Origin of the sequence: Halorubrum californiense DSM 19288 (assembly GCF_000336875.1) — an archaeon.
Taxonomy (GTDB): domain Archaea; phylum Halobacteriota; class Halobacteria; order Halobacteriales; family Haloferacaceae; genus Halorubrum; species Halorubrum californiense.
This window is the reverse complement of sequence record NZ_AOJK01000064.1, coordinates 1-56,166: the sequence shown is the minus strand read 5'-3', so window position 1 is coordinate 56,166 and position 56,166 is coordinate 1. Positions and strand designations below refer to the sequence as shown.

Annotated in this window: 52 protein-coding genes (1 of these 52 only partly in view); 20 read left to right on the top strand and 32 right to left on the bottom strand. The window is 69.5% G+C overall.

Annotation, left to right across the window (positions count from 1 at the left end):
• A protein-coding gene (locus C463_RS12925; RefSeq protein ID WP_008444474.1) for an NAD(P)/FAD-dependent oxidoreductase crosses the window boundary here: on the top strand, positions 1-439 show its 3' end. The gene continues 707 nt to the left of window position 1, outside the view; only the last 439 of its 1,146 coding nucleotides appear in the window; the start codon falls outside the window, past its left edge; the stop codon is at positions 437-439.
• A 2-nt stretch (positions 440-441) separates the two neighbouring features.
• On the top strand, positions 442-1,095 hold the full coding sequence (locus tag C463_RS12920; protein WP_008444472.1) for a DUF1641 domain-containing protein: 654 nt from the start codon (positions 442-444) through the stop codon (positions 1,093-1,095).
• A 48-nt stretch (positions 1,096-1,143) separates the two neighbouring features.
• Here C463_RS12920 and C463_RS12915 read toward each other — a convergent pair whose 3' ends face one another.
• Together C463_RS12915 and C463_RS12910 are read right to left on the bottom strand one after the other, a co-directional pair.
• Complete coding sequence (locus C463_RS12915; protein WP_008444470.1) at positions 1,144-1,743, bottom strand: DsrE/DsrF/DrsH-like family protein; 600 nt, start codon at positions 1,741-1,743, stop codon at positions 1,144-1,146.
• A 2-nt stretch (positions 1,744-1,745) separates the two neighbouring features.
• Complete coding sequence (locus tag C463_RS12910) at positions 1,746-1,991, bottom strand: sulfurtransferase TusA family protein (RefSeq protein ID WP_008444468.1); 246 nt, start codon at positions 1,989-1,991, stop codon at positions 1,746-1,748.
• Between the two features lie 246 nt (positions 1,992-2,237).
• Between C463_RS12910 and C463_RS12905 the strand changes: the two genes are divergently transcribed.
• From C463_RS12905 to C463_RS12890, 4 genes are read left to right on the top strand one after another with little or no spacing between them, the layout of a single operon-like run.
• Positions 2,238-3,431 (top strand): MBL fold metallo-hydrolase, encoded by a 1,194-nt coding sequence (locus tag C463_RS12905; protein WP_008444457.1) that lies wholly within the window; start codon positions 2,238-2,240, stop codon positions 3,429-3,431.
• A gap of 8 nt (positions 3,432-3,439) precedes the next feature.
• Positions 3,440-3,997, top strand: coding sequence for a YeeE/YedE family protein (locus C463_RS12900; RefSeq protein WP_008444456.1), 558 nt, complete (start codon positions 3,440-3,442; stop codon positions 3,995-3,997).
• Entirely contained in the window at positions 3,998-4,456 is a 459-nt protein-coding gene (locus tag C463_RS12895; RefSeq protein ID WP_008444455.1) for a YeeE/YedE family protein, read from the top strand.
• Positions 4,457-4,468: 12 nt separating this feature from the next.
• A complete protein-coding gene (locus C463_RS12890) occupies positions 4,469-5,644 on the top strand; it encodes an inorganic phosphate transporter (RefSeq protein WP_008444454.1) in 1,176 nt (391 codons plus the stop codon).
• A 33-nt stretch (positions 5,645-5,677) separates the two neighbouring features.
• On the opposite strand, the gene C463_RS12885 is transcribed toward C463_RS12890, so the two are convergent.
• Positions 5,678-6,523: a universal stress protein gene (locus tag C463_RS12885; protein WP_008444453.1), complete on the bottom strand. Its 846-nt coding sequence runs from the start codon at positions 6,521-6,523 to the stop codon at positions 5,678-5,680.
• A gap of 258 nt (positions 6,524-6,781) precedes the next feature.
• On the opposite strand from C463_RS12885, the gene C463_RS19265 reads away from it, so the two are divergent.
• Both C463_RS19265 and C463_RS12880 read left to right on the top strand, forming a co-directional pair.
• Positions 6,782-6,946 carry a DUF7512 family protein gene (locus C463_RS19265; RefSeq protein ID WP_008444452.1) on the top strand — a complete coding sequence of 55 codons (165 nt, stop codon included), beginning with the start codon at positions 6,782-6,784 and terminating at the stop codon, positions 6,944-6,946.
• Positions 6,947-6,995: 49 nt separating this feature from the next.
• Positions 6,996-8,006, top strand: a complete 1,011-nt coding sequence (locus C463_RS12880) for a sulfite exporter TauE/SafE family protein (RefSeq protein ID WP_049905933.1) — start codon at positions 6,996-6,998, stop codon at positions 8,004-8,006.
• A gap of 105 nt (positions 8,007-8,111) precedes the next feature.
• Here the strand turns inward: C463_RS12880 and C463_RS12875 are convergent, their stop codons facing one another.
• The gene (locus tag C463_RS12875; protein WP_008444450.1) at positions 8,112-9,722 is read right to left on the bottom strand and encodes an ABC transporter permease; all 1,611 of its coding nucleotides are present in this window, start codon (positions 9,720-9,722) and stop codon (positions 8,112-8,114) included.
• A gap of 115 nt (positions 9,723-9,837) precedes the next feature.
• Between C463_RS12875 and C463_RS12870 the strand changes: the two genes are divergently transcribed.
• From C463_RS12870 to C463_RS12860, 3 genes are all read left to right on the top strand, one after another.
• Positions 9,838-10,383: a gluconate 2-dehydrogenase subunit 3 family protein gene (locus C463_RS12870; RefSeq protein WP_008444449.1), complete on the top strand. Its 546-nt coding sequence runs from the start codon at positions 9,838-9,840 to the stop codon at positions 10,381-10,383.
• A complete protein-coding gene (locus C463_RS12865) occupies positions 10,380-12,038 on the top strand; it encodes a GMC family oxidoreductase (protein WP_008444448.1) in 1,659 nt (552 codons plus the stop codon). Before C463_RS12870 ends, C463_RS12865 begins: the two co-directional genes overlap by 4 nt.
• Positions 12,039-12,265: 227 nt before the next feature.
• Positions 12,266-12,919 carry a dolichyl-phosphate hexose transferase gene (locus C463_RS12860; protein WP_239638911.1) on the top strand — a complete coding sequence of 218 codons (654 nt, stop codon included), beginning with the start codon at positions 12,266-12,268 and terminating at the stop codon, positions 12,917-12,919.
• Positions 12,920-13,435: 516 nt separating this feature from the next.
• Here C463_RS12860 and C463_RS12855 read toward each other — a convergent pair.
• From C463_RS12855 to C463_RS12840, 4 genes are read right to left on the bottom strand one after another with little or no spacing between them, the layout of a single operon-like run.
• A complete protein-coding gene (locus C463_RS12855) occupies positions 13,436-15,790 on the bottom strand; it encodes an ArnT family glycosyltransferase (RefSeq protein WP_049905918.1) in 2,355 nt (784 codons plus the stop codon).
• Positions 15,791-15,839: 49 nt separating this feature from the next.
• Positions 15,840-16,994 carry an extracellular solute-binding protein gene (locus C463_RS12850; RefSeq protein ID WP_008444444.1) on the bottom strand — a complete coding sequence of 385 codons (1,155 nt, stop codon included), beginning with the start codon at positions 16,992-16,994 and terminating at the stop codon, positions 15,840-15,842.
• A 39-nt stretch (positions 16,995-17,033) separates the two neighbouring features.
• Positions 17,034-18,215 (bottom strand): hypothetical protein, encoded by a 1,182-nt coding sequence (locus C463_RS12845; protein WP_008444442.1) that lies wholly within the window; start codon positions 18,213-18,215, stop codon positions 17,034-17,036.
• A gap of 30 nt (positions 18,216-18,245) precedes the next feature.
• Positions 18,246-19,379, bottom strand: coding sequence for a lysylphosphatidylglycerol synthase transmembrane domain-containing protein (locus tag C463_RS12840; RefSeq protein WP_008444440.1), 1,134 nt, complete (start codon positions 19,377-19,379; stop codon positions 18,246-18,248).
• Between the two features lie 118 nt (positions 19,380-19,497).
• On the opposite strand from C463_RS12840, the gene C463_RS12835 reads away from it, so the two are divergent.
• Together C463_RS12835 and C463_RS12830 are read left to right on the top strand one after the other, a co-directional pair.
• Positions 19,498-19,800, top strand: coding sequence for a hypothetical protein (locus tag C463_RS12835; RefSeq protein ID WP_008444439.1), 303 nt, complete (start codon positions 19,498-19,500; stop codon positions 19,798-19,800).
• Positions 19,801-19,885: 85 nt separating this feature from the next.
• Positions 19,886-20,446 (top strand): rhomboid family intramembrane serine protease, encoded by a 561-nt coding sequence (locus C463_RS12830; RefSeq protein WP_008444437.1) that lies wholly within the window; start codon positions 19,886-19,888, stop codon positions 20,444-20,446.
• A gap of 72 nt (positions 20,447-20,518) precedes the next feature.
• Here C463_RS12830 and rpsJ read toward each other — a convergent pair whose 3' ends face one another.
• The 5 genes from rpsJ to C463_RS19030 form a co-directional block, all read right to left on the bottom strand.
• Positions 20,519-20,827: a 30S ribosomal protein S10 gene (rpsJ, locus tag C463_RS12825; protein ID WP_004048854.1), complete on the bottom strand. Its 309-nt coding sequence runs from the start codon at positions 20,825-20,827 to the stop codon at positions 20,519-20,521.
• A gap of 3 nt (positions 20,828-20,830) precedes the next feature.
• On the bottom strand, positions 20,831-22,096 hold the full coding sequence (gene tuf, locus C463_RS12820) for a translation elongation factor EF-1 subunit alpha (protein WP_008444436.1): 1,266 nt from the start codon (positions 22,094-22,096) through the stop codon (positions 20,831-20,833).
• Positions 22,097-22,293: 197 nt separating this feature from the next.
• On the bottom strand, positions 22,294-23,289 hold the full coding sequence (locus C463_RS12815; RefSeq protein ID WP_008444435.1) for a homoserine dehydrogenase: 996 nt from the start codon (positions 23,287-23,289) through the stop codon (positions 22,294-22,296).
• On the bottom strand, positions 23,286-23,918 hold the full coding sequence (locus tag C463_RS12810) for an amino acid-binding ACT domain protein (RefSeq protein WP_008444429.1): 633 nt from the start codon (positions 23,916-23,918) through the stop codon (positions 23,286-23,288). The genes C463_RS12815 and C463_RS12810 overlap by 4 nt, the downstream gene beginning before the upstream one ends.
• Positions 23,915-24,055, bottom strand: coding sequence for a hypothetical protein (locus tag C463_RS19030; RefSeq protein ID WP_160163106.1), 141 nt, complete (start codon positions 24,053-24,055; stop codon positions 23,915-23,917). The genes C463_RS12810 and C463_RS19030 overlap by 4 nt, the downstream gene beginning before the upstream one ends.
• A gap of 244 nt (positions 24,056-24,299) precedes the next feature.
• Here C463_RS19030 and C463_RS12805 point away from each other — a divergent pair, with 244 nt between their 5' ends.
• Positions 24,300-24,794 (top strand): DUF3592 domain-containing protein, encoded by a 495-nt coding sequence (locus C463_RS12805; RefSeq protein WP_008444428.1) that lies wholly within the window; start codon positions 24,300-24,302, stop codon positions 24,792-24,794.
• A 90-nt stretch (positions 24,795-24,884) separates the two neighbouring features.
• On the opposite strand, the gene C463_RS12800 is transcribed toward C463_RS12805, so the two are convergent.
• Positions 24,885-27,074: an elongation factor EF-2 gene (locus tag C463_RS12800; RefSeq protein WP_008444427.1), complete on the bottom strand. Its 2,190-nt coding sequence runs from the start codon at positions 27,072-27,074 to the stop codon at positions 24,885-24,887.
• Positions 27,075-27,303: 229 nt separating this feature from the next.
• Between C463_RS12800 and C463_RS12795 the strand changes: the two genes are divergently transcribed.
• Entirely contained in the window at positions 27,304-27,945 is a 642-nt protein-coding gene (locus C463_RS12795; protein WP_008444426.1) for a bifunctional 4-hydroxy-2-oxoglutarate aldolase/2-dehydro-3-deoxy-phosphogluconate aldolase, read from the top strand.
• 62 nt (positions 27,946-28,007) lie between these two features.
• Here the strand turns inward: C463_RS12795 and polC are convergent, their stop codons facing one another.
• The 13 genes from polC to rnz form a co-directional block, all read right to left on the bottom strand.
• The gene (gene polC / locus C463_RS12790) at positions 28,008-33,119 is read right to left on the bottom strand and encodes a DNA polymerase II large subunit (RefSeq protein WP_008444424.1); all 5,112 of its coding nucleotides are present in this window, start codon (positions 33,117-33,119) and stop codon (positions 28,008-28,010) included.
• Positions 33,120-33,159: 40 nt separating this feature from the next.
• Entirely contained in the window at positions 33,160-33,579 is a 420-nt protein-coding gene (locus C463_RS12785; RefSeq protein WP_008444422.1) for a PPC domain-containing DNA-binding protein, read from the bottom strand.
• A gap of 233 nt (positions 33,580-33,812) precedes the next feature.
• A complete protein-coding gene (locus C463_RS12780) occupies positions 33,813-34,193 on the bottom strand; it encodes a NifU family protein (protein WP_008444420.1) in 381 nt (126 codons plus the stop codon).
• A 76-nt stretch (positions 34,194-34,269) separates the two neighbouring features.
• Positions 34,270-34,599: a DUF5783 family protein gene (locus C463_RS12775; RefSeq protein WP_008444412.1), complete on the bottom strand. Its 330-nt coding sequence runs from the start codon at positions 34,597-34,599 to the stop codon at positions 34,270-34,272.
• 289 nt (positions 34,600-34,888) lie between these two features.
• Entirely contained in the window at positions 34,889-37,021 is a 2,133-nt protein-coding gene (katG, locus tag C463_RS12770; RefSeq protein ID WP_008444411.1) for a catalase/peroxidase HPI, read from the bottom strand.
• A gap of 343 nt (positions 37,022-37,364) precedes the next feature.
• Positions 37,365-38,792 carry a dihydrolipoyl dehydrogenase gene (lpdA, locus tag C463_RS12765; RefSeq protein ID WP_008444410.1) on the bottom strand — a complete coding sequence of 476 codons (1,428 nt, stop codon included), beginning with the start codon at positions 38,790-38,792 and terminating at the stop codon, positions 37,365-37,367.
• A complete protein-coding gene (locus C463_RS12760) occupies positions 38,792-40,420 on the bottom strand; it encodes a dihydrolipoamide acetyltransferase family protein (protein ID WP_008444409.1) in 1,629 nt (542 codons plus the stop codon). The genes lpdA and C463_RS12760 overlap by 1 nt, the downstream gene beginning before the upstream one ends.
• A 45-nt stretch (positions 40,421-40,465) precedes the next feature.
• The gene (locus C463_RS12755; RefSeq protein ID WP_008444408.1) at positions 40,466-41,452 is read right to left on the bottom strand and encodes an alpha-ketoacid dehydrogenase subunit beta; all 987 of its coding nucleotides are present in this window, start codon (positions 41,450-41,452) and stop codon (positions 40,466-40,468) included.
• On the bottom strand, positions 41,453-42,556 hold the full coding sequence (pdhA, locus tag C463_RS12750) for a pyruvate dehydrogenase (acetyl-transferring) E1 component subunit alpha (protein ID WP_008444407.1): 1,104 nt from the start codon (positions 42,554-42,556) through the stop codon (positions 41,453-41,455).
• A gap of 376 nt (positions 42,557-42,932) precedes the next feature.
• Positions 42,933-43,337, bottom strand: a complete 405-nt coding sequence (locus C463_RS12745; protein WP_004598641.1) for a hypothetical protein — start codon at positions 43,335-43,337, stop codon at positions 42,933-42,935.
• Positions 43,338-43,502: 165 nt separating this feature from the next.
• Entirely contained in the window at positions 43,503-44,168 is a 666-nt protein-coding gene (locus C463_RS12740; protein ID WP_008444405.1) for an RPA family protein, read from the bottom strand.
• 1 nt (position 44,169) lies between these two features.
• Positions 44,170-45,096, bottom strand: a complete 927-nt coding sequence (locus tag C463_RS12735; RefSeq protein WP_008444404.1) for a replication factor A — start codon at positions 45,094-45,096, stop codon at positions 44,170-44,172.
• A 704-nt stretch (positions 45,097-45,800) separates the two neighbouring features.
• Complete coding sequence (rnz, locus tag C463_RS12730) at positions 45,801-46,730, bottom strand: ribonuclease Z (RefSeq protein ID WP_008444399.1); 930 nt, start codon at positions 46,728-46,730, stop codon at positions 45,801-45,803.
• 116 nt (positions 46,731-46,846) lie between these two features.
• Here rnz and C463_RS12725 point away from each other — a divergent pair, with 116 nt between their 5' ends.
• Both C463_RS12725 and C463_RS12720 read left to right on the top strand, forming a co-directional pair.
• On the top strand, positions 46,847-47,125 hold the full coding sequence (locus C463_RS12725; protein WP_008444397.1) for a DUF7538 family protein: 279 nt from the start codon (positions 46,847-46,849) through the stop codon (positions 47,123-47,125).
• A gap of 219 nt (positions 47,126-47,344) precedes the next feature.
• Positions 47,345-49,288 (top strand): ABC transporter ATP-binding protein, encoded by a 1,944-nt coding sequence (locus C463_RS12720; protein ID WP_008444396.1) that lies wholly within the window; start codon positions 47,345-47,347, stop codon positions 49,286-49,288.
• Between the two features lie 115 nt (positions 49,289-49,403).
• Here C463_RS12720 and C463_RS12715 read toward each other — a convergent pair whose 3' ends face one another.
• Positions 49,404-49,742: a DUF5789 family protein gene (locus C463_RS12715; RefSeq protein WP_193365870.1), complete on the bottom strand. Its 339-nt coding sequence runs from the start codon at positions 49,740-49,742 to the stop codon at positions 49,404-49,406.
• Positions 49,743-49,839: 97 nt separating this feature from the next.
• Here C463_RS12715 and C463_RS12710 point away from each other — a divergent pair, with 97 nt between their 5' ends.
• Positions 49,840-50,634: a creatininase family protein gene (locus C463_RS12710; RefSeq protein WP_049905932.1), complete on the top strand. Its 795-nt coding sequence runs from the start codon at positions 49,840-49,842 to the stop codon at positions 50,632-50,634.
• A 17-nt stretch (positions 50,635-50,651) separates the two neighbouring features.
• Here the strand turns inward: C463_RS12710 and C463_RS12705 are convergent, their stop codons facing one another.
• The 3 genes from C463_RS12705 to C463_RS12695 form a co-directional block, all read right to left on the bottom strand.
• Entirely contained in the window at positions 50,652-51,056 is a 405-nt protein-coding gene (locus tag C463_RS12705; RefSeq protein ID WP_008444393.1) for a DUF5790 family protein, read from the bottom strand.
• A gap of 127 nt (positions 51,057-51,183) precedes the next feature.
• On the bottom strand, positions 51,184-51,411 hold the full coding sequence (locus C463_RS12700) for a hypothetical protein (RefSeq protein WP_049905930.1): 228 nt from the start codon (positions 51,409-51,411) through the stop codon (positions 51,184-51,186).
• A gap of 79 nt (positions 51,412-51,490) precedes the next feature.
• Entirely contained in the window at positions 51,491-52,288 is a 798-nt protein-coding gene (locus C463_RS12695) for an aldo/keto reductase (protein WP_008444391.1), read from the bottom strand.
• A gap of 307 nt (positions 52,289-52,595) precedes the next feature.
• Here C463_RS12695 and C463_RS12690 point away from each other — a divergent pair, with 307 nt between their 5' ends.
• Positions 52,596-54,257, top strand: coding sequence for a methyl-accepting chemotaxis protein (locus C463_RS12690; protein ID WP_008444389.1), 1,662 nt, complete (start codon positions 52,596-52,598; stop codon positions 54,255-54,257).
• Position 54,258: 1 nt separating this feature from the next.
• Positions 54,259-55,026: a bacteriorhodopsin gene (locus C463_RS12685; protein ID WP_008444387.1), complete on the top strand. Its 768-nt coding sequence runs from the start codon at positions 54,259-54,261 to the stop codon at positions 55,024-55,026.
• Positions 55,027-55,075: 49 nt separating this feature from the next.
• Here the strand turns inward: C463_RS12685 and ahbB are convergent, their stop codons facing one another.
• Positions 55,076-56,134 carry a siroheme decarboxylase subunit beta gene (gene ahbB, locus C463_RS12680; protein ID WP_008444385.1) on the bottom strand — a complete coding sequence of 353 codons (1,059 nt, stop codon included), beginning with the start codon at positions 56,132-56,134 and terminating at the stop codon, positions 55,076-55,078.
• Between the last annotated feature and the right edge of the window lie 32 nt (positions 56,135-56,166).

The window sequence follows — 56,166 nt, the reverse complement described above, 5'->3', positions numbered from 1 at the left end:
GATGGAGGGGACCGAGCTCGACTACGACCTCCTCGTGTCGATTCCGCCCCACGGCGGCGTCGACCTGATCGAAGAGGCCGGCCTCGGCGACGACGGCTGGGTCGATGTGGACAAGCACACGCTGGAGGCGGAGGCCGCGGACAACGTCTACGCGCTCGGCGACACCGCCGACACGGGCGTCCCGAACGCGGGCAGCGTCGCGCACTACCAAGCCGGCGTCGTCGGCCAGCGTCTCGCGAGCGAGATCCGCGGCCGTCCGGCGACGGCGACGTACGACGGCAAGACGCTGTGTTTCATCGAGACCGGGATGGATTCGGCCTCGTTCGTCGAGTTCGACTACGAGAACCCGCCGTCGCCCGCGCCGCCCTCGGAGAAGCTCCACTGGTCGAAGCTGGCGTACAACGAGGCCTACTGGCTCACCGCACGGGGGCTGCTCTGACCATGTCCGAGACGGAGTCCTCCGAGTCGGCCGACCTCGAAGCGGCGATCGCGGAGAACCCGGAGGCGGTCGCCGCGTTCGTGGCGCGGCTCGACGCGGTCAACGAGCTGCTGGACGTGCTCTCCTTAGGCGAGGGCGCGCTCTCCGACGAGATGGTTCGCGAGCTCTCGGCTACGGGGTCGACGCTCGCGGAGTCCGCCGACGGCCTCGCCACGGACGAGACCGTGGCGCTGGCCGAGACGGTGGGCGAGAACGGCGACGAGTTGCAGGAGGCGCTCGATACGCTGCTCACGCTCCAGCGGAGCGGCACGCTCGACGAGCTGGCGGAGATCGCCGAGGTGGGGTCGCTCGCGACCGCGGCCCTCGACGACGAGATGGTCGCGTCGCTGGCCGGGACCGGCGCCGCGCTCGGCGAGGTGGCGCAGACCGCGGCCGACGACGACACCCGCGACGGCGTCGAGACGCTGCTGAATGGCGTCGGCGAGGCGGAGCGCGAGTCGCCCGAGCGGGTCGGCGCCGTCGGGCTGCTCCGCGGCGTACGCGACCCGGAGGTCCAGTACGGGCTGGGCTACCTGCTGACGATCGCGGGCGCGATCGGCCGCGAGCGCGCCGGGCGCGAGCGAGCCGATCGCGAGCGCACCGCTCCGGAGTCGTAGCGGGAGAACGGTTGTCGGAATCGGAACCGGCGTTCCGGTCGACGGCGGTCAGACCAGCAGCTGGATGTCCGCGTCGGCCATGTCCTGAAGGGCGGTCGCGGCGCCGACGCCCGTGGTGACGCCGTCGTAGAAGTCGTCTTCGTCGTAGTCCATCAGGTCGATGGTCATCTGGCAGGCCTGGAACTCCACGCCCATGTCGAGGCTCGTCTCGAGGAGCTCCTCGATCGTGGCGGTGTCGTTGTCCGCGATCCGACGTTCCATCATCTTCGTCGTGACGCGGTCCATGCCGGGGAGCGCCGCGACGACGTTGGGAACGGGCATGTTCGGGTTGCCGACGGAGCTGAGCTTGAGGTTCTTCGAGCGCTCCTCGTGGAGGATTTCGAGCCCCCAGAACGTGTGGAAGACGGTCACCTCGTAGCCGAACGCGGCCGCGGTGCTGGCGAGGATCAGCGGCGGGTACGCCATGTCGAGCGTCCCCTTCGTGGCGATGATGCTCATCTTCTTGTCGCCGTCGTCGGCGGTGGCCTCCGCGAGCGCGTCCTCGAGTTCGTCGATCCGCGCGGCCAGCTCCGCGCGGGAGGGCGCGTCGGTGGTCGGCGCGTATTCGGTCGACGACGCGTCCGCCGCGTCGGGCGTGTCCGTCCCCATCGTTACTCGGTCTTGCGGACGTAGTGTTTGTACACGTCGTCGCCCTCTGTCTGGTCGACGAGCTCGACGCCCGCGGTCCCGTCGGCCCAGCCGTCGATGTCGCTCATGCTGCCGGGGTCGGTCGCCAACACTTCGAGGACCGCGCCGGCGTCGAGGCCGTCGATGGCGGACTTCGTCTTCACCACTGGCATGGGGCACGATGCGCCTTTCACGTCGAGCGTCTCCGCGATGTCGAATTCGGAACTCATTGTGTATCTGCTCCGGTGTCCGTATTGGAGCTATCGCACAATACCCTTCGGCGGGGTAAAAGATTGTTGGTTCTTGTGAAGAGCGCCAACAATCATATAGCGTTAAACGTATTCAGGCACCTCAAAACCCGGATTAGGCTCGTTAGAGGGATATTGGACGGCCACAGCCGGTGGTAGTATTGTTTAGAAAAAGAAATACTATGAAAATGCTTTTGTGCGTCGGTCCGGTAGAATCGACTGCAAACTATGAACGCCGACGACTTTCCGACTCCGGACGTCGACGTCGACTCCGTCGACCCGGACTCGTTCAAAGACCGAATCGACGCCGGCGAGGAGGTTGCGATCCTCGACGCGCGCATGACGTCCGACTACGAGGAGTGGCGTATCGACGGCGAGAACGTCACGTCGATCAACGTCCCGTACTTCGAGTTCCTCGACGACGAGATCGACGACGACGTGCTCGACCGGATCCCCGACGACCGCGAGGTGACCGTCCTCTGCGCGAAGGGCGGCGCCAGCGAGTACGTCGCGGGCACGCTCGCGGAGCGCGGCTACGACGTCGACCACCTCGAAGACGGGATGAACGGCTGGGCGAGGATCTACGAGGCCGTCGAGGTCGACCGCTACGACGGCGCCGGCACGCTCCTCCAGTACCAGCGCCCCTCCTCGGGCTGTCTCGGCTACCTCCTCTATCACGACGGAGAGGCCGCGATCATCGACCCGCTCCGAGCGTTCACCGACCGCTACCTCGACGACGCCGACGACCTCGGCGTCGACCTGACGTACGCGCTCGACACCCACATTCACGCCGACCACGTCTCCGGGCTGCGCGACCTCGATGCCCTCGGCGTCGAAGGCGTCATCCCCGAGCCCGCGGTCGACCGCGGCGTCACGTACGCCGACGAGCTGACGACCGCCGCGGACGGGGACACCTTCGCGGTCGGCGACGCGACGATCGAGACCGTCCACACCCCCGGCCACACGACCGGAATGACCGCCTACCTCGTCGACGAGAGCCTGCTCGCGACCGGCGACGGGCTGTTCATCGAGAGCGTCGCCCGCCCCGACCTCGAGGAGGGCGACGAGGGCGCCCCCGACGCCGCGCGCATGCTGTACGAGTCGCTTCAGGAGCGCGTCCTCTCGCTGCCCGACGACACGCTCGTCGGCGGCGCGCACTTCAGCGACGCCGCGGAGCGGGCCGCCGACGGCACCTACACGGCGCCGATCGGCGACCTCGTCGCGGAGATGGACGCGCTCACGATGGACGAGGGAGAGTTCGTCGACCTGATCCTCTCGGACATGCCCCCGCGGCCGGCCAACTACGAGGACATCATCGCGACGAACCTCGGTCAGAACGCCGTCGACGACGAGGAGGCGTTCACTCTCGAACTCGGGCCGAACAACTGCGCCGCCAGCCAGGACTCGCTCGCGGGTGACTGACGACGCCGATGGTCGTTGACCCAGTACTGCTGCAGGCTGTCGCCGACCTCTTCCCCAACGGGATCAGCCGGTACGCCGTCGGCGGGCTGCTCGTCGGCCTCGGGACCGTGGTGATCTACGCCGCCACCGGTATCCCGGCCGGGGCGAGCACGTTCCTGGAGTCGACGCTGTCGTACGTCTCCGACCGATCCCGGTTCCAGCGGTACGTCGGCTCGCGGGACTGGCGCCTCGTGTTCACGGCCGGGATCGTCCTCGGCGGGCTCGCGTTCGCCGCGACGGTCCAGTCCGGCGCGGTCACGACCTCGCTGTACGAACCCGGAACGACCGGCACGCTGTACGAGGTCGCCGGCGTGACGCTCTGGGCGACCGACGTCCAGCCGTGGCGGCTGTTCGTCGGCGGTATCCTCGTCGGCATCGGAACCCGGATCGGAAAGGGGTGTACGTCCGGCCACGGCGTCTGCGGCGTCGGATCGGCGTCGAAGACGTCGCTGGTCGGCGTCGCGACGTTCCTGACCGTAGCGATCGGGACCGCGCAGGTCGTCGCGGCGCTGGGGGTGAGTCCGTAGATGGCGGATCGGCATCCCCTGTTCAAGCCGCTGGTGTTCGTCGGCGGCCTGATATTCGGGTTCGGGCTCGGGTTCAGCCACATGGCGCGACCGGAGGTCGTGTTGAACTTCCTCACGTTCGAGGACCTCGGGCTCCCGTTCGTCATGTTCGGGGCCGCGGTCGTCTCCGGAGTCGCGTTCGCGCTGCTCCCGCGGATCCGGGACACCGCACCTCTCACGGGCGACCCCTACGAGCGGCGGCTGAAGCCGTTCGACCGGAACGTCCTCGTCGGCGGCGCCGTCTTCGGCGTCGGCTGGGGGCTCTCCGGCATCTGTCCGGGCGCCGCCTACGCCAGCCTCGGCGTCGGTAACGTCACGATCCTGTGGGCGCTCGGCGGCATGTTCGTCGGCGCGTACGCGCAGGGGTACTGGCGGAGCCGGAGTGAGGCCCGCGACGCCGCCCGAGCGGGCGCGGACTGAGGGCTCGCCACGATGGACCCCGCTTTCCTCGCCCTCTTCGTCGGCGCGGCGCTCGCGAGCCTCTTCATGGCGTGGGTGATCGGTGCCGGGTCGAGCGGCGCGACCCCGTTCGCCCCCGCCGTCGGCGCGAACGCCATCGGGACGATGCGCGCCGCCCTGCTGGTCGGCGTCTTCGGCTTCGCCGGCGCCGTCACTCAAGGTGGCAACGTCTCGGAGGCCGTCGGCAGCGGCCTCGTCGGCGGCATCAGCCTGCCCGTCGCAGGGGTCATCCTCGTGCTCGTGTTGGGTGCGGGGTTGATGGCGGTCGGCATCACGACAGGGATCCCGATCGCGACCGCGTTCACCGTGACCGGCGCGGTGATCGGGGTCGGACTCGCGCTCGGCGGGACGCCGGTCTGGGCGAAGTACCAACAGATCGCCGCCGTCTGGGCGCTGACGCCGCTCGTCGGCGGGGGACTCGCCTTCGCGATCGCGAGCGTCCTCCCGCGTCCCGGCGCGCCCGAACGGTACTGCGTCGCGGCGCTCGCCGGCCTCGTCGGTGCCGTCCTCGCGAACGTCCGGTTCAGCTTCCTCGGCGCGGGGGGCGCCCCGGGAACGGTCCGCGGGCTCGCACAGCGCGCCCTCGCGCTCGACGGCATCGCGTGGGGCGTCGCCATCACCGCCGGCGCGGCGCTGGCGGTCGGGGCCGTCGTCTGGTGGGACGTGCGCCGCGACGAGGCGGGCGGGCTGCGGCGGGTCCTGCTCGCGCTCGGGTCGCTGGTGGCCTTCTCCGCGGGCGGGAGCCAGGTCGGGCTCGCCGTCGGCCCGCTGCTCCCGCTCCTCGACGAGGTGGGGATGGTCTCGGCGACCGCGGTCCTCGTCGGCGGCGGGCTGGGGATGCTCGCCGGCTCGTGGACCGGCGCGCCCCGGATGATCAAGTCGCTCGCGCAGGACTACTCGTCGCTCGGGCCGCGACGCTCCATCTCCGCGCTCGTCCCGTCGTTCCTGATCGCGCAGCTGGCGGTGCTGCTCGGCGTGCCGGTCTCGTTCAACGAGATCGTCGTCAGCGCGATCATCGGGAGCGGGGCTGCGGTGGGCGGACGGAGCGCGGTGGGCGCGCGGAAGATCGGCGTGACGGTCGGCGCGTGGGCGGGCTCGTTCGCGCTGTCGTTCGCGCTCGCGTACGCGACCGCGTTCCTCCTCCTGTAGCTCCGAGGGACGCAGTCCCGCGCGGCAGGGAGTTCAGACCGCCCGGGGCGGCGGGACGAGGAAGACGTTGGCCGAGGCGCGCGCGACGACCTCCTCCGAGACGCTGCCCAACAGGAGCCGTCGAATGCGGCTCCGCCCCTTCGACCCGACGAGGACCGTCGACGGCGTCGTCGCCGCCTCGGCGGCGAGGATCTCTTCTGCGGGGTCGCCGCGGCGGACCTCGGTCCGCGTCTCGATCCCCCACGCCTCCAGCGTGCTCGCCTGCTCGGCCAACCGTTCGTCCGGGTCGACGCCGTCGGTGGGCCCGCCGTCCTTCGGCGACCGGACGTGGACGAGCGTCGCCTCCTCGGTGGCGTGCCGGAGGTACGAGAAGGCGTCGAACGCCCGGTCGGCGTGCTCGGAGAAGTCCGTGGCGAAGAGGATCCGCCTGAAGAGGTGCTCGCGGAGGACGTCCGGGTCGTCGGCCGCGCGCTCGACGCGGTTGACCAAGAGCGGGACGACGGTGGTCCGCGCGAGGTTGCGCGCGGTCGAGCCGATCACGCGGTTCTCCAGCGGACTCTGTCCCCGCGAGCCGACGACCGACAGGTCGGCGCGGACCGTCTCGGCGAGCCCGTTGAGGCGTCGGTGCGGCGTCCCGCGGACCACGTGCGTCTCGACGCCGAACCCCGCGTCCTCGATCACCGACCGGTACCTGTCGAGCCCCCGCCGGCGGCGCTCCTCGAAGTCGACGCCGGGCATCCCGGCGTGGACGTTCGCCGGGACGACCGTGACGAGGTGGACCGTCCGAACGCCGATGCGACCCAAGCAGTCGAGACAGGTTTCGTTCTCGATCGTCGCCTCGCTGGCGGCCGACAGGTCGGTCGCGCACAGGGCTCTCATGGGGACACTTCGGCGAGCGACGACAACACAGTTTTGTTCGGTGGCCGACACTTTCGGCGCCCGCGGCGTCGACCGACCGATCGCCCGGGTTCCGACCCCGTACCTTCGCCGTAAGTTATCGGTACTCCGAACGAGGTTACCGGAATATAGTCTTGTGCTCATAGCCCAAAACCGTTATACCCTCGAAGCAAGTAGGATGAGTTGAGCAGAAATGTGCCAAAGTCGAATTACCGCGTGCGGTAGTCGGAGGGTGAACCGATGGCAGGACTAGAGATTCCGACCTGGGACCCGGAGACGGCCCTCCTGATCGGAGTGATCCTCTTCGAGGCGTTCGTCCTCTACGCCGGCTACGGCGGCCTCGAACGGCTCGTCGGGCCGTACCTCATGGACCTCGTCGTCGGGGGTGACTCGAGTGCTCGATAGCCTCGTCGGCGCCCTCGCCGGGCTCGGCGTGCTGGACACGAGCCCCGAGATGCTCGCGCTGTTCGTCGGGTTCGGCCTCGTCGTCGGGGTCCTGTTCGGGTTCTTCGGCATGGGCGGGTCGTTCCTCGTCACGCCGGCCCTGCTCATGTTGGACTACCCGGCTCCCGTGGCGGTCGGCAGCGGGATGGCGTTCGTCTTCGGGACGGCGGTCATCGCGACCCTGAAACACCACGACCTCGGGCAGGTCGACTACAAGCTCGGCGTGATCATGATCACGGGGACGACGATCGGCATCGAGGCCGGGCGCGCGAGCGTCTACTACCTCGAATCGATGGGGCTCGCCGGCGGCGTCATCAGCGTCGCCTACGTCGTCCTGCTCGGCGGCGTCGGCGCGATGGTCACCCGCGACGCGCTGACGGGCGACGGGGGCGGCGGCGTCGACCACGAGGCGGCCGACAAGGACCTCGACGAGTACGAGATCCCGGAGATCGCGAAGACGATCCAGCGGACCGTTCGGATCCCGCCGATGGTGACGCTCCGCGGCGACGTCCGCGTGTCCGCGTGGGTGATCACGGCCGTCGCCTTCGCGACCGGCGTCCTGTCCGGGTTCCTCGGCGTCGGCGGCGGCTTCATCCGGATGCCCGCGATGATCTACGCGATCGGCGTCCCCGTGCCCGTCGCCGTCGGCACCGACCTGTTCGAGATCGTCTTCTCGGGCGGCCTCGGGAGCTACCTCTACGGCCAGGGCGGCGGCGTCAACCTCGGCATCGTCGCGCCGCTGCTGTTCGGCAGCGCGCTCGGCGCGCGCGTCGGCTCCGCCGCGACCGCCGTCGTCGACTCCGACGAGATCAAGGTGTACTTCGGCGGGATGCTGCTGGTCGGCTCCATCGCCGTGGGTATCGGCGAGGTCGGCTCGTACCTGGGCAACTCGACGCTCGAACTGCTCGGGCTGGTGCTCGTCATCGGCGCGGCGGTCGTCGTCGCCGCCGCGGTGCTGTACACGACAATCACCTCGCTCCGCGTGACGCGGCGGACCGACTCGCGGTCCACGGCGGACTAACCGCGTTCGCGGTCGCGCAGCGTCGCTCGCAGTCGACTTGCTCGCCGTCCCCGACTCCCGGTCCAGCTCACGCGCTTCGTCGCCGCCACTGACTCCCGGTCCAGCTCACAGCCCCTCTTCGCCGCCCTCCTGCGTGAGGATGACGACCATCGAGAGCCCGGAGATGACGAGGAGGATGAGCGTCGGGACGACCGCGTACTGGTAGAGCGCGGTCGACTGCGCGCGCCAGATCTGGGTGACGATCGTGTCGAAGCCGGACGGACGCAGGACGAGGGTGACGGGCAGTTCCTTCATCGTCGTGAGGAACACGAGCGCGGCCCCGGCGACGATCCCGGACCGGGTGAGCGGGAACGTCACGCGGCGGAACGCGCCGGTCGGCGACTCGCCGAGCGTGCGTCCGGCCTCGACGAGCCGGCGGTCGACCTGAAGGATCGACGTCCGGGTGGAGCCGACCGCCTGCGGGAGGAACCGGACGACGTACGCGAAGATCAAAAGCGGCAGCGTCTGGTAGATCCACGGCGCGTACCCGGAGCCGAAGTACACCAGCGCGAGCGCCAACACGATGCCGGGCACCGCGAAGCCGACGTACGTCGCCCGCTCGAACACGACCGCGAGCGGCGAGTCGTGGTTCGCGGCGAAGTACGCGATGGGAATGGCGGCGAGCGCGGCGACGACCGCGGCGGCCGCCGAGACCGACACCGAGTTGAGCACCTGTATCGGCTCGAACGCGAGCGAGGGGCGACGCCCCGCCTCCGAGTTGACCAGCCACAGCCCGAGGATCCACAGCGGCACCAGCAGCGCGAACGCGGACACGCCGGCGGGGAGTAGCGTCGCCGGCCAGCGCAACCGCCCGAGCGACACCCGGTCCTCGGTCTGTCCCGCGTCGTCGCCGCTCGTCTCCCGGTCCGAGCGGACCGCCCACTCCAGAGTGAGCACGAGGACCACCACGACGAGCAGTTGGAGGGAGAGCAGCGCGGCGTAGTCGCGCCCGAACGCGTTGTACTCGACGTAGATCTGCCGGGTGAACACCGGGAGTCGCATGATCGACGGGGTGCCGAAGTCCGAGACCGCGTACAGCGCCGCGAGCAGCGAGCCCGCGGCGATCGCGGGCCGGATCGTCGGGAGCGTCACCCGGCGGAACGCCGCGAGTCGGCCGTGGTTCAGCGTCCGCGCGGCCTCCAAAAGCGTCGTGTCGAACGACAGCAGCGCGGCCCGAGTCGTCAGGTAGACGTACGGGTAGGTGTACAGCGTGATGACGAGGATCGAGCCCCAGAGCCCGGATATCTCGGGGACGCGCTCGACGCCGAGCGGCGCGAGCACCTCGTGGAACTCCCCCTGCGGCCCGAACGCGGAGACGAACGAGAAGGCGCCGACGTAGCTCGGCACGACGAGCGGGAGGGCGACCGCGACCGACCAGAAGCGGCGGAACGGGAGGTCTGTCCGTGCCGTGAGGTACGCGAGGGGCACGCCGATCGCGATCGAGAAGCCGGTGACGCCAGCCATCAGGAGGAGGCTGTTGACGAGTACGTCGGCGGTCCCGGCGCTGAAGAGGAGTCCGAGCGCGCGCTCGCGCTCGACGGCGACCGCCTCGATGACGAGCCACGCGAGCGGGAACACGAGGGTGGCGGCGATCGCCGCGCACAGCAGCGTGAGCCCGATCGGGAGCCTGTCGTCGCCGTCGGTCAGTCGGTCGCGGATCCGGGTTCGCAGAGACATTGTGCGGGGGAGAGTCGAGTTGTCGAGGCGAGGGCGCGCCCGGCGTTAGGGGTTCCGATCGCCCGGCGAGCGCGCTCCGACGGATATATGAATTTAGGGCCACCTAAACTCTTCCATGGAACTGACGCGACGCGACGCGACGGCCGCGCTGGCCGCGCTCGGCGCGACCGGCGGCGTCGCGCTCGGCGTCCGTCGGACGACCGACGAGCGGCGCGGCCGACCGGGAGACGGTGAGGAACTCCCCGACGACGAGGCGGTCCGGACGGCGATGACCGCGGTCGCGGAGACGATGTACCCCGACGCAGTCTCCGGGATCGACTCGTTCGTCGGGGCGTTCCTCGACGGCCGGCTCGACGGGTCGCCCCACGGCGAGGGGATCCGCGCGGCGGTCGCCGAGGTGGAGTCGGCCGCGCGGTCGTGGGACGACGCGCCGGTCGCCGACCTCTCGCCCGCCGACCGGGACGAACTGCTCCGGGAGCTCGGCGCGGACGTGGCCGAGGAGAACCCGGACGGAACGACCGCGGAGCGAGTCCGGTACTACGTCGTGAACGAGCTCCTGCTCGCGCTGTACTCCTCCCCGACCGGCGGCGAACTCGTCGGCATCGAGAACCCGCAGGGCCACCCGGGCGGAGCCGAGAGCTATCAGCGGGGGCCGCCGTGAGCGGCGCCGAGAGCGTCGGTGACGAGCGGTCGGCGGCCGACGCGGACGCCGACGAGGCGATCGATCGAACGCCCGTCGCCGACGCCGACGTCTGTGTCGTCGGCGCGGGTCCCGCCGGGGCGCTCGTCGCCGACCGGCTCGCCGGCGACCGCGACGTGGTGATCCTCGACGCCGGGCCGCGGTTCGACCCCGAAGATCGGCTCGCCCGGCAGGAGCGGGCGATCCGGCCGTCGTACGGTCGGCCCGACGTGTGGGGCATGGGCGGCGCGCGCGACGCCCACGAGACCGCCGGCGACCGGACGTACCCGCTGAACCACGCCCGCGTGAAGGGGGTCGGCGGCTCGACGCTCCACTGGCAGGGGATGGTGATGCGGCTCCACGAGGAGGATTTCAACTCCGGGAGCGAGCGCGGCGTCGGCCCCGACTGGCCGATCGACTACGACGACCTGCGGCCCTACTACGCCGAGGCGGAGCGCGAACTGGGCGTCTCGGGCGCGTCGGACAACCCCTACGCGCCGCCCCGCGAGGAGCCCCACCCGATGCCGCCGTTCGAGCCCTCCTACAGCGACTCGCTGTTCGCCGAGGCCTGCGAGTCGCTCGGGATCGACATGCACTCCGTGCCCAACGCGCGCAACTCGGAACCGTACGACGACCGCTCGCCCTGCGTCGGCTACGGCACCTGCCAGCCCGTCTGTCCGAGCGGCGCGAAGTACGACGCGACGGTCCACGTCGAGCGCGCCGAGGCGGCGGGCGCGACGGTGATCGACCGCGCGCCGGTCGAACAGTTGGAACACGACGGCGACGACCGGGTGACCGCGGCCGTCTACGCGACTCCCGACGGGGAACGACACCGACAGGAGGCGGACGCGTTCGTCGTCGCCGCCGGGGGCGTGGAGACGCCGCGGCTCCTCTTGCTCTCCGCGTCAGACCGGTACCCCGACGGGCTCGCGAACGGGAGCGGACACGTCGGCGAGTTCTTCATGGACCACCTGTTCGTGGGCGCCGGCGGCACGCTCGACGAGCCGACGAGACAGAACCACGTCGGCTTCTACACCAGCGCCTGCGACCAGTTCTACGACGAGGCCGACGAGTCGCAGGCCCCGTTCAAGCTGGAGTTCTTCAATTACGCCGGCCCCTCGCCGGTGGAGATGGCCCTCACGGGCGACGACTGGGGCGACGCGCTCGCGGAGCGGCTCCGCGACGGGTACGGGAACCACGTCGCGATGGGCGGGCTGGTCGAGCAGCTTCCCGACGCCGAGAGCCGCGTGACGCTCGCCGACGACCGCACCGACGACCGCGGGAACCCGGTCCCGCGGATCGAGTGGACCGTCGGCGACCGCGCGCTCGACACGATCGAGCGCGCCAACGAGATTCAGGTGTCCATTCTCGAGGAACTCGGTGCCGACGTCGAGTGGGTCGCCGGACCGGACGCGACCGGTCCCGCCTACCACCACATGGGCACGACGCGGATGAGCGACGACCCAGACCGCGGCGTCGTCGACGCCGACTGCCGGACGCACGACCTCGATAACTGCTGGATCGCCTCCAGCTCCGTCTTCCCGACGAGCGGCGCGATGAACCCGACGCTCACCATCGCCGCGCTCGCGCTCCGCGTCGGCGACGACGTTGCCGAGTGGCTCGCCGACGGCTCCTGACGGCTCGCCGCCACTATTTTAGGTAAACCTAAAAACTCAAGTGCGTCCGGATCGACTCGCCGGTAATGAGCGACTCAGCACACGCGACGAACGGGTCCGCGAGCGCCGTGGACGTGGCAGCGGACGACGAGAACGGGGCTACGGGCTCGGCAGACGGCGAGGGCGGGGCCGCGAACGCGGCGGACGCCGAGAGCGGGGAGTACACCTTCGACGACCTCAGCGTCGTGATGGGGACGTACAACGAGGAGGAGGCCATCGCGACGGTGCTGGAGGACATCGACGAGGCGACCGACGGGAGGGCGGAAGTCGTCTGCGTCGACGGCTCCTCGGACCGAACCCCGGAGATCGCCCGCGAACACGGCGCGCGAGTCATCGAGCAGGAGCCGCAGGGGTACGGCGTCGCCGTCCGCGAGGCGATCCTGACGCCCGACCGCCCCGTGGTCGTCACGACCGACTGCGACGACACCTACCCGATGGAGGCGCTGCCGGAGTTCCTCGCCGAGATCAACGACGGCGCGGACGTGGTGAGCGGCGACCGGCTCTACCACGGCGCCGACGCGATGCCGGCGTTCAACCGCTTCGGCAACCACGCGTTCGCCGCGATCGCGAGCCTGCTGATGGGCGAGGGCGTCCACGACACCACGACGGGGATGCGCGCGTACCGCCGCGACGTGGTCGAGGAGATCGGGTGGACCGAGAACACTGGCCTCTCGGCCGAACTCCTGATCCGCCCGCTGATGCGGGGCTACGACGTGCGCGAGCGCCCGATCCGGTACGCGGAGCGCCTCGGCGAGACGAAACTCGACCCGATCGGCGGCGGCGCCGCCATCGCGAAGTCGATCGTCACCGTCTGTCTCGAAGAGCAACTGCGGCGCTTCTGAGGGCACTCCGCCCCCGACGCGACGTCGACGGCGGTCCGGACGGATACTGTGGGCACAGTGGACCGCCGCCGGCGACGTTTTCACAGTCGTGAGCGACGGCGCCGACTATTTATGAATGAACGCGGCGGTGGCGCGTGCCGATGAGCGCCCGAAAGGCGCGAATCGCACGCGCGAGGGAGTCAGTCGCCCGAAGCGAAGCGAGGGCGACTGACGAGGCTGGGGAGGTGTGAGGTGCGGTCCCGCGAGCGACCGAAGGGAGCGAGCGGGAGCACGGAAGTCGCAGCCCGCGCAGCGACTGGAAGGAGCGAGCAGGACCGTCTTCCGGCGGTTGCGGTGCTGTGCGGGGTGGGACTCAAAGGGGCAGTCGCGAGGCGGGCGCAGGCGACGTAAGCACCGCAACGAGGGAGCGGTAGCGACCGAGTGAGGCGCGCAGCGAGCGTGCGCCCGCCTCGCGACTGGGGCTTTGGAGGTGTTCACTGCCGATCCGCAGTCAGCTATCTATAAGCTATCAGCCGATTAATGGTTCGTCTCGGCGTCCGTCTCGAAGACGACCCAGTCGGGGTGGGCGTCGGGGTCGTCGGGGAGGTACGTCCCCTCGGTGCCGCACTCCGTGACGAGGCGGCAGGTCGAGCGCTCGGGCGGCCAGACGACCTCGACGCGCTCGGCGTCGGCTCCCGCCTCGTCACCCTCGGCTCCCGGCTCCCCGCTCTCTGTCACCCGAACCGTCACCTCCTGTCGGTAGGTGAACGTCGCGCCCGTCGGGTCGACGAGCGTCACCGTCACGGCGACCACGTCGCCCTCGGGGTCGAAGGGGATGGGTTCGGCCGCGTCGGCGTCGCCCGCGGCCGCGGCGTCGGACAGCCGGACCCCCTCAGGCGTCACCGTCCAGTCGACGGCGAGCGAGTCGCCGAGGTCGCTCACCGTGTTGGAGACGTGGTCCGGACCGCCCGGAGCGCCCCGGCGCGGGTCGACGCGGACCTGCGCGCGGGCGACGCGGTCCGGCACGCCGACGGTCGTCGTCGCCTCAATCGCGGACCCGGACCGCCGGTCCAGCGCCGCCAGCTTCGGCGAGACGTGCGCGTTCGGGTCCGCGGTCCAGGTCCCGCGGTAGCCGTAGCGGTACAGCGTCCGGTCCGGATAGGCGTCGAGAACCGCGAAGTTCTCGACCGGGTCGCGGTCGAGCGCGTACACGACGTCGCCGTCGAGTCCCGGTCCGTTCCGGAGGTACTGGAACGGGTGGTTCTGCCACTCGCCGTACGGCGCGGGGATGAACACCAGCCCGTCCTCGAACGTCGTCTCGTCGAACGGCGCGTACGCCGCCTCGTGTTTTTCGTCGACCGCGGCGTTCCGCTCTATCGGGTCCGCGGCCGCGTCGACGGCGGCGACACCTCCGCCGGCGACCGCGAGCGCGACGACGACCGCGAGCGCGGCGCCCGCGGCCGACCGTGAGAGGCCGCGGTCGACGAGTCGCGCGCGGACGGCGAAGAGCGCCCGATAGCCGGCGGCAATGCCGAGCCCGCCGACCACCGACAGCGGGACGAGCAGGTCGAAGTGGTAGAACGGACCGAACAGGGACGCGAGTCCGTCGGTCGGATCCGAGAGGTCGGCGAGCGCGTTGTGGGTCCCCCAGAAGTAGAGGTTCCCGACGACGACCGAGACCGCGACGCCGACGAGGAGCAGCGCCGCGAGCCGGCGGAACGCGGCCGAGCCGGACGGCCCCGCCGCGCCGCCGTCGGCGGCCGTCGCCGCGTCGGCGTCGGGGTCGTCGTCGAGGAGACCGCGGGGGTCGCCGCTTGCGCGCCAGCCCCGGAACGCGACCGCGGCGCCGACGAGCGCGGTGACGGTCCCGAGCGGGCCGGCGACGAACCACCGGGTCGCGATCTCCTGCAGCGCGTACCGGTTCGACTCCAGCGCCAAGCCGAGCGTGTAGTCGACCGAGTGGCCGAGGATGCGCCGCTCGCCGAAGCCGGGACCGTCCATCGGCGCGAACACCTGATAGGGGAACGTGAGCGGCGACCCGGTCATTCGGACGTTGTACGCGAGCGTGACGCCGACGAACAGGGACCCGAACAGCGCCGTGAGCCCGTGGCGGCGGACCGGGTCCGGGAGGCCGCGAAGCCCGGCGGCCACGAGCGCGCGCGGCGTCGACGTCCCGGACTCGGCGCCGAACCGCCGGGTGGCCGAGACCACCCGCCACAGCGCGTGGAGAATGAACGGGGCGGCGAACAGCACCGCGGTGTACGGGCGCGCGAAGAACGCGAGCCCGATCGCGAGGCCCGCGACGCCGGCCGCCCGGAGCGACCGGTCCCGGACGCTCCGGAGGTACGCGACCGCGAAGACGAGGTTGAAGAACGTCGTCGGCGCGTACGGGAGGAAGGCCGACGAGGTCGCGACCGCCATCGGCGACGTGGCGAAGAGGACGGCCGCGGCGAGACCGGCTCGACGACCGACGACCATCGAGCCGAGGAGGTACACCAAGGCGGCGTTGCCGGCGGCGACCGCCGCGAGGGTGACGCGGGGCTCGCCGAACGCGCCCATCGTGACCGCGAACATCGCCGCCGGGACGGGGTTGTACTTCGGGTAGAGGCGCCCGCCGTCCTCGATGAAGAACCACGGGTGGACGGCGTCGGCGAGGGGCCCGGCGTGGAGCGCCAACTGGCCGTCGAGGAGGAGCGCGGCCTGCGTGAGGTAAACGCCCTCGTCGTGGTTCGCGGAGTGGTGCGAGAAGACGGTGGCGGCGATCGCGAACGTCAGGACGCCGGCCGCGACGGCCACCAGCGCCGCGGCGAGGCTCACCCGGTCGGCGCCGAGCCGCCGGCGGAGGCGGACGGCGAGCCGACGCGGGCGGACGCGCGGTGGAAGGGGTGACACGAATGGGAGGCCGTGGTGAAGTGAGCGTCGTGCGGAGCGCGGCGGCCGGTTAGATCTGGACGCCGGCGTCGCGCATGAGGTCGATCGTCGGTTCGAGGTTGGACAGCTCCGAGAGGTCGATGTCCGGGACGTCCAGCTCGTCGATCGTCGGGAGGTCGCCGATCGGCTCGACGTCGGGGATCAGCGGGTACTCGAAGGTGGAGCGCGCGAAGTAGTCCTGCGCCTCGGCCGACAGCAGGTGCCGGACGAAGTTCGCGGCGAGGTCGGCGTCGGACGCCGTGTCGACGACCGTGGCGCCGGCGACGTTGAACACCGCGCCCGCGTCGCCCTCGGTGAACGAGGTCGCGATCGGGGCCTCGGGGTTCCCGTCGAGCACGCGCTGGATGTAGTAGTGGTTCGTGAACGCGGCGTCGATCTCGCCGTCGGCGATCTCTTGACACGTGCGGAACTCGTCGGGGTACGTCGCGGCGCCGCGCTCGACCATCGCCTCCAGCCACTCGCGGGTGGCCTCCTCGCCTTCGAGCAGCCGCATCGCGGTGATGAACGCCTGCGCGGAGCCGTACGACGGCGCCCAGCCGAGGTCGCCCTCGAACTCCTCGGGGTACGCCATGATGTCGTCCGGCATGTCATCCTCGGAGAACTCCTCAGTGTTGTACGGGACCGTCCGGGCGCGGCCGGAGGTGCCGACCCACTGCTCGGTGCGGAACTCCCCGCGGACCTTCTCGGCCACGCCGTCGGGGAGCGCCTGCGTGCGTCCCGCGTCGGCGAGCGCGCCGAGCGAGCCGGCGTTCACCGAGTAGAACACGTCCGCCGGCGACCCCTCCCCCTCGTTGACGATCTGGTTCACGAGGTCGGTCGAGTTGTTGTACCGGATGGTGAGATCGAAGTCGTCGTACAGGTCGTCGATGTAGCTGACGAGCTCGCCGACGAGGAACTCGCCGCGACCGGAGTAGACGGTGAGCTCGCCTTCGAGCGCCGGCATATCGGCCATCGGCGTGCCGCCGGGGGCGTCGCGGCCGGCGCGGCCGGACCCGATCTGGCCCACGGCCCCGCCGGGGCCGTCGCCGCCGTCCTCGCCGTCGCCTCCCTCGTCCGTCCCGTTACAGCCGGCGATCCCCGCGACGCCGACCGAACCGGCGGCCGCGAGGAACTTCCGTCGTCGAACGTCGCGTCCGTCTCGTTCGTCGAAGTCGTCGTTCGCCATGTGTTTTAGGCTTACCTAAATACGTTTAGTCGTGTCGGTTCAGTCGTCCGCGACCGCCGGCGTCCGGCGGATCGCGTCGAGGCAGTCGAGCCAGTCGCGCATGTACTCGCCGCAGTGGTTGAGGAACGCGCCGTTGTTCCACTCGTCGAAGTCGCCCTCGGCGAGCGCGTCGGCCATCGCGTCGAAGACGGCGGCGTACGAGTCGGCGTCGTCGCCCTCCCCGTCTATTACCTCCCAGACGTGCTCGTTCAGCTCCAGCCCGGCGACCTCGTTCGCGAGGTCGTCGAACGTCGAGCGCGGGGCCTTGTTGTGTTCACACAGCGGGTCGCCGTTGTAGATCCGCTTGCCCAGCACGTCGCAGGCGCGCTTGAGGAAGAGCCCCGACCAGATGTCGTCGAACCGACCCACGTCCCACTCGTTGTCGTCCATCGGTAGCTGGTAGAACGCGGGGATCACCTCGCGGCGGAACGCGAGGTTCATCGAGCAGACCGTGAGGTAGTTGCCGCGCGCGGCGACGAAGTCCTCGCCGAAGTCGGCGGCGGTCGTGCGGGTCTGCGCCTGCCCCTCCAGATCGCCGTCCATCAGGATCCGGACCGCGTCGAGGTCGGGGACGTTCGTCCAGAGGCCCTGCGAGGCGACGACCTCGCCGGGCTCGACCGCGACAGAGTCCGTCTCGACCGTCTCGTCCATCGCCGAGTAGGGGTATCCGCGGGGGTAGAGCCCGTGTTCGTCGGCGTTGTCGTAGAGGACGTTGACCCAGTCCTCGTCCGAACTGACGCGCTCGATCGAACCGCCGAACGCGAGGTTCCCCATGTGACGGCCGAAGTAGTCGACGTCGTCGTGGGGGAGCGTGTCGTCGTCGATGAACACGCCGTAGTCGTACTCGTCGTGGGCCCACATGTACAGCAGGCCGAAGCTCGTCTCGGCGTGGCTCGCCGCCGGGACGACGTGGCCGTACTCCGCGACGCCGTTGGCCTCGTACCACTCCTCGCGGCGGGTGCCGTCGAACACCTCGCCGGAGACGCCGAGGTCGTCGAGCATGTCTCGCATCTCCTCGACGTCGCAGAAGTCCTCGGTGACGAGGACGAAGTGGAGCCGCGAGACGTCGAAGCCGTGGTCGCGGGCGTTCGCCACGTACGCACGGATACACTCGTACTCCCGTATCGTCGGGACGATCACGCAGACGTCCGGACCGTCGCTGTCGGAGGCGGTCGGATTCATACGCGATCGTTTTTAGGCTAACCTAAAAGTTTAGCGGTCCGTCGCGGGCCGCGTCGCGCCCGTGTCCCGCTCCCGCTCGGAATCGTCGGGCGTGCGCGTCACGGAGAGGTCGAACGCGGCCGCGACGAGGCCGCCGCCCGCGAGCGTGACAGCGTTTTTCAGCGCGTGATCGAGCGCCGCGGCCGCGAGCGCGACCTCCGCCGGGATCGGCGTCGCCGCGACGACGATACCGGTGAAGGCCGCCTCGTACAGTCCGATTCCCCCCTGCGAGAGCGGCAACACCTTCGCGAGGTTCCCGGCCGAGACGGCGAGCGTGCCGACGACGAGGAGCGTCCCCGGGTCGACCGCCGCCCCGAATCCGCCGACGAGCGCCGCGAGGACGAGGACCGCGGTCGCGACGTCCGCCCCCCACACGACGACGCTCGCGAGCGACACCCGGACGAGCGCGCCCGCGTCCGCGGCGACGACCCGGACCGAGGCGCCGAACCGGACCGCTGCGTCGACGGCCCGTGAGAGCCGGGAGCCGTCGAACCGGTCGCGGAGGGCGGGCCCGAACCGGCGGTCGCTCCGAGCGACCGCGACGCCGCCCGCGGAGACCGACGCGGCCGCGAGCGCGAGCGCGGCGGCGGCCGCGACCGCCCGCTCCGACCCGTTCGGCGCCACGGCCTGCCCGTCGAGGAGCAGGACCGCGAGCGCGCCGCCCCCGAGCGCGCCGAGCGCGACCAAGTCGAACGCGCGCTCGACCGCCAGCGACGCGACCCCGGTCGGATACGGCACCTCGCGGCGGTCGTTCAGCAGGTACGCGCGCACGCCGTCGCCGGCCCGCGCGGGGACGATCAGGTTCGCGGTCTGGCTCGCGAACACCGTCGCCGTGAGGAACGCCGTGCGGGACCGGTATCCCATCGGCGCGAGTACGTCGCCGTACCGCCGGCCGCGGACCGGCCACGAGGCGAGGTAGACGGCGAGCGCCGCGAGGAGGTGCGCCGGGTCGGCGGCGGTCGCCGCCGAGACAACGGCCTCGACGTCGAGGGTCCGCGTCAACACCGCACCGCCGACCGCAAGGACGAGGACCGTCCCGGCGACCGAAAGCGTTCCCCGCGGGAGTCGCTCCCGAAGTCGAAACAGGCGCTCGCGGAGCCGAGCGGCGGCGATGCGCGGATTCATCCATTCGTTTAGGCCGCCCTAAAGAATAAAACGCTGGCGGTTCGAGGAGGCGAGCGGCGGCGCGAGTCGGTTCCGAGCCGGCGTAACACGTTTGTTCGTAGAATTCGAAATACCACACATGAATACGGACGAGGCGGCCGCCGGCTCCGCGACCGACGACGTCCGGATGTGGCTCGTCGAGCGCACCTACTCCGACGACGAGCAGAACATGGTGATCCTCACGTACGCGACGCCGGACGGCGAGCGCTACTTCCGGAAGGAGCGGGCGCTCACCTCCTTCACGGACGTGCGCGACACCACGGCCGCCGTCGACGCGGCGCCGTCGAACGTCGGGACCGTCGAGGACCCCGACGACCGCGAGCGGTACGCCGCCGAGGCGACACGGCTGGCGCGCGCCCACGATCCCGACGACGTGATCTGAGTCGCGGGCGGGTCGCATCCGGACCACGGTCGCGGACGGCGCGGCCCGCACAGCCTTTTCACCGCCCGGTCCCAACCCTCGCCCGATGCGCGCCACCCTCGAAACGCTCGGGATCGTCCTCCTCGTCGGCGCCGCGCAGGCCCTCCTCAGCCTCGTCGGTCTCTTCGGCCTCCTCGCGCTGTCGACCCCCGTCTCCGTCGCGCCGTGGACGCTCGTCACCAGCGTGTACGCGCACGGCTCCGTCGGCCACCTGCTGGCGAACGCCCTCGCGCTGCTGCTCGTCGGGCCCCTCGTCGAGCGCCGGACGACTCGCCCGCGCTTCCACGCGTTCGTGGTCGCTACCGGCGCGCTCGCGGGCGTCGCGCAGGTGACCCTCGGGAGCCTGCTCGGTCCCCCGGCGGCCGTGTTGGGGATCAGCGGCGCCGTCTTCGCGCTCGGCGGCTACCTGCTCGCCGACAACGTCGTGAGCGCGACGCTGTTCGACCGGCTCCGGCTCTCGCCGCGGGCCCAACTCCTCCTGTTCGGTCTCGTCGCCGTCGTCCTCACCGCGACGACGGCCGCGCCGGGCGTCGCGCTGGTCGCGCACGGAACGGGCGCGTTCTGCGGGCTCGTGGCTGGACGCGTCGGGCTGCTCGACGCGCGGTGAGGGGCGAGTCGCGAGTCGCATCGCTACTCGGTGGGTGAAAAAGAAAGGGGTGAAAGAGAAACGCCCTAGCGCTCAGTCTTCGAGAACGATCTCGATGCTGACGTCGTTCGGCACTTGGACGCGCATCAGCTGGCGGAGCGCGCGTTCGTCGGCGTCGATGTCGATCAGACGCTTGTGGACGCGCATCTCCCAGTGCTCCCACGTCGCCGTCCCCTCACCGTCCGGGGACTTGCGCGACGGGATCTCGAGCGTCTTCGTCGGCAGCGGGATCGGGCCCGACAGGGCGACTCCCGTCGAGTCCGCGATCTCGCGGACGTCGTCGCAGATGTCGTCGAGGTCCTCGGGGCTCGTGCCGGCGAGGCGGACGCGTGCCTGCTGCATCGATTATCGCTCGTTGACTTCGAGCACCTTGCCGGCCGCGATGGTCTGCCCCATGTCGCGGATGGCGAAGCTGCCGAGTTCCGGGATCTCGCCGGACGGCTCGATGCTGAGCGGTTTCTGGGGGCGCACGGTGACGACCGCGGCGTCGCCAGACTTGATGAAGTCCGGGTTCTCCTCGGCGACCTCACCGGACGAGGGGTCGATCTTCTGATCGATGGACTCGATCGTACAGGCGACCTGCGCCGTGTGGGCGTGGAAGACCGGGGTGTAGCCGGCCGTGATGACCGACGGGTGCTGCATGACGACGACCTGCGCTTTGAACGTCTCCGCGACGCTCGGCGGATCGTCGGCCGGGCCACAGACGTCGCCGCGGCGGATGTCGTCCTTGCCGATGCCGCGGACGTTGAACCCGACGTTGTCACCGGGCTCGGCCTTGGGCACCTCTTCGTGGTGCATCTCGACCGTCTTCACCTCGCCGCCCACGTCGGACGGCTGGAAGGAGACGTTGTCGCCGGTGTTGAGGATCCCGGTCTCGACGCGTCCCACGGGGACGGTCCCGATGCCGGAGATGGTGTAGACGTCCTGGATGGGGAGTCGGAGCGGCGCGTCCGTCGGCGGCTCGGACTCCGGCAGGTCGTTGAGCGACTCCAGCAGGGTGTCGCCGTCGTACCACGGCGTGTTCTCGGACGCCTCGGCGACGTTGTCGCCCTCGAACGCCGAGATCGGCACGAACGTGGTGTCGTCGGTCGCGAAGCGGACCTGGTTGAGCAGGTCCTCGACCTCGCCGATGACCTCCTTGTAGGAGTCCTCGCTGTAGTCGACGAGGTCCATCTTGTTGACGCCGATGATGAGCTCGTTGATCCCGAGCGTGCGGGCCAGGAACACGTGCTCACGCGTCTGGGGCGCGACGCCGTCGTCGGCCGCGACGACGAGCACCGCGTTGTCGGCCTGCGAGGCGCCCGTGATCATGTTTTTCACGAAGTCACGGTGGCCCGGGCAGTCGACGATGGTGAAGTAGTAGTTGTCCGTGTCGAACTCCTGGTGGGCGATGTCGATCGTGACGCCGCGCTCGCGCTCCTCGGCGAGGTTGTCCATCACGTAGGCGAACTCGAAGCCGCCCTTGCCCTTCTCTTCGGCTTCCTCGCGGTGCTGCTCGATTACGTGCTCGGGGACGCTCCCCGTCTCGAAGAGGAGGCGACCCACGAGCGTACTCTTGCCGTGGTCGACGTGGCCGATGATGGCCAGGTTCTGGTGCGGTTTGTCACTCATGGGGTAATCACGCGCTAAGGCGCTCTGTGAGTAAGTTTCGGTTGATTCCACTAAAACGGTTTCGATACGGCTTACAGAGTATCGTGCCGCCGTCCGGCGATTCTCGACAACGCGGAACACGACAGAGCGACACACGCCCCGGTCCGGAGCGACGGAATCGGCGGTCGAAGCGGCCTACTCCAACCGGACGAGCCGGCCTACTCCAATCGTCCCACGTCGCCGAGGACCGCGCTCGCGGTCTCGGGGCCGCCCGCGCCGCGACCGGAGATGTTGAGCCGGCCGGCGTGGGACGTCTCGATCTGGACGATGTTCTGCGTGCCGGAGACCGCGAGCGTCCCGTTCTCGGGGACGAGCCGCGGCGCGACGCGGACGGTCTCACCCGTCGCCTCGCCGATCAGCCGGACCGTCTGCCCGTCCTCGGCCGCGAGCCGGAGCGCGGAGCCGGGCACGTCGCGGATCCCGGAGACGTCGGCGTCGTCGAGCGTGAACTCCCGGGCGTCTGCCGGGTCGTCGACCGCGCCGAACGAGAGGACGTTCGCGAGGATGACGCACTTCAGCGCCGCGTCGGTGCCGTCCACGTCGAAGGAGGGGTCGGCCTCGGCGACGCCGAGGTCCTGCGCCTCCGCGAGCACGTGATCGTAGTCGAGCCCCTCGGCGGCCATCCGCGTCAGGATGAAGTTCGCCGTCCCGTTGAGCACGCCGCGGACCGCGGTGACGTGGCCGGGCTCGATATCCTCGACGGTCGAGACCGCGGGGATCGCCCCACCCACGGTCGCCTCGAACCGGATGTCCCCGTCGCTGTCGTCGACGGCCGCCCGCAGGTCGCCGAACCGCTCCGCGACCGGGCCCTTGTTCGCGAGGACGGCGTGGCGGTCGCGCTCCAAGGCGGTCGTCACGTGCGAGAAGCCGGGTTCGGCGTCGCCGAGCGTCGTCGGCGTCGCCTCGACGAGGACGTCGTAGTCGGCCGCGAGCGCGTCTTCGGGGTCGTCGTCCCCGACGATTCCGCGCTCAGCCTTCCGGGCCACGACCGCGTCGGGGTCGACGCCGACCGCGTCGCCGCCCCGACCGTCCGCCCCGTCTGCGACGACCGCCGTCGAGGAGTCGGCGACCGCGACGACCTCGTGGCCGTGTTCGCCCGCCAGCTCGACGACCGAGCGCCCGACCGCGCCCGCGCCGATGACGGCGAGCTTCACGCGTCCACCCCCGTGAGCGGCTCGACGACGCGGAGCTCCTTCTCGTCGGCGAGCTCGCGGACCGCTGCGAGCGCCGCGTCCGTCTCGCCGGCGCGCGCTTCGAGCCGGAGTCGGGCGCTCGACACCTCTTCGGTGCCCTGCGGGGCCGCGAGCGACACGTCGGCGACCGACGCCGACTCGCAGGCCTCGATCCGCGAGAGCGTGTCGGAGAGGTCGGTGTCGATGAGGTGGCCGAAGAGGAGCAGCGTCACCTCCTCGGCGTACCGCTCCGTGCCCGCCTGCATCACGTTCACGCCCTCGCTGCGGAGCGCGTCGACGATCTCCTCGAACCGCTCGGGAGTCGCCTCGAAGTCGACCTCAACCGGGATCCGCCCGCGGGGCGTCTTGTTCCCGCGCTCGTGGTAGATCGACAGGAGGTTCCCTCCGTTGTCCGCGATCGGGTGGAGCGCGGCGAGCAGCTGGCCGGGCTCGTCGACCAGCTCCAGCCGCACCGTGTGCGTCGAGGGAGTCGCGGCCGCGTGCCCCCCGTCCGGGGAGGCCGGGTCCGCGCTCTCGGCGTCGGCGGCCGAATCGACCGCGTTCTCGGCGTCGATCGCGGCCTCCGGCGCCCCGTCGCGACGGTCGCTCACGGCGACACCTCCGGCGCCTCGCCGCGATGGACCGGGGCGGGGGCGCGCGTTCGCAGACACGTTCCTGTGCCCGGCGTGGAGCGGTCGCTCGGTGGCTCCGTCGCGGTGCGCCGGGGGGGAGTCGTGCCCGTCTGCATACCCGAACGGAGTCGGACGATCGGGTATAAGCCTTCGGCGGGGGCAGGCGTTGCCTCGCGGCCACGGTTGTCAACGTACCGCACGAATCGGGCGGGACGGCCCCCCAAGAATTATGCGCGACCGCGACCGAGGAGCGTGAGTGTTCGCCCCTCCACGCGGTTCGTCCAGCATCGCTTCGCGGCCCGTCGCACCGACTCGTCGCTCCTCCGACCGGCTCCCCTCGAACCGAGGTGAGCGGGACGAATGAGCGACGGCGGGCTCTCGATCGACGGTCCGAAGACGCTCAAGGGCGCTGTCGTCATGCTGCTGATCGGGCTCGCAGTGACAGGCTACGGCGCGTACGACTACACCCAGCAGTCGGACGCCGTCGCGGACGCCGTCGAGGTCGACGCCGAGATCGCCGCCCTCGACGTTGAATCGAGTTCCTCCGGAAGCAGCACGAGCGTCGACTACCGGCCGACCGTGCGGTTCACCTACGAGTACGAGGGGAACACCTACGAGAGCACGAACGTCTTCCCCGCGGCGATCACGTCGAACTACGACACCGAGTCGGCCGCCCGCGAAGTGATCGGGGAGTACGCCGTCGGCGAGTCGACGACGGCCTACGTCGACCCCGCCGACCCCGACGGGGCGTTCCTGAAGGCGCAGACGTCGAACGCGCCGCTCATCGCGGCCGCGCTCGGGGTCGTCTTCGTCCTTGGCGGCGGCGCGTCGGCTGTCAGGCGGATCCTCGGCTGACGGGCCGAAGCGCGCCGAAGAGGGAAGAGAGAACGTCGAAGCAGACGGACAAAGCGGGGACGGCCGACCGCCGCGGACCGCGCCGTCGACTTAGAAGTAGTCGATCGACTGCGGCAGTTCCAGCTTCATCCCCTTGCGCTCGCGGATCTCCATGATCTTCTCGCGCTGGAGGTTGTCGACGAGCACGCGGAAGCCCGCGTTCTCGGTGTTCCACGAGGCGCGGCCCTCGGTGGCCGAACGGATGTCGGAGGAGAACCCGATCATCTCCTCGACGGGCGCGATGCCCTCGACCACCATGAGGTCACCCTCCTGGTACATGTCGTCGACGCGGCCGCGGCGGCCCTGGATCTCGCCGGAGGCGGCGCCCATGTGCTCCGAGGGGACGTCGATCCGGACGTCTTGGATCGGCTCCAGCAGGCGGACCTCGCCGTCGATCAGCGAGCGGTGGACCGCGTCGCGGACCGCCGGGATGACCTGCGCGGGACCGCGGTGGATGGTGTCCTCGTGGAGCTTCGCGTCGTGCAGGCGGAACAGCGACCCCTGAACCGGCTCGGCGGCCAGCGGGCCGTCGTCGAGCGCCTCCTGAAGCCCTTCGAGGACCAGCTCCATCGTCTCGTTGAGGTGCTGGATACCCTTCGTGTCGTCGATGAGGATGTTGGTCCGGTGGATGTCCTCGACGTTCTGCGAGGTGTCCTTGTCCATGCCGGCCTCCTGCAGCGCCTCGCGGCGCTCCAGTTCGGGCATGTCCATCGAGACCTCGCCGAGCTGGATGGCGTCGACGATCTCCTGGTCCATCGGCTCGACGGTGATGTAGAACTTGTTGTGGCGGTTCGGCGACTGCCCCTCGACCTCGCGGGAGTTCTCCTGGGGCTGCTCGCGGAACACGACGATCGGTTCGCCGGTGATGACCGGGATGCCCTGATTGTCGCGGATCCGCTGGGTGATCACTTCGAGGTGGAGCTCGCCCTGGCCGCTGATGAGGTGTTCGCCCGTGTCCTCGTTGATCTCGATCTGGATCGTCGGGTCCTCCTTGGCGACCTGCTGGAGCGTCTCGATGAGCTTCGGCAGGTCGTCCATGTTCTGCGCCTCGACGGACTTCGTGATGACCGGCTCGGAGATGTGTTCGATCGACTCGAACGGCGTCATCTCCACCGAGGAGACGGTGGAACCGGCGATTGCGTCGCGCAGCCCGGTGACCGAGGCGATGTTCCCCGCGGGGACGCGGTCCACCTCCTCGCGCTCGGACCCCATGAAGAGCCCGACGCTCTGGATGCGGTTCTTGCCGGCGGTGCCCGAGACGTACAGCTCCTGGCCCTTCTCCAGCGTGCCGGAGAAGACGCGGCCCGTCGCGATCTCGCCCGCGTGCGGGTCCATGGAGATGTCGGTGACCATGAAGACGACGTCGCCGTCCTCGTCGACCAGCTGCATCCCCTCGGCCAGCTCGGTGTCGGGGTCACCGCGCCAGATGCGCGGGACACGACGGGGCTGGGCGTCGACCGGGTTCGGGAAGTGCTCGCAGACCATGTCGAGCACGACGTCCGACAGCGGCGTGCGCTCGTGGAGCTCCTGCCGCTTGTCGTCCTGTTCCAGCTCCATGATGTCGGCGAAGTCCATCCCGGTCCGCTGCATCGAGGGCATCGAGACGCCCCACTTGTACAGCGCCGAGCCGAACCCGACCGTGCCGTCCTCGACGGAGACGGTCCAGTCCTCGGGGATGTCGTCCATGTTCTCGGCCATCCCGCGGATGAGCTCGTTGACGTCGGCGATGACCGACATCAGCCGTTCCTGCATCTCCTGGGGCCCCTCCTGGAGCTCCGAGATGAGGCGGTCGACCTTGTTGATGAACAGCGTCGGCTTCACTCCCTCGCGGAGCGCCTGCCGGAGCACCGTCTCCGTCTGGGGCATCGCGCCCTCGACGGCGTCGACGACCACCAGCGCGCCGTCGACCGCGCGCATCGCGCGGGTGACGTCGCCCCCGAAGTCCACGTGGCCCGGGGTGTCGATGAGGTTGACGAGGTGGTTGGTGTCCTCGTACTCGTGAGTCATCGACACGTTCGCCGCGTCGATGGTGATCCCGCGCTCCTGCTCGTCCTCCTTCGTGTCCATCGCGAGCTGCTCGCCCGCGGTGTCCTCGGATATCATGCCGGCGCCCGCCAGCAGGTTGTCGGAGAGCGTCGTCTTCCCGTGGTCGACGTGGGCGGCGATGGCGATGTTCCGGATGTTCTCCGGGGCGTCCATCAGCCGTTGACATTCCTGAACGATCTTCTTGCGTCGGCCCATTATACCGAGTGTTACCGAAAGGAGGGTCAAAAGGGTAGTGTTTCGTCGCGGCCGTTTCGCGGGCGATTACTCCCTATCGCCGCCGATTTCGTGTCGACCGGTGTCACGGGACAGGCTGCGAAGGGGGCGCTCGCTCGGGACCGTCGACCGCGGCCCCGGCGGGCGAGAGCGCCGTCGGCGCTCGCGAGCATCGGCGCGGTTTTAAGTTCCGACTCGGGAAACGGGGGGTATGAACGAGACGCTCTCACGACTCGACGACAGCGGCGTCGTCGCGGTGTTGCGCGGGGTGCCCGCCGACCAGCTCATCGAGATCGCGGAGGCGCTCCGCGAGGGCGGCGTCACCGCCGTCGAGATCACCGCCGACACGCCGAACGTCGCGGACCTCATCGGCGAGGTCGCCGGCTCCTTCGACGACGAGGTCGTCGTCGGCACGGGAACGGTCCTCGACAGCGAGACGGCGCGGACCACGCTGATGGCGGGTGCGGAGTTCGTCGTCTCCCCGAGCCTCCACGAGGACGTCATCGAGACGTGTAACCGCTACGGCGCCGTCAGCGCGCCCGGCGTGATGACGCCCACCGAGGCGGTCCGCGGCTACGAGGCGGGCGCCGACTTCGTGAAGGTGTTCCCCGCGAAGACCGTCGGCCCGGCCCACCTCGGCGCAATGAAGGGGCCGCTCGGGCAGATCCCGATGATGCCGACCGGCGGCGTCAGCCCCGACAACGCGGCCGAGTACATCGACGCGGGCGCGTTCGCGGTCGGCGCGGGCGGCGCGCTCGTCGACTACGACGCCGCCGAGCGCGGCGACTACGAGGCCATCACCGAGACCGCCCGGGAGTTCACGCGAGTGGTCGAAGAGGCGCGCGGCGACTGAATCGTTGAGAGTCGGGCGCGACGGGGATCGCTCGACCGGCTGTCGTCCCGAGCCCTCCGAGCTCACATGAAGTCCGCGATGCCGGACTGCTTGTTCGTGTCGTCCTCGAATATCGACTCCAGCGACCCGTCTAACACCTTCAGCCGCTGTTTCGTGTAGGGGCGACAGTCGAACCGCTCCGCCACCTCGATGGCGGTGTCGACGTACTTGCTCACCGACCCCTCGTGGACGGTGAGGTTCACGCGGCCGCCGCACTCGCGGCACTCGCCCGTCAGCGGCATCCGGCGGTACTTCTCGCCGCAGTCGAGACAGCGCGTCTCCTGCCGCGAGAACGCCCGGAGGTTCCCGATGATGTCCGGCAGGAAGTGGTACTCGATCACCCGCTCGGCCACGTCCGTCTCGTCGACCGCGCGGAGCTTCCGGGCCAGCTCAAGCTGCGCGTCCATCTTCTCCATCATGTCGCCGAGCGTCTTGTACGCCGAGAGGTCCGGGCCCATCGCGATGTCCGTCGTGTCGTGGGTGTGGTCGAACCCGTGGTACTCGTCGTCGGTGCCGAGCGTGTCCTCGCCGATCTGTATCAGCTCCTCGACCGCCTCCGGGTCGGCCATCTCGCGAGACGCCTCGTACAGCTCCTTGGGGTACTCGCGCACGATGTCGACGTTGTGCGCCTCGTCGTCGATCTCCGAGGGGTCGATCCGCGAGGACATCACTAAGGGTGCATCCATGCGCCCACCCCGCTGGTCCGGCAAGAATTCTTTCGAGAAGTTGAGAAGGCCGTCCATGAGGAGCATTACGCAATCCTCGTCGCCGTCGCACTGATCGACCGACAGATCGTTCGCGACGAGTGAGTGCGTCTCTTCGACGGTGAGACAGTACACGTGTTCGACGTCGCTCTCGACGGTTTCCACGTCGGCAACGTTCTCGACGAGATACTCGCCGGACCCGCCATCAGACGCTTTCCGCGCGTACGGTTCGACGGACGAGACGTTTTCCCTCAATCGATCCTGCTTCCGAGAGAGGTGAAATCCGGCGATTTCGGAGAATCGAACGGCGTCCTCTGACGAGACACTGAGGACGTACGTCTGTGCGGTCATCCGCGTGTCGCTCTCGTCGTAGAACTCGGGGAACTTATCGTGGAGGTGAACGCGTTCGGGTCGGTCGACGCTCGCGTGGATTTCGAGTCGCCGCAGGAGGCCGACCAAGTCCTCTCGAAGCTCCTCGCTCACCGTCGTCGCCGTGATTCGGAGCGATCCGTCGTCGACGCTGCCGTCGCCGCTGAAGTACCCGCTCAGATACGCTCCGACGACCTCGTCGGGCGCGTCGAATATTTGATCGGGGACGCGCTTCGTGTGTGCGTACACGCCGGAGTCGAGCACCGAGTCGAAGAACGCACGCAACAGGCGACCGGAGACAGTCACTTTCGCGTGGTTCTCTTCGTACGGGTCGACCCCGAACTCCTCCCGCAGAACGTCAAGGAAGAATTCCCTCGATTCCGTTTCCGTCCCGCAGATCGTCGTCTGGTGGATCGTCCCCTTCGGTGTCTCCTGCTCGCGGGCGAATCCCTCAGCCGCGTAGTAGCCGAGCAGCGTCGCGACGCGCCGGTTGAGATCGACGAACCGATCGATCTCCGTGCGATCGCGTTTCATGCCGAGCGCGACATCGTCCGGGACGAACGCGAGCATCTCGTCAAGCGAGGTGAAGCACCGCTGGAGAGACGACACTGGGAAGCTTTCTCGGTACAGGTAGTTACTCAGCGTCTTCTTGTTCGTCTCGAAGACCTCCGTCATGCTCTGAAGCGGATAGAACCGACCCTCCCAGTCGTCGGCGAACGCGTCCTCAAAGAGCTCGTACAGTCGGTCCTTGTCCAGCCCTTTGATCATGAGACGGTCGTTCGGAACCGCGTCGGACCGAACGAATTTGGCGAGCAAATCGAACCGGCGTGAGTCCCGGTCAATGTCGTCGGCCCCGACTGAGTCGGGGATCACCAGCCTGTCGTCCGCATCGATTTCCCGTGCTTCCTTGCCGGCGACCGCGTCCCGTTCGCCGTCGTACACGTGAACACCGTGGTCAGGAGTGACAGTTATCGATCGACCGGATTCGGTCCGAACTTGGACGAGGTGTTCCGGCGCTTCGTGCTTGCTGACCGCCTCTACCGGACGAGAGACTCGATCGCCGTCCGCGGTCAGTGACGGAACGCGCAGGTCACCGTCGACATGTTCCAGTTCGCCGACGGCCGTTCCGAAGTCGTCGAACTCGACATCAGATCGATCGAGGTACGTCTCGACGAACGTCTCGATTTCGTCGTATCGTAGCTGACCGGTCTCGTCCTCGTACCAGATCTTCGTCTTCGGGTGGAAACAGTTCCGGCGTTTCGCGGCGTGAAAGTACGGATGAGCGTATCCGACCGCGGCCGAGGTGAATCCTATCACTCTCCCGACAGTCGCGGCGCTCGTGTGGGGGGCCATCCCGAAGACGAGCTCGCCGACGAGGTCGTCGCGCTCGTTCACCTCGTAGAAGCGGTCGAGGCCGTAGAACTGTTCGAGGAGGTCGTCGACGAAGTCCGCGGTCTTGAGCATGTGCTCGGCCGCGCCGTCCGAGAGGACGATGTCTTGGACGCGCAGTTCGACCACCTGATCGTCGTGGCGCAGCGGCTCGCCGTCGATGTCGGTCTCGTAGCCGAGCTCGCGGAAGTGGTCCGCGGTGACGTCGAGTTCCTCGGGCCGGACCGCGGTGACCGGGAGGTCGGTCATGTCGTAGCGGACCGTCCCGTCCTTAAACGAGGTGACGCCGTTCTTCGCGCGGAGGACGCCCTTCTCGATCGGCTCCGGCGTCTTGTTCCGCGAGGTGAGCCCCTGGACGCCCTTCAGGATCTCGAAGGCGGACTCGCGCTCGCCGACCGTCTCCAAGGCGGTGCGGTACGCGTCGTTAACGTCGACCTCTTGGTACGTCGCGGCCGTCACCTCCCACTCGCAGTTCGGGCACTCGACGCGGCCGGCCTCGTCGGGCTCGCAGACGGTGCCGCAGTCGCCGCACTCGTAGTGGGGCTCCGTGTGAACCTCGCAGTCGGGACAGAGCGCGGCGTAGGTGTGCTCGCCGCAGTCCGGACAGACGCGGTCGGAGACCTCCAGTTCGTGTCGCCCGCGGTGGCCGGTGTCGTCCATCACGTTCGCGGCCTCGGCGACGTCGCGCTGGGGGCCGCCCGCCTCGTTGATCGGGAAGAGCGTGTGGACCGCGGGCGAGAGGTCGCGGCTCTCCGACTTCTCCGGGCGTCCCATCCGGTTGCCGATCCGGGTCGGCGCGCGCTCGCGCACCTCGAACGGGGCGACCTCGTTGACCGCGCGGATCGCGTTCTCGCCGTCGGCGTACTGGCGAGCCGCCGCCGAGAGGTCCTCTACGTCCCACTCCTTGCGGAGCCCGTCGTCGATCCCGAGCGACCGCGCGAGCGGGCGCCACGTCGGGATCCGGAGCGCGTCGGGTGTCGCCGCGTGTTCGACCAGCAGCGACTCCAGCGCGTGCTGGACTTCGTCGGTGCGCTCGACCGCGAGGACGCCCTCGACGACATCGCCCGCGGCGACCGCGTCCGCGAGCGCCGTGACGGCGTCGACCGATACGTCATGCCAGAGGTACGTGTACTCCGGGTGGAGCGGGCAGTCGTACTCCTCGGCCCACGAGAACGCGCGGTCGACGTCCGGGTGTTCGAGGTCGACGTGCGGGTCGTCGCGGAGCGCGCGGACGTCGGCGCCGGCCGCCTCGAACTCCTGGACCCACCACTCGGGGGCGTACGAGGCGGGCGCGAGCGGGTGGTTGTTCTCGACGAACTCCCCGTAGTTGACGAGGTACTCGCCCAGATCGAGCACCTTCTCGACCCCGTTGCGGATCTCCTTCGCCTCCTCCGGGTCGTCGATCTGCCGGACCTCGCCGTTCGCGAGCCTGACCGTCGGCCCCTCGATGGAGTCGACGGGGACGACGCCGTGCGCCTTCCCCGGCCGCTCCGTCTTGATCTGCGTGCCGGCCGCGAGGAAGTCGTCGACGATGTGCATCGTCGCGGGGTGGACGCCGCCGGTCGCGAACCCGTGGTTGCGTGCGCGACCGTAGCGGAGCCGGAACCCGCCCGCCTCGCTCGGATGAGTGAACACGGGACGGCCGGCGATGAGGTCCCGGAGGAACTTCTGCGAGGGCTCGGCCCTGAGCGGCCCGTCCGCCCCTGCCTCGGTCGGGTCGTCGGCCGCCGATTCGCTCTCCGCCTCGTCGGGGTCGCCGTCCTCCCCCGAGCCGCTCTCGTCGCCGTCGCTGCCCTCGTCACCCGCGGCGTCGCCGTCGCCCGCGCCGTCCTTGCCGATCGTCCCGTCGATCAGGTCCTGGAGCCACGGCCAGTCGACCTCGTCGAGGTCGCGGGTGTACCGCTGGATCTTCGGCGCCTTCAGCGCGATCCCCTCGGCGGCGACGAGGCACATCCCGCCGCGCGCGGAGTTGGTGTCGACGCGTTCGAGGTCGCGGAACCCCGAGACCTCCTCGTCGCTCGTCGCCTCCCCGTCGAGCATGACCGGAATGTGCTTGGCGATGAACTTCGACTCCTTGTCCTTCGGCGTGTACTGGAGCCCCGTGTCCTTGTCGTAGAGGGCGATCTCCTCGGCGTAGCGCTCGACCTCCACGTCGCGGGGCTTGTACTCGTCGACGTCGAGCAGCGACCGGGCGTAGTCGGCGACGAGCACGGACAGCGCCTGCGCCGTCCCGCCCGCCGAGCGGATCGGGCCGGCGTAGTAGACGTTGACGAACTCGGTGCCGTCGTCGTTCTCCAACAGCTCCACGCGGTCGATCCCCTCGATCGGCGCGGCGACGACGCCCTCGGTGAGCAGCGCGACCGCGGTCCGGACCGCCCCCTCGATCTTCCCCTCGCGGGAGTCGTAGTCGCCGACGCTGCCGTCGACGAAGTCGGTGACCAGCTCCAGGGCCGCCTCCTCGCGGGACATCTCGCCCTCCAGATCGCGGACGCGCTCCGCGACGCCGTCGATGCCGAGGATATTCTCCACGCGGTCGGCCATGTCGCGGGCGACCGGGATCTCGATCTCCGGCTCGGGGTCCCGGCCCTGCTCTTTGGCCGTCTCCGCGACGTCCCACGCCTCGTCCAGCCGCTCTTCGATCCGCGCGAAGTAGCGCTCGTCGTCCGGTCTCATCGGGCCGCTGTCGCCGGCACGGCGAGGCTCGGTCGGCGGGTCACAGCCACAGGTCCAAGTCAGTGGCCTCGTCGTGCGAGCGTTCCAGCGGCTCGGCGAACGCGCGCAGGTGACACTCGCCCGCCCAGACGGTCGCCGAGTCGAGGTGGCCCGCGAGCGCCTGCCCGCTCGGCCGGGAGAGGACGACGTGGGTATGCGCGAACACGTCGCCCTCCAGCAGCGAGACGTTGCCCACGCAGGCGGCCACCTCCAGCGGTTCGTCGAACGTGACCGATCGGTACTCGGTCTCGCCTTGGTCGTAGAACCAGACGTCCGCGTCCTGGACCGCGCCGAGCGCCGTGAACCAGCCGGCCTGGACGTCCTCCTCGCGTGCGAGGGTCTCTATCTCCTCGCGCCAGTCGGCGCCCGTCTCGAACCGCGCGACGTACTCCGCCGTGGGTTCGACCTCGCGATGGTACATAGGAACCCTCCACGGCTGCCGGGGAGAAAAAGGCTTCAGTCGGACCGAGTCGGCTGGGTAGAGCGGAATTGATATAGCGACATACGATACACGACGATCACGACGGGAAGCTCACGGAACGACGAGAGGCCCGAGAAACGGCGTCTCAGCCGTCGGAACGGCGGATAAGCGCAGGACAGCGTTGTGACTCACGAAGCGGAAAGAGAGAGGAGGTCGGGTCCGCTCGGATCAGCTCAGAAGGGCGCCTGCGGGCCTTCGTCGTCGCCGTCGTCGTCGGTCGTCTCGCCGGGGAAGGAGGGGGACATCCCGCCGCCGCTGCTGGTGCCGCCGAGGTCGCCGTCGGCGCCGGCGTCCGCGCCGGTGTCGGCGTGGACCGTCTCGATCTCGGGGATCTCCTTGACCATCCGGGACTTGATCGCCTGAATCGTCATCGGGGAGATGCCGCAGCCGGAGCAGGCGCCGCCGAGTTGGACCGTCACCTCGCCCTTCTCGCGGTCGAGGTGGGCGATGGCGGCGCTGCCGCCGTGCATCTGAATCTGCGGGAAGTTGCGCCGCAGGAAGTTCGTGATCCGTTCGCGGAGTTCGTTGTCCGCGTCAGCCGTGTCCGTGCTCATGCCCGCGAGTTGGCGGGCACCGGGCTTATGCCTTTGGTTCGGCCGGATCCGGCGGGAATACGCGCCGCGTCCGACCTCACTCCGGCCGGTCGACGCCGAGCGTCCGGTACAGTTCGGACTCGATCCGCTCGACGTACTCCTCCAGGGTCTCCTCGAACGTCTCGTCGTCGACCGCGACCGCACCACGGATGCGCTCGCGCGGGTTCTCCGGGAGTTCGACGCGGAACGCGCCGTCCTCGTAGAACGGCTCCGACTCGTTGAGCACGGTCTGGTCGATCCCGTGGATCAGCTCCGAGTCGTACCGGTCGTTCATCTGGTTGAACGCGTTCTTGTACGCCCGCTGTAGCTCGTTGAAGTAGTTGGCGTACTTGTCCTCGAACTTCTCCGGGTCGAACTCGTCGGCCATGTCGCGAGCGAGGGTCCGGCGGGAAAAAAGGCGGTCGATCGGCGCCGAGACGCCGGAACGGACGGGAAGAACGCAGCGCGCGGTCGGAGGAGCGATCCGAGCGTAGCGAGCGAAGTAAATTGTATGTCGCTATATAAAATCTTGCGCTCGCAGCGAAGCCGGCGACACGGCACCGCTCACAGACCGGACGCTCGGCGGGCTGACGGGCGAGACCCACGCGTCGAACGAGCGAGAACGTACGGAGGGGTGGACTCAGAAAGAAAACCGAACCGCGACGGCGACCGCGCTACTACAGGTCGAAGCGGTCGAGCTTCATCACGTCGCTCCACGTGGCGGCGAAGTCCTCGACGAACTTCTCCTCGTCGCTCGCGTACACGTCCGCGATGGTTCGGAGCCGCGCGTTCGAGCCGAAGATGAGGTCGGCGCGCGTCGCCTCCCACGCGACCTCGCCGGTCTCGCGGTCGCGGATCTCGTAGACATCCTCGTCTTCGGTGACGGCGTCCCACTCGTACTGCATGTCGAGCAGGTTCGCGAAGAAGTCGTTGGTGAGCGTGCCGGGCTCGTCGGTGAAGACGCCGCGGTCGGAGTCGCCGTAGGTGGCGCCCAGCGCGCGCAGGCCGCCGGCCAGCACGGTCATCTCGCTGGCGGTCAGGTTCAGCAGGTCCGCCTTGTCGACCATGCGGTCCTCGACGTCCTCGTCCGTGTCGCCGAGGTAGTTACGGAAGCCGTCGGCATCGGGCTTGAGCGCCTCGAAGGAGTCGACGTCGGTCTGCTCCGCGGTCGCGTCGACGCGACCGGGTTCGAACGGCACCTCGACGTCGTAGCCGGCGTCGGCCGCGGCCTGCTCGACGGCCGCGGTGCCGCCCAGCACGATGAGGTCGGCGAGCGAGACGCGGACATCGTCGGACCGCGACTCGTTGAACTCGGCCTGAACGTCTTCGAGCGTCGAGAGGACCTCGGCGAGCTGCTCAGGCTCGTTGGCCTCCCAGCTCCGCTGCGGTTCGAGCCGGATGCGGGCGCCGTTGGCGCCGCCGCGCTTGTCGCTGTCGCGGTAGGTGGACGCCGCCGCCCACGCGGTCTTGACGAGTTCGCCGGTCGACAGGCCGGAGTCGAGCAGTTCGCTCTTGAGCTCGGCGACCTCCTCGTCGCCGACGACCTCGTAGTCGGCGTCTGGCAGCGGGTCCTGCCAGATCATCGTCTCCTCCGGGACCTCGGGGCCGAGGAACCGCTCCGGCGGGCCCATGTCGCGGTGGATGAGCTTGTACCACGCCTTCGCGAACGTCTCTTGGAACTCGTCGGGGTCGTCGCGGAACTCCTCGAGGACGGCCCGGAAGTCGTCGTCGTGTTTCAGGGCGACGTCCGTCGTGAGCATCATGACGTCCTCCTTGTCGGAGGCGTCCGCGACGCCGGGCGCGGCGTCGTCGAGCTCGTCGTTCTTCGTGGTCCACTGCCACGCGCCGCCGGGACCCTTCTCCGGCTCCCAGTCGTACGTGAGCAGGTTGTTGACGTAGCTCATGTCCCAGACGGTCGGGGTGGCGTTCCACGGCCCCTCGATGCCGCTGGTGATCGCGTCGGGACCCATCCCCTCGCCGAACTCGTTGTCCCAGCCGAGGCCCTGAAGGTCGATGGGGGCGTCCTCGGGCTCCGGACCGAGGTTGTCGCCGTCGTCGGCGCCGTGGACCTTGCCGAAGGTGTGGCCGCCGGCGATGAGCGCGACGGTCTCCTTGTCGTTCATCGCCATGCGGCTGAACGACTGGCGGATGTTCTTCGCGGAGCCGTCGAGGTCCGGCTCGCCGTTCGGCCCCTCGGGGTTGACGTAGATGAGGCCCATCACGGTGTTGCCGAGCGGCGCTTTGAGGTCGCCGTCCTCGTCGAACCGCTCCTCGGAGGTCGTCTCGAACTCGCTTTCGGGCCCCCAGTCGACGGCGTCGTCGCCGCGGAAGTCGTCCGCGCGGCCGCCCGCGAAGCCGAACGTCTCGAAGCCCATCGATTCGAGCGCGACGTTGCCGGCGAGGACAATGAGATCCGCCCACGAGAGCTTCTCGCCGTACTTGGTCTTGACCGGCTCCAGCAGCCGCCGAGCCTTGTCGAGGTTCACGTTGTCGGGCCAGCTGCTGATCGGGGGGAGCCGCTGGTGGCCGCCGGCCGCGCCGCCGCGCCCGTCGAGCGATCGGTACGTGCCGGCGCTGTGCCACGCCATCCGGATGAACAGCGGACCGTAGTGCCCGTAGTCGGCGGGCCACCACTCCTTCGAGTCGGTCATCACGGCTTCGAGGTCGGACTTGACCGCCTCGAGGTCGAGTTCCTCGAACGCCGCAGCGTAGTCGAACTCCGCGCCGTGCGGACCGATGTCCCCGGCGTTCTGGTCGAGTAGCTCCAGATCCAACTGGTCCGGCCACCACTCTTGGGTGTTACTAGCCATCAAAAAATAGTCGACCCTCTTCGCAGATAATATTGTCTAATCCGGAGAGGGAATCATCGTAATAATAGAGAGTTTCTATCGAAATAATGAAGTTCTTTTTGTCGATCTCGAAATCTCCGCTGCGACCCACAGCGACGCTCAGCGGAGTGTTCGGTGTCGGGCAGCGAGGATCGAATCGATGACCACTCGGGGTGTCGACAGTTCGGAAATAGTGCGTGAGAGTCCCATCCGACCGTCTCACTACGCGTGGGTCTCGCTCCGCAAGCGTCGCGGTGTCGATCGGTCGACGTCTACGGGGACCGGGATCACTGGGACAGAGACCTAGCGTTCGGCGAGCCGAGATTCAGCGGTTCAGCGTGTGGATCGCCTGTCCGCGCGCGTTCTCGGCGGCCTCCATCACGGCCTCGGCGAGCGTCGGGTGCGTGTGGACGGTGGCGGCCACGTCCTCCAGCGTCGCCCCCATCTCGATCGCGAGCGCGACCTCCGCGATCAGCTCCGACGCCTCGGGGCCGACGATCTGTCCGCCGAGGACGAACCCGCTCTCCTCGTCGGCGACGATCCGGGCGAACCCCTCGGTGTGGCCGGTCGTCATCGCGCGGCCGGAAGCGTTGAAGGGCATCTCGCCGACAACAGGGTCGAAGCCGGCGTCTGCGGCCTCCGCCTCGGTCATGCCGACCGTCCCGATCTCGGGGTCGGTGAACACCGCGGCGGGGATCGCCTGCTGGTCCATCGCGGCGGGTTCGCCCGCGATCACCTCGGCGGCGACGATCCCCTCCTTCGAGGCCGCGTGCGCGAGCATCGGGTCGCCCGCCACGTCGCCGACGGCGTGGACGTGTTCGACCGCGGTGCGGGTCCGGTCGTCCGTCTCGATGAACCCGCGGTCGTCCGTCTCGATCCCGGCCTCGTTCAGGTCGAGTCCGTCCGTGACCGGCTGGCGGCCGACCGCGACGAGGATCTTATCGACGCCGTACGTCGACTCCTCGCCGTCCTCCGTCTCCGTGCGGAGGAGGTAGCCGCCGTCGGGGGCCTCGGCCCACTCGCTCGCGCCCTCGCCGAACTGGAACTCGACGCCCAGCTCCGCGGCGCGTTTGCGGACGACCCGCCTCACGTCGTCCTCGTAGGGGTCGAGGATGTCGTCGAGCATCTCGACGACCGTCACGTCGGCGCCGAGCTTGGCGTACGTGGTCGCCAGCTCCATGCCGATGTACCCGCCGCCGACGATCCCGAGGCGGTCGGGGACGGTCTCGGCGTCGAGCGCGTCGGCGGAGCTCCAGACGTGGTCCTCGGCGAACTCGAAGCCGGGGATCTGGATCGGGCGCGACCCGGTGGCGACGACCGCGTGTTCGAACGAAAGGGTCTCCGAGCCCTGGCCGTCGCCGCCGTGCGCGACCCGGACGGTGTCCTCGCCGACGAACGAGGCGGTCCCCTCGACCAAGTTCACGCCGTTCGCCTTGCAGAGCTTCTCGACGCCGCCCGTCAGCCGGTCGACGACGCCGTCCTTCCACTCGACCATCTTCCCCATGTCGACGGCGGGGTCGGCGTGGACGCCCATGAACTCCGCGTTGCCCGCCTCGTGGGCCAGCCCGCTGCCGGTGATGAGCGCCTTCGAGGGGATGCAGCCGCGGTTGAGACACGCCCCGCCGTAGGCGTCCTTCTCGACCAGCGTCGTGTCGAGCCCCTCCTGTGCGGCGCGGATGGCGGCGACGTAGCCGCCCGGCCCCGCGCCGATAACCAGTACCTCCGTTCCCGTGGTGACGTCTCCGACGACCATTATTCGTTGAGTAGCAGCAGCGGGTTTTCTAAGCGTTCCATGACGGTGTTCGCGAACTCGGCCGCGACCGCGCCGTCGACGACGCGGTGATCGATCGACAGCGACAGCGGCAGCGTGGGGGCCGGAACGACCTCGCTCGCGCCGTCGCGCTCGCGCACGACCGGGCGCTCCTCGATGGCCCCAAGCCCGAGGATCGCGGTCTCGGGGTAGTTGATGATCGGCGTCGCGTACTCGCCGCCGATGGCGCCGAAGTTGGTGATCGAAAAGGTCCCGCCCTGCATCTCCGCCGGTTTGAGCTTGCGCTCCCGGGCGCGGGCGGCGAGGTCGTTCACCTCGTCGGCCAGTTCGAAGAGCCCCTTCTCGTCGACGTTATCGACGACGGGGACCATCAGCCCCGCGTCGGTCGCGACCGCGATCCCGAGGTTGTACTCCTTCTTTACGACGATCTCCTCTTCGTCCTCGCGGAGCTCGCTGTTGAGGTACGGGTGCTGCTTCAGGCCGGCGACGATGGCCTTCATCACGAACGGCATGTAGGTGAGCTTCACGTCGCGCTCGGCCGCCGTCGGCTTCAGGTCCGCGCGCGCCTCGACGAGCGCGTCGACCTCGGCGGTGTCGTGGTGGGTGACGTGCGGCGCCGTGAACTTCGACCGCTCCATCTGTTTCCCGATTGTCCGCCTGACGCCGCGGTAGGGGACGGTCTCGTCGCCGGACGCGGTTGCGTCTGCGGACGCGGCGTCCGTCGCGGCCGGCTCCGCACCTGCGTCGACGTCGGTCGGTTCCGGTTCGGGCGTCGTCTCGGTCGCCGTCGACGCCGCCGCCGACTCCAGCGCGTCCGCGTACGCGTTGACGGCGTCGGCCGTGACGAACGCCTCGCCGTCGCGGGTCTCGTCGGTCGGCACGTCGTCGATGTCCACGTCGCGCTCGCGCGCGACCTTCCGCGTCGCCGGGGTCGCGAGCGTCGTCTCGCGGCCCGCGGGCTCGGGCCCGCCGGCGGCGGTCGCCGTCGAAGATCCGGCGGGTCCGTTAGCGCCCCGCTTGCTGACCGCGGACTTGCGGTCGCCGGAGCCGACATCGGTCGGCGTCGGAGACGGACGTGGTTCGGGGCCGTCGTCCGCGCCATCCGAACTGGCGGACCCGTCGGCGCCCTCAGCGTGCGCCCGCACGTCCGCCTCACTCACGCGACCGCCGGGGCCACTCCCGTCGACCGCGGCGACGTCGACGCCGAGTTCGCGGGCGAGCCGGCGGGCCGACGGCGGCGCGAACGTGCGCCCGGACGGCGTGTCGGGCTCGGCGTCGGCCGCCTCGGTGGCCGGTTCCGACGCCGACTCGTCGGTCGATGCGGGCTCGGGTTCGGCTTCGACTTCGGTTCCCGCGTCGTCGCCGTCCTCGTCGACGCGGAACGAGATGATCACGTCGCCGACGGGGACCATCTCCCCCTCCTCGACGAACAGCTCCTCGACTGTCCCGTCGTAGCTCGACGGCACCTCGACGAGCGCCTTGTCGGTCTCGACCTCGGCGACGGGCTGGTCTTCCGCGACGCGGTCGCCGGGCGCAACCAGCCACGAGACCAGTTCGCCCTCCGCGACGCCCTCGCCGACGTCGGGGAGCTTGAACTCCTTGACGGTCATCGATCGGCCTCCTCGGTGGTCATGGATGTATCTCCGGCGGCCATGTTAAAATTCGACCGCCTCTAGGATTCCGTCCTCGATGCGCGCCGCTGACGGGAGGTAGTAGTCCTCCAAGGCGTACAGCGGGTACGGCACGTCGAAGCCGGTGACGCGGCCGATCGGCGCCTCCTGATAGAGGAGCGCCTCCTCCTGGAGGATCGCCGTGATCTCGCCCGCGAGGCCGCCGGTCTTGGGCGCCTCGTGGACGACGACCGCGCGGCCGGTCTTCTCGAACGCCTCGACGATCGCCTCGCGGTCGAGCGGGGAAATCGTGCGGAGGTCGACGACCTCGCACTCGATCCCCTCCTCGCCGAGCGTCTCGGCGGCCTCCAGCGTGGGGCGGGTCATCGCGCCGTAGGTAAACACGGCGACGTCGTCGCCCTCGCGCCGCGTGGCCGCCTCGCCGATGGGGACCGTGTACGGCTCCTCGGGCACCGCCTCGCGGAACGCCCGGTAGATCAGCTTCGGTTCGAGGAAGATCACCGGGTCGGGGTCGCGGATCGACGCCGCGAGCAACCCCTTCGCCTCGCGGGGCGTCGAGGGGATGACGACCTTCAGCCCCGCCTCGTGGGCGTAGAAGGCCTCCTTCGACTCGGAGTGGTGTTCCGGCGCGCGGATGCCGCCGCCGTAGGGAGCGCGCAGCGTCATAGGGAGCGTGAACCGCCCGCGGCTCCGGGTCCGGAACCGTGCCATATGGGAAACGATCTGGTCGAAGCCGGGGTACATGAACCCGGAGAACTGGATCTCCGGGACGGGTCGCATCCCCATCGCCGCCATCCCGACCGCGGTACCGATGATGCCCGACTCGGCGAGCGGGGTGTCGATCACCCGGTCGCCGCCGAACTCGTCGAAGAGGCCCTCGGTGGCGCGGAAGACGCCGCCGTTCTTCCCGACGTCTTGGCCCATCACGACGACGTCGTCGTCCTCGCGCAGTTCTGTGTGTAGCCCGTCTCGGACCGCCTGTACCAGCGTGAGATTCTGTGTGTCGGTCATTCAGTCCTCCAGGAACGCCGCGTCGCCGCGCTCGTCGCGCAGCGCGGCGAACTCCTCGTACTGCCGCTCCAGTTCCGGCGGAAGCTCCGCGTAGGCGTGCTCGAACAGCTCCCGCGGGTCGGGCCGCGCCATCGACTCCGCCGCGTCGATCGCGTCCGCGACCTGCGCCTCGACCGACGACTCGATCTCCGCGACGCGCTCGTCGTCGAGGACCCCTTCGTTCCGGAGGTACGACTCCAGCCTGTCGATCGGGTCCTTCGCCTTCCAGCGCTCGACCTCGTCGTCGTCGCGGTAGACGGTCGGGTCGTCGGCGGTGGTGTGCGCGCCGAACCGGTACTGGACCGCCTCGATGAGCGTCGGTCGCGGGCGGTCCGCGTCGGGGTCGCGCGCCTTCTCCAAGGCCGCTTCCGTGACGCTGTACACCGCGAGCGGGTCCATCCCGTCGACCTGAACGCCGTCGACCCCGTACGCCTCCGCCTTCTGCGCCAGCGTCGCGCTCCGGGTCTGCCGCTCGCGCGGGACGGAGATCGCCCACTGGTTATTGTTACAGAAGAAGACGGTCGGCGTGTCGAACACGCCGGCGAAGTTGACCCCCTCGTGGAAGTCGCCCTCGCTCGTCGCGCCGTCGCCGAAGTAGCAGACGAACGCGTCGTCCTCGCCGCGGAGCTTCGAGGCCCACGCGGCGCCCGTCGCGTGGGGGATCTGCGACGCGATGGGCACGGCGACCGGGAAGACGTTGACGTCCGGCGGGGCGTTGTTGCCGTCCTCGTGGCCCATCCAGTAGAGCAGCGTCTGTTTCAGCGGGAGCCCGTGGACCAGCGCGGCGCCGTGCTCGCGGTACGACGGGATCATCCAGTCGTCGTCGTCGAGCGCGTACGCCGACCCGATCTGGGCGCCCTCCTGTCCGGAGAGCGGGGGATACGTCCCCATCCGGCCCTGCCGCTGGAGGCTCACCGCACGGCCGTCGAAGTGGCGCGCCAGCCGCATGTGCCTGTACATCTCGACGAGCGACTCGTCGTCGAGGTCGGGGAGGTCGCCGACGACCTCGCCCTCCTCGTCGAGGACGCGAACCGTATCGTCGTACGCCCTGTCGAACACGCTCACGGTCGAACCCACCTTCGCATGTCCGATCTGTCCACCGCCCGGGTAATATCGTTTTCGTAAATAATTTAGTATAATCAGAAATAGCGCCTTCGCGCTGAGAGAGCGTCCATCAGACTGGGAGAGAATCAGACGTTTCTGAACAAACTCCGAGCCGTTCGGCAATATTTTCGCCAACATGGGCGTTTCGTCGGTCAGTAACGGACGAACAGGAAGGTTTCGCGCGGGGTGGGTCGTCCGACGCGGGGACCGGACGTGGCGGCGCCGCGGCTCGGCAATCGAGCGTGATGTGGCTCCGCGGTCGGGCATGATGAGACTCCGCGGTCGAGCGTGGCGCGGGAGAATCGGTGGGACGGGCGGTCTCGCCCGGATCGAAGCGCTACCCGAGGCGGAACGAGGGCTCGTCGGGCTCGCCGTCGAGGTCCTCGAGCTGGATCACTTCCTCGTCGCCGTCCTCCAGCTGCTCGCGGAGGTAGTTGACGTAGCGCTTGTGTTCTTCGAGCTGCTCGCGGAGGTGTTCGGCCTCGAGCTCCAGCCGCTCGTGCTCGCGGACGAAGCTCTTCGGGACCTCGATCTTCGGGGGGAACGACTCCCCGCTGTCGCCCATGCTGTCCAGTTCGGCCTCCGGGATGACCCGGACCTGACCGTCGTGGGCAACGAGCGTATCCACGTAGTCCCGGAAGACCGCCGACAGGGAGATATCCCGCTCCTCGGCGATGTCGCGGAGGGTCTCGAACGCATCCTCGTTGACGCGGAACGAGATCGTCTTGTTCTTGTTGCCCATTATCGGACCGTTCGTTCCGCGGATCACTTAAGCGTTTGTCAGACGGTCGCAAGAATGAAAACCGCGTTCGGAGGGAGAACCGCGCCGAACGTCGCGGAACTCCGGTTTCGGCGCGTCAGCGTTCCGGCGCGTCGACCGCGTCGGAACGCCGAGACGCCGGCCGTGTCAGGGCTCCGGCGTCCCGGCCGAGTCGGTCCCGTCCGGAGCGTCGTCGAGCGCGGCGTCGTCGCTCCCGGACTCGTCGCCCGCGAGTTCGTCGCCGCTGTCGTCGAGGTCCTCCAGCGCCGACAGCGCGGCGGCCTTGTACGTCTCGGGGTCGGAGTCGTACTCCTTGCGGGCCATCCGCGCGTACTCGTTGCCCTCGTCGTCGAACGCGGCGACGCGCTCGACGGTGCGGCGGGCGGTCTCCGCGACCCAGCGGTCGCGGGTGGCGGCGTCGACCTCGGTGATCGACTCGGGGCGGACGGAGACCCGGACCGTGCCGTCGTCGGTCTCGTAGGTCCGGGGCTTCCCCACGACTGCGACGTAGGCCGGGGGCTCCAAGTCCCGGAGTTTGGAAGCGGCCTCGGGCTGGTACTGGCCGGCGTACACGAAGAACGTGCCCGTCGGGTCGACGATGCGGCCGCGCCAGTACTCGCTGTCCTCGCCGACGTCCTCCTTCTCCGTGAGCGTCCCCACGAAGAACACGCGGTTCGAGGACTCGCCCGTCGGTAACAGCGCGTAGACGGGGGCCCGCTCGTCGTCGGACTCGGTGAACGTGTAGCCGGCGTCGTTAAACTCGCTCGCGAACACGCGCCGGGCGACCTCTCGGGTGGGGGCTGACTGGCTCATTTCAAATCGACCTCGCTTCGATCAGCGCGCTTTCAACGTCGACTGTTCCGGGGTCCTCCATCTCGTCGACCAGGACGTACCGGCCGAAGGTGGGGCCGGTGACGCGGTAGTAGCGCCCGAGCACGTCCTCGCCCATCTCCTCGGCGACGACGGTGGTGTCGAGCGCGTCCATCGCCATGTCCTTGGCCTCATCGAGGGTCATGCCGGTGAGGTCCTCGGTGGCCTCGCGGTCGAAGATGACCTCGGTGACGGTCTCGCCGTCGTCGAGGACGCCCTTGATCCGCAGGTCGAACTCGCCCTCGACCTGCCCGTGTTCGGAGCAGCGCCCGTTCTGGAGGACGCGCGTACAGTCCTCCTCGGGGCAGCGCTTGATCAGTCCGGAACCGGACTGGATGTCGACCAGCGCGCCCTCGACGGTGTCGGCGTTGTCGCCGACCTCGATCTCCTCGTCGATCTCGGTGATCCCGGTCGTCCGGTTGAGCTTCACCGAGTAGCTCCCCTCGTACTCGTCGGTGACGACGTTCGAGAGCTCGTACGCCTGTCCCTCGGTCAGCTCGGGAAGGTCGGAGGTCTCGAAGGCGACGAACTTGATCGTGCCCGACTCGTCGCCGAGCAGGCCGACCTGTGAGATGGAGTCGCTGCGCGGCTCCCAGAGGTCGACCAGCTCCACGCGCAGGTCGACCCACTGTTCGTCCTCGTCGATGTCGTTGACGAGGACCTCCTCGCTGCCGCCGCGGCCGAGCTCGTCGCGCTCCATCCCGGCGTCTTCGAGGTAGCTGTTGGTGACGCTCCGGCTCGCCTCGTCGAGCGGCACGCGGTACTCGTCGACGAGCGTCGTCAGCCGCTCCTCGACGTCGTCGGGGTCGACGTCGGTGTGGTCCGAGAACTGTTCCGCTATCGCTTCCGCTTCCTGTCGCAGTTCGCTCATGGGTGTCTCCGCCTCCGGTCTTGTTTCTGTGGGAGGCGTACGATGGTTGGTTCCAGATGGTATTAAAACGTACGTGACCGCGGTGAAAGTGGAACGAAACGCCCGTTTGAGGACCGCTGTGGGGGATTCTTTCGATCCGAGACGATCAGCCGACAGAGCGGTCCTCACTGCGTCAGACGCTCGTCAGCCGCACGCGGGCTTCGTTTCGAGTGGAACGATCACACGGATCGCAGCCGCACGGAGCGAGGATCCGACAAGGGTGGCGAGAGGGGCGGTGGCGCGTGCCTGCGAGGCCGCCCCGCGGCCGAGCCGCGAGGGACCGAAGGTCCCTCTGGAAGCCGGCGCTTCGCGCCGGCGACAGCACGCGCGAGGGAGTCGCTGGCCCCGGAGCGAAGCGGAGGGTGCCAGCGACGTGGCTGGGGAGGTGTGAGGCTGCGGTGCCGTGTGGTCGGGGCGGGACTCGAAGGGGCAGCAGCGAGGCGGGCGCAGGCGAGGCAAGGACCGCAAGGAGCGAACGGAGTGAGCGACTGAGGACCGCAGCGAGCGTGCGTCTGCCTCGCTGCTGGGGCTTCGGATCGGGTCGTGTCAACCGCTGGTGTATGAACAGAAACACAGTCGTACGGCCGGGGAACCGGAGCTTCGGGGGTCTCCGTTTCGGTCACGGAGTCACCCGAGGAGAGCCGCCCGGCCGGAGCGTCAACGTCTCAGTCCGCGTCGGGGAACGGCACCTCGATCAGGTCGCCGTCGTCTGGCAACAGGCACTCGCCGTCGAACACCTCTCTGGCGTCGCGGCGGATCGGTCGCGCGTCCGCGGCGTACCGCGAGGAGATGTGGACCAGCGCGAGCCGCTTCGCGTCCGCGCGGTCGGCGATCGACCCCGCCTCGCGGCCGGTCGAGTGGGCCGTGTCGCGGGCGCGGTCGGCCATGTCGTCGGCGAAGGTGGCGTCGTGGATCAGCAGGTCGGCGTTCTCGGCGGCCTCGACGGTCGCCTCTCGCGGGCGGGTGTCGGCGGTGTACGCCAGCTTGCGACCCGGGCGCGGCGGGCCGACGACCTGTTCGGGCTCGACGACCGTGCCGTCCTCGGCCTCGACCGACTCCCCCTCGTGGAGGCGGCCGAACTTCGGGCCGACGGGGACGCCCAGTTCCTCCGCCTTCGGGCGGTCGAACCGACCGGGGCGGTCGTCCTCTGCGAGGACGTACCCCTGCGAGACGGTCCGGTGTTCCGTCTCGAACGCGCGGACCTCGTACTCGTCCGTCTCGTAGGCGACCTCGCCGGGTTCGACGGGTTCGATCCGAACCGGGAACGCCGGGTCGTGGCCGACCGCGTGGACGAGGTCGCGGAGGTGGTCGTCGGTCCCCGGCGGGCAGTGGACCGTCAGCGGGTCGGTGCGGTCGTTGAACCCGAGCGTCTGGATGAGGCCGGGGATGCCGAGGACGTGGTCGCCGTGGAGGTGCGAGACGAACACGCGGTCGACGCCGAACCCCGTCCCGCTGCGCATCATCTCGCGCTGAGTGCCCTCGCCGCAGTCGAAGAGGAAGCGGTCGCCCTCGCGGTTGACGAAGACGGCGCTGGCCGCCCGCTCGACGGTCGGGACGGCGCCGCCCGTCCCGAGGAAGGTGACGCGAAGAGACATGCTCGCCCGTCGGAGCGCCGTTTGTAAACCGGTGTCGATGCGGGTGAGGGAACCACCGTTACGGCGTCGCGGGGAGCGGGCGACACCCACATGAGTCCGGCCGCCCGAGCGGAGGCATGCGAGAGCCGATCGCCGCCTTGGTCCGACAGGAGGGATGGCGCGCGGAGGGCGCGGCCGCCCGCGTCCACTACGAGGGGGGAAACGACCGGTACGCGGTGGAGTTCTACGCCGACAGCGTCCGCGTCCTCTACTGGTCCGTCCCGACCGACGACGACGAGGGCGGGACGGCCATGCCGGTCCCGCGCGACGGCGTCCCGGATCCGCTCCGGCGGCGCGTCCGGGAGGACCTCGACGAGGCCGGGATCGATGCCGAAGTGGAACGGCGCGAGCTCTGAGCCCGTCGCGCGGAGGTCGGGTCCGCGGCCGCCGAGAGTCGCCGGACCGGTGCCGTCGCGCGCGCCGGTTCGGCCCGGCACGACCGACGGCGTCGCTGCCGTCGAGCGCGGTTCGCGAGGGCGATATCGGCCGTTCGACCGCTCGTTACCGGTGTTTTCTGCCGATGTATTTCGGTTCGAAGGAAACCTATTTGCCGCCCTACCTGATACGATTCTGTGATGAGTGGCGTCGAATGGGAGGAAGACGATCCCTTCGAGGAGCAGCGGGACAAGATCGAGAATCCGATGAAGCGGCTGTTCTTCGAGTACGGCCGCGACTACGTCCCGCAGGTGACGGTGGGCGTCCTCGCCAGCGTCTTCGCCCGCCTGCTCGACCTGCTTCCCCCCCTGATGCTCGGGATCGCCCTCGACGCGATCTTCCGCGGCGAGGCCGCGTTCGCCGAACAGATCCCGCTCGTGCTGCTGCCGGACGCGTGGCTCCCGGGGGAACAGGCGGCGCAGTTCTGGTTCACGATCGCGGTGCTGGCCGGGGCGTTCCTCTTCGGCGCCGGGTTCCACTGGGTCCGGAACTGGGGGTTCAACGCCTTCGCGCAGAACATCCAGCACGACGTCCGGACCGACACGTACGACCAGATGCAGCGGCTCAACATGGACTTCTTCTCCGACAAGCAGACCGGGGAGATGATGTCCATCCTCTCGAACGACGTGAACCGCTTGGAGCGGTTCCTCAACGACGGGATGAACTCCGTGTTCCGGCTGTCGGTGATGGTGGTCGGGATCAGCGTCCTCCTCTTTTGGATCAACTGGCAGCTCGCCCTGGTCGCGCTGCTGCCCGTCCCCGTCATCGCCGGGTTTACATACCTGTTCATCAAGATCATCCAGCCGAAGTACGCCGAGGTGCGGTCGACGGTCGGCAAGATGAACTCCCGGCTGGAGAACAACCTCGGCGGCATCCAAGTGATCAAGGCCGCCAACACCGAGTCCTACGAGTCCGACCGCGTCGACGACGTCTCCTTCGACTACTTCGACGCCAACTGGGACGCCATCGAGACGCGGATCAAGTTCTTCCCCGCGCTCCGCGTCCTCGCCGGCATCGGCTTCGTACTCACGTTCATCGTCGGCGGGCTCTGGGTGTTCCAGGGGCCGCCGGGCCCGTTCACCGGCGAGCTCTCCGAGGGGATGTTCGTCGTGTTCATCCTCTACACGCAGCGGTTCATCTGGCCGATGGCGCAGTTCGGGCAGATCATCAATATGTACCAGCGCGCCCGCGCCTCCTCCGCGCGGATCTTCGGGCTGATGGACGAGCCATCGAAGCTTGAGGAGGACCGCAACGCCGAGGAGCTCGCCGTCGACGACGGCGACGTGGTGTACGACGACGTCTCCTTCGGCTACGACGACGAGCCAATCGTCGAGGACATCGACTTCGAGGTCGAGGGCGGCGAGACGCTCGCGCTGGTCGGCCCCACCGGCGCCGGCAAGTCGACCGTACTCAAGCTCCTGCTCCGGATGTACGACGTCGACGAGGGGGAGATCCGGATCGACGACCAGAACGTCAGCGACGTGACGCTGCGGTCGCTGCGCCGCTCGATCGGCTACGTCGGGCAGTCGTCGTACCTGTTCTACGGCACCGTCCGCGAGAACATCACCTACGGCACGTTCGACGCGACCGACGAGGAGGTCCGCGAGGCCGCCGAGGCGGCCGAGGCCCACGACTTCATCCAGAACCTCCCCGACGGCTACGACACGATGGTCGGCGAGCGCGGCGTGAAGCTCTCGGGCGGCCAGCGTCAGCGTATCACCATCGCGCGCGCGGTCCTGACCGACCCGGACATCCTCATCCTCGACGAGGCGACCTCCGACGTCGACACCGAGACGGAGATGCTGATCCAGCGGTCGCTCGACCGGCTCACGACCGACCGGACGACGTTCGCGATCGCCCACCGGCTCTCGACGATCAAGGACGCGGACACGATCCTCGTGTTGGAGGGCGGCGAGATAGCCGAGCGCGGCACGCACGACGAGCTGCTCGACAACGACGGGCTGTACGCGCACCTCTGGGGCGTTCAGGCCGGCGAGATCGACGAACTTCCGCAGGAGTTCATCGACCGCGCGCAGGAGCGCACGGCCCGGATCGTCGAGGACGCCGAGACCGACGACGACTGACCTCGACCGCGGCCGGCCGGGACGCTACGCCGTTCCGGCCGGCCCGGAACCGGTGGAGCCGACCGACCGTCACCGCGGGAGCGACGGACGAGTCACCGCGGGAGCGACGGACGAGTCACCGCGGGAGTTCGGTCCACTCGTCCGCGGGCGCCTCCGGGGACGCGTCGGCGTGGCCGAGCGCGTCGAGAATCGCCTCGCGGACCTCGGACGGGTCCCTGAACTGCCTCTCCGCCGAGCCCTCGAGCAGGCTGTCGAGCCGCGTCGTCGTCGTCGAGGTCTCCAGTTTCGCGGCGCCGTACTGCTCGATTAGCTCCGCCGCCGTGACCGGGTAACGGTGTTCGCGGAGCGCCCGCTTCAGCGGGCCGAACGTCACGGCGGGAGCCGGATCGTGCGCCTCCGGGTCGTGTTCCGCGGTGTCACCGCTCATGCGGTGTCGATCCGCGGGGAGCGGCATAATACCCGGGAGCGGTCGCGCGACGATGACCGACGCGAGCGGCCCCGGCGTCGACGATGACCGCCGCCTATACGGCGCCGCGCGTCGAGGTCCCGACATGCGCCTCAGCGAGGTCACGTGGACCGACGTGCGCGACGCCGACGTCGACGTCGCGTTTCTCCCGGTCGGCAGCACGGAACAGCACGGGCCGCACGCTCCGCTCGGCACCGACGCGCTGAACGCCGTCGCGGTCGCGGAGGCGGCCGCCGACGCCTACGAGACGGAGGGGAAGTCGGCCGATGCGGGCAGCGAGGAGAACGACGCGGGCGGCGGCGACGCCGCGCGTGGCGAGGTCGCGGTCGCGCCGCCGGTCCACGTCGGCGTCGCCGAGGAACACCGCGCGTTCGACGGGACGATGTGGGTCTCGCCGGAGACGTTCCGGGCGTACGTCCGGGAGTCCGCCGAGTCGCTGGTCTCGCACGGCGTCGACCGCGTCGTGTTCGTCAACGGTCACGGGGGGAACGTCGAGGCGCTCGCGGAGGTCGCCCGCCGGTTCTCGCGCGACGCTTCCCACGCGGGGTACGGCGTCGCGTTCACCTGGTTCGAGGCGGTCGGCGACCACGCGGGCGACATGGGTCACGCGGGCCCGCTGGAGACGGCGCTGCTGCGCGCGACGAACCCGGAGCTGGTCCGGGAGGAACGCGTCGACGAGGCGAGCGCGGGCGCCGCCGATCGATGGGGCGAGTGGGTCTCGGGCGTGAATCTCGCGCACGACTCCGACGAATTCACCGACAACGGCGTCGTCGGCGACCCGCGGGCGGGCGACGCCGAGCGCGGCGCGGAGCTGCTCGACCGCGCGAGCGCGTCGCTCGCGGAGCTGGCGGCGGCGGTCGTCGACCGGGGCACCGAGTAAAACGCGCGGCGCGGGCGCTACTCCTCGTCCCCGTCCGCCGCGTCCTGAAGCGCCCCGCGGATCGCGGGGACGGTGCCGGTGAGTGAGGCCACCTCGTCGGCGGCACCCTCGATGTCGCCGACGAGCGACTCCAGCTCTTCGATCTCCGCTTTCAGGTCGTCGGCGTCCTCGAAGGCGTCGGCGCGCTCGCCGAGGACGTACGCCTTCTTCGCCGAGCGGACGCTGTCGACCGCGTCGCCGGCGTCGAGCGCGGACTTCAGTCCGTTGAGGGCGCCGAGGACGTTGTCCGCGTCCGTCTCCCACACCGCGTCCGGGTCGGGAAGTTCCTCGCGCGCTGCCGCGAGGTGCTCTTCGACCTCCGCGCGGGTCTCCTCGGCCGCCTCGCCGAACAGGTCGTCGTCGTCGAACGTGGACTGGCCCATACCCGGACCGTCGCGCCGGCGCCGTTTAAAAACGCGCCCGAAAGCGAAAGTGAAACCGGCGGTGAGGACGGGGCCCGTCGCCGGATCGGGCGGATCTCGCGTTCAGTTTCGGTTCGGCGAACGCCGGTTAGATCCTGACGAGCAGTTCCACCGCGATCAGCGTCACGAGGAGGGCGAGGAACCCCGCAAGGAGGGCGAGCGTCCGGAGCTGATGGAACACCGCGTCCGTCCCGGGCGTCGCCGCGAGGAGGGCCAGACGGTCGCGAGGACGAGACTCCCCGTCGGGGTCGGAATCGGCGCTAGAAGAGCCGTCAGCGGGAGAACCGGCGTCGGACTGGGGGTTCGGGTCCGGCACGGTCATTCGTTTGACCGGAAATGCCGTTAAACCGACTATGAGGCCGCAATACCGGTATTGATCGCTCCGGAGATCAGCCCTAATTCCACGGCGCCTCCTCGAAGTCGACGATTCGCTCGTCGCGGTCCAGAGCGTCGATCCGGGCGATTTCGTCGTCGGTCAGGGCGATCTCGCGGGCGGCCCAGTTCTCCTCGACGTGCCCGAAGTCGGCCGCCTTCGGGATCGGCGCGACGCGCTGCTTCGAGAGCAGCCACGCGAGGCTCACCTGCGCGGGCGTCGCGTCGTGGGTCGCGGCGATCTCTCGGAGGACGTCGACGTCGGCGACGCGGTTGCGCGCGATCGGCGAGTAGGCGACGAGCCAGTGGTCGTGTTCGACCGCGTACTCGCGGAGCCGCTCCTGTTGAAGCAGGGGGTGACACTCCACCTGGTGGGCGAACACGTCGTGGTCGAGACGGTCGATGGCCTCGGCGAGTTGGTCGGGCCGGAAGTTCGAGAGGCCGATCCGATCGATCACGCCGTCATCGACGAGGTCGTCCAAGGCGGGCAGCGTCTCCTCGGGGTCGTAGCTGTTGATCGGCCAGTGGACGTACAGCAGGTCGATCGAGTCGACGCCGAGGCGGTCGCGGCTCACCCGGGCGGTGGCCGTCGCGTCGTCGTACGAGAGGTTGTCCGTCGAGAGCTTCGTCGCGACGAACAGGTCGTCGCGGTCGACGTCGGTGCGGTCGATTCCCGCCGATACCGACGCCTCGTTGTCGTACCCCTGCGCGGTGTCGACGTGGCGGTAGCCGGTCTCGATCGCGTGCGCGACGCCGGAGACGCACTCCTCGCCGTCGGCCAGTTTGTACGTCCCGTACCCGAGCCGATCGAAGGTCGACATGGACGCACGTGTGAGCGGCGGCGCCCTCAACGTACCGGTCCCCGAGCGCGTCGTGGAATCACCCCGAACGCACCGCGAGATCAACCCCGAACGGTTCGGGACGGGCGAGGATCCTGATTTACTTTTGAAGACTCTCCGAGAGTGGGGTACACCGTATCACCGGAAGAAGTCTCGCTGCGGAGCACGATCGACGACGGCTCGCTCGTCGAGGAGTACGAGGTCGGCGGACAGCCCCGGACACAGTTATCTCCGATGATATTCGGGGAGCAGTTATTATGCCGATACGATCCCTGTCGTCCTAATACACATGCAAGCGGGATCGTCCTCCGGCATCCGGTCGAGTTACGGCGCGAAGCTCGCGCTGTCGCTGATCGGGGTCATGGGGGTTTCAGTTTCATACGGTGTCATCGTCTACCTCCGCGCGGAGGAGGCCGGCGCCGCGGGCGCAGCGGTGCGCTCGGGGCTCGTCGGGATGACGCTATTGACGGTGATCGGCCTCGCGCTCATCGGCGTCACCGTCGGATCGAACACGGTCATCTCCCTGCGACAGCTCACGGCCAAGGCCGAACGGATGGCCGAGGGGGACCTCGACGTACGACTAAACACGGGCCGAACAGACGAGATCGGGCGGCTGTTCCGGGCGTTCGACGAGATGCGCGGCTCGCTTCGCTCGGAGATCTCCGACGCGGAAGCGGCCCGCGAGGAGGCGGAGCAGGCGCGACGAGAGGCCGACGAGCGCGCCGAGACGGTCGAGCGGAAGGCGACCGAGTACGAGTCGGCGATGCGGGCGCTCGCCGACGGCGACCTGACCCAGCGGGTCGACTCCGACGTCGACAACGCGGCGATGGCTCGCGTCGGCGTCGCGTTCAACGAGATGGCCGACGAGTTGGAGGAGACGGTCGCGTCCGTCGCGACCGTCGCCGAGGACACCGCCGACGTGGCCGGGACCGTCGACGACCGCACGGAGGACCTGCGGGCGACGACCGGGACCGTGAGCGACGCGGTCGAGGAGATCGCCGAGGGCGCGCGCACGCAGCGCGACGACCTACAGGCGGCGACCGACGAGGCCGAGAACCTCGCGTCGTCGGCCGAGGAGGTCGCCTCCACCGTCACCGACGTGGCGGAGACCGCGGAACACGCCGCGGCGGTCGGCGAAGAGGGCCGTGAGGCCGCCGAGGAGGCGCTCGCGGAGATGGACGCCGTCGAGGAGACGACCGCGGAGACGACCGCGGAGGTCGAGGCGCTCGCGGCGGAGGTCGAGGAGATCGGCGAGGTGGTCGACACCATCTCGGAGATCGCAGAGCAGACGAACCTGCTCGCCCTGAACGCCTCCATCGAGGCGGCCCGCTCCGGGGCCGACGGCGCCGGCTTCGCGGTCGTCGCCGAGGAGGTGAAGGCGCTGGCCGAGGAGACGCAGGAGTCGGCGAGCGAGATCGAAGCCCGGATCCACTCCGTCCAGGAGCGCGCGGAGACGGGCGCCGACGCGATGGCGCGCACCGAACAGCGGATCTCCGCCGGCGTCGACACGGTCGAGACGTCGATCGACGCCCTCGAACGCCTCGCGGAGGCCTCCGAGCGGACCGACACGAGCATGACGGAGATCACCCGAGCGACCGAGACGCAGGCGGACTCCGTCGACGCGGTCGTCGGCCACGTCGAGGACGTCTCGGCGATCAGCGCGCAGACGGCCAGCGCGGCCGGCGACGTCACCGGCGCGGTCGACGAGCAGGAACAGACCCTCGGCGCGGTCGAGACCGCGGCCGGGTCGCTCTCCGACCGCGCGCTCGCGCTGCGCGACGCGGTCGACGACTTCGAGTTCGCGACCGACGACGGCCTCGGCGCCCCGAGCCGCGGAACCGGCCGCGGAGCGTCGGGCGACGGCGCCGCCGCGGTCTCCGACGGGGGGACTGCGACCGGGGAGGAAACCGAGTTCGACTTCTCACGCGGCGACGGGGAGGGGGTGAACTGAGATGCTCGTCGACACCGCCGTCTGGGCGTGGATCGGCGCGCTCGCGATGGGCGCCGGGACGATACCCCCGCTGTGGGCGTGGTTCTCTCGGTCTCCGGAAGGCGACGAGTCGCACGCCGTCTACTACGGCACCCTCGCCGGCGTCACCGGTATCGCGGCGATCGCGTACCTCCTGATGGCGCTCGGGGTCGGCAGCGTCTCGCTGTCGGCCGGTGAGCTGGACGTCGCTCGGTACGTCGATTGGCTCCTGACGACGCCGCTTCTCCTCCTCTACCTCGGCCTGCTCGCGCGGCCGTCCCGGCGCGTGCTCGGCGGGCTGATCGGCGTCGACGTATTGATCATCGCCGGCGGAATCATCGCCGCCGCGACCAGCGGAACGGTCTCGTGGGTCGCCTTCGGCGGCGCCGGGGTCGCGTACCTCGCGCTCGTCTACGGGCTCCTCGTCTCGCTCCCGCGGTCGGCCTCGGCGGAGGGCGACCGAGTCCGCGCCGTCTTCGGTACGCTCCGGAACATCACGGTGGTGCTGTGGACGCTGTACCCGGTCGTGTGGCTGCTCGCGCCCACCGGGCTCGGCCTGCTGACGACGGCGACGGAGATGCTCGTGTTCGTCTACCTCGACATCGTCTCGAAGGTCGGCTTCGTCGTCGTCGCGGTCGCGGGCAGGGACGCGCTGGACCGCCTCGGCGCGGACGGGCCCGACACTGAAGATGCGTTCGGCGGCGCCGACACGGCGACCGGCGACGGGACGACCGTCCTCGGCGACGACTGAGCCGCGGTCCGTTTTCTCTCTGCTTCCGTCTCTTTTCCCCCGTTTCTGTCTACTCGCCGTCCGCGACGAGGTCCTCGTAGCGCGCGCCGGTCTGTTTCAGCGTCTCCGTCGAGTAGAGCCGCTCGTGGTCGAAGGGGAGGTAGTCGGAAGCCAACTCGTCGATCTTCGCGTCGACCGCCTCGGCCTCGCGGCCGTGGATCATCGTGAACAGGTTGTACTCCCACTCTTGCTCGGGGCGGCGCGGCCGGTGATAACAGAGGGTGACGTACGGGAGGCTCCCGACCGCCTCGCCGCGCTCGTCGAGCTCGTCGTCGGGCACGTCCCAGACCACCATACAGTTGTTCGTGAACCCGGTGACGACGTGGTTGACGACGCAGCCGATCCGCTTGATACAGCCGTCCGCGAGCAGTCGCTCGACCGCCGCGAGCACGTCGTCGACGGGCGCACCGATCTCGGCCGCCACGTCGGCGTAGGGGGTCGCAGACAGCGGGAAGCCGTCCTGAATCGCGAGGAGGAGGTCGGCTTCGATGGGAGAGAGGTCGCCGCGGGCGTTCTCGGAGATACGGGTGGCGGAGACCGCCGTCTCGTCGAGCGATTCCCGCGCGAACCGGTCCCGGTTGACGACGGGGAACTCCAGATCGATGTAGTAGTCAGTGAGCATCGGGAGCGCCAAGACCTCGCAGCCGGTGCGCTCCTCGATCCCCGCGAGGATCTCGTCGCGCTTCTCCCGGGACCCGGCGGTGACGACGAACCACTGGTTCCACTCGTGGTCGCGCCGGTAGTTGTGGTTCACCTGCCGGTAGCCGTTGATGATCTCGGCGACCTCGTCGAATCGGTCGTCGGGCGCGCGCACCGCCGCGAGCGTCGAGGAGCCGATCACGGGGGGATTGAGAACGGCCCCGAACCGTCGGAACACGCCGCGCTCGCGGAGGTCGCGGACGCGGTCGAGGAGGTCGTCGGCGTCGACGTCGCTCCCCGTCTCGGCCGCGATGTCGCGGGCGGCCCGCTCGAACGGGCGCGACTCGACGGGGAAGCCGCTCTGGTACTCGTCGATGAGGGCCGCGTCGACCGCGTCAAGGTCGGCCCGCCAGTCGGCGTCCAAACTCATTGCTTCGGGTAGGGGCTGTCTCTTATACACAT

Excerpts from the sequence above, each read along its gene's own strand:
- C463_RS12915 (WP_008444470.1), bottom strand. The coding sequence starts at position 1,743 with ATGGGGACGGACACGCCCGACGCGGCGGACGCGTCGTCGACCGAATAC.
- C463_RS12830 (WP_008444437.1), top strand. The coding sequence starts at position 19,886 with ATGCGCGCCACCCTCGAAACGCTCGGGATCGTCCTCCTCGTCGGCGCC.
- C463_RS12895 (WP_008444455.1), top strand. The coding sequence starts at position 3,998 with ATGGCGGATCGGCATCCCCTGTTCAAGCCGCTGGTGTTCGTCGGCGGC.
- polC (WP_008444424.1), bottom strand. The coding sequence starts at position 33,119 with ATGAGACCGGACGACGAGCGCTACTTCGCGCGGATCGAAGAGCGGCTG.
- C463_RS12875 (WP_008444450.1), bottom strand. The coding sequence starts at position 9,722 with ATGTCTCTGCGAACCCGGATCCGCGACCGACTGACCGACGGCGACGAC.
- C463_RS12910 (WP_008444468.1), bottom strand. The coding sequence starts at position 1,991 with ATGAGTTCCGAATTCGACATCGCGGAGACGCTCGACGTGAAAGGCGCA.
- C463_RS19030 (WP_160163106.1), bottom strand. The coding sequence starts at position 24,055 with ATGCAGACGGGCACGACTCCCCCCCGGCGCACCGCGACGGAGCCACCG.
- C463_RS12695 (WP_008444391.1), bottom strand. The coding sequence starts at position 52,288 with ATGTCGACCTTCGATCGGCTCGGGTACGGGACGTACAAACTGGCCGAC.
- C463_RS12850 (WP_008444444.1), bottom strand. The coding sequence starts at position 16,994 with ATGGCGAACGACGACTTCGACGAACGAGACGGACGCGACGTTCGACGA.
- C463_RS12735 (WP_008444404.1), bottom strand. The coding sequence starts at position 45,096 with ATGAGCGAACTGCGACAGGAAGCGGAAGCGATAGCGGAACAGTTCTCG.
- C463_RS12740 (WP_008444405.1), bottom strand. The coding sequence starts at position 44,168 with ATGAGCCAGTCAGCCCCCACCCGAGAGGTCGCCCGGCGCGTGTTCGCG.
- C463_RS12900 (WP_008444456.1), top strand. The coding sequence starts at position 3,440 with ATGGTCGTTGACCCAGTACTGCTGCAGGCTGTCGCCGACCTCTTCCCC.
- C463_RS12845 (WP_008444442.1), bottom strand. The coding sequence starts at position 18,215 with ATGAATCCGACCGCCTCCGACAGCGACGGTCCGGACGTCTGCGTGATC.
- C463_RS12885 (WP_008444453.1), bottom strand. The coding sequence starts at position 6,523 with ATGAGAGCCCTGTGCGCGACCGACCTGTCGGCCGCCAGCGAGGCGACG.
- C463_RS12710 (WP_049905932.1), top strand. The coding sequence starts at position 49,840 with ATGCGCCTCAGCGAGGTCACGTGGACCGACGTGCGCGACGCCGACGTC.
- C463_RS12685 (WP_008444387.1), top strand. The coding sequence starts at position 54,259 with ATGCTCGTCGACACCGCCGTCTGGGCGTGGATCGGCGCGCTCGCGATG.
- C463_RS12715 (WP_193365870.1), bottom strand. The coding sequence starts at position 49,742 with ATGCCGCTCCCCGCGGATCGACACCGCATGAGCGGTGACACCGCGGAA.
- C463_RS12705 (WP_008444393.1), bottom strand. The coding sequence starts at position 51,056 with ATGGGCCAGTCCACGTTCGACGACGACGACCTGTTCGGCGAGGCGGCC.
- C463_RS12805 (WP_008444428.1), top strand. The coding sequence starts at position 24,300 with ATGAGCGACGGCGGGCTCTCGATCGACGGTCCGAAGACGCTCAAGGGC.
- C463_RS12905 (WP_008444457.1), top strand. The coding sequence starts at position 2,238 with ATGAACGCCGACGACTTTCCGACTCCGGACGTCGACGTCGACTCCGTC.
- lpdA (WP_008444410.1), bottom strand. The coding sequence starts at position 38,792 with ATGGTCGTCGGAGACGTCACCACGGGAACGGAGGTACTGGTTATCGGC.
- C463_RS12745 (WP_004598641.1), bottom strand. The coding sequence starts at position 43,337 with ATGGGCAACAAGAACAAGACGATCTCGTTCCGCGTCAACGAGGATGCG.
- C463_RS12800 (WP_008444427.1), bottom strand. The coding sequence starts at position 27,074 with ATGGGCCGACGCAAGAAGATCGTTCAGGAATGTCAACGGCTGATGGAC.
- rnz (WP_008444399.1), bottom strand. The coding sequence starts at position 46,730 with ATGTCTCTTCGCGTCACCTTCCTCGGGACGGGCGGCGCCGTCCCGACC.
- C463_RS12840 (WP_008444440.1), bottom strand. The coding sequence starts at position 19,379 with ATGAATCCGCGCATCGCCGCCGCTCGGCTCCGCGAGCGCCTGTTTCGA.
- ahbB (WP_008444385.1), bottom strand. The coding sequence starts at position 56,134 with ATGAGTTTGGACGCCGACTGGCGGGCCGACCTTGACGCGGTCGACGCG.
- C463_RS12780 (WP_008444420.1), bottom strand. The coding sequence starts at position 34,193 with ATGAGCACGGACACGGCTGACGCGGACAACGAACTCCGCGAACGGATC.
- C463_RS12920 (WP_008444472.1), top strand. The coding sequence starts at position 442 with ATGTCCGAGACGGAGTCCTCCGAGTCGGCCGACCTCGAAGCGGCGATC.
- C463_RS12880 (WP_049905933.1), top strand. The coding sequence starts at position 6,996 with ATGCTCGCGCTGTTCGTCGGGTTCGGCCTCGTCGTCGGGGTCCTGTTC.
- C463_RS12890 (WP_008444454.1), top strand. The coding sequence starts at position 4,469 with ATGGACCCCGCTTTCCTCGCCCTCTTCGTCGGCGCGGCGCTCGCGAGC.
- C463_RS12760 (WP_008444409.1), bottom strand. The coding sequence starts at position 40,420 with ATGACCGTCAAGGAGTTCAAGCTCCCCGACGTCGGCGAGGGCGTCGCG.
- C463_RS12835 (WP_008444439.1), top strand. The coding sequence starts at position 19,498 with ATGAATACGGACGAGGCGGCCGCCGGCTCCGCGACCGACGACGTCCGG.
- C463_RS12785 (WP_008444422.1), bottom strand. The coding sequence starts at position 33,579 with ATGTACCATCGCGAGGTCGAACCCACGGCGGAGTACGTCGCGCGGTTC.
- C463_RS12755 (WP_008444408.1), bottom strand. The coding sequence starts at position 41,452 with ATGACCGACACACAGAATCTCACGCTGGTACAGGCGGTCCGAGACGGG.
- C463_RS12725 (WP_008444397.1), top strand. The coding sequence starts at position 46,847 with ATGCGAGAGCCGATCGCCGCCTTGGTCCGACAGGAGGGATGGCGCGCG.
- C463_RS12775 (WP_008444412.1), bottom strand. The coding sequence starts at position 34,599 with ATGGCCGACGAGTTCGACCCGGAGAAGTTCGAGGACAAGTACGCCAAC.
- C463_RS12690 (WP_008444389.1), top strand. The coding sequence starts at position 52,596 with ATGCAAGCGGGATCGTCCTCCGGCATCCGGTCGAGTTACGGCGCGAAG.
- C463_RS12795 (WP_008444426.1), top strand. The coding sequence starts at position 27,304 with ATGAACGAGACGCTCTCACGACTCGACGACAGCGGCGTCGTCGCGGTG.
- C463_RS12720 (WP_008444396.1), top strand. The coding sequence starts at position 47,345 with ATGAGTGGCGTCGAATGGGAGGAAGACGATCCCTTCGAGGAGCAGCGG.
- katG (WP_008444411.1), bottom strand. The coding sequence starts at position 37,021 with ATGGCTAGTAACACCCAAGAGTGGTGGCCGGACCAGTTGGATCTGGAG.
- C463_RS12870 (WP_008444449.1), top strand. The coding sequence starts at position 9,838 with ATGGAACTGACGCGACGCGACGCGACGGCCGCGCTGGCCGCGCTCGGC.
- C463_RS12860 (WP_239638911.1), top strand. The coding sequence starts at position 12,266 with ATGGGGACGTACAACGAGGAGGAGGCCATCGCGACGGTGCTGGAGGAC.
- rpsJ (WP_004048854.1), bottom strand. The coding sequence starts at position 20,827 with ATGCAGCAGGCACGCGTCCGCCTCGCCGGCACGAGCCCCGAGGACCTC.
- C463_RS19265 (WP_008444452.1), top strand. The coding sequence starts at position 6,782 with ATGGCAGGACTAGAGATTCCGACCTGGGACCCGGAGACGGCCCTCCTG.
- tuf (WP_008444436.1), bottom strand. The coding sequence starts at position 22,096 with ATGAGTGACAAACCGCACCAGAACCTGGCCATCATCGGCCACGTCGAC.